The organism is Mesoterricola sp. MK458 (assembly GCF_055384935.1).
This window is the reverse complement of sequence record NZ_AP045075.1, coordinates 4,506,662-4,562,179: the sequence shown is the minus strand read 5'-3', so window position 1 is coordinate 4,562,179 and position 55,518 is coordinate 4,506,662. Positions and strand designations below refer to the sequence as shown.

At 70.3% G+C, this 55,518-nt stretch carries 51 protein-coding genes (2 of these 51 only partly in view); 24 read left to right on the top strand and 27 right to left on the bottom strand.

Translation table 11 applies throughout. The features are described from left to right. The 5 genes from ACZ5LB_RS19905 to ACZ5LB_RS19885 form a co-directional block, all read left to right on the top strand. Positions 1-389 carry the final stretch of a diaminopimelate decarboxylase family protein gene (locus tag ACZ5LB_RS19905; protein WP_464603951.1) on the top strand. It extends 994 nt beyond the left edge of the window, so only the last 389 of its 1,383 coding nucleotides appear in the window; its start codon lies off the left edge, out of view; its stop codon occupies positions 387-389. 189 nt (positions 390-578) lie between these two features. Further along, the gene (locus ACZ5LB_RS19900; protein WP_464603950.1) at positions 579-1,199 is read left to right on the top strand and encodes a TetR/AcrR family transcriptional regulator; all 621 of its coding nucleotides are present in this window, start codon (positions 579-581) and stop codon (positions 1,197-1,199) included. Continuing rightward, the gene (locus ACZ5LB_RS19895) at positions 1,196-2,548 is read left to right on the top strand and encodes a TolC family protein (protein ID WP_464603949.1); all 1,353 of its coding nucleotides are present in this window, start codon (positions 1,196-1,198) and stop codon (positions 2,546-2,548) included. Before ACZ5LB_RS19900 ends, ACZ5LB_RS19895 begins: the two co-directional genes overlap by 4 nt. Positions 2,549-2,550: 2 nt before the next feature. After that, on the top strand, positions 2,551-3,546 hold the full coding sequence (locus ACZ5LB_RS19890; RefSeq protein WP_464603948.1) for an HlyD family secretion protein: 996 nt from the start codon (positions 2,551-2,553) through the stop codon (positions 3,544-3,546). Beyond that, positions 3,543-5,105, top strand: a complete 1,563-nt coding sequence (locus ACZ5LB_RS19885; RefSeq protein WP_464603947.1) for a DHA2 family efflux MFS transporter permease subunit — start codon at positions 3,543-3,545, stop codon at positions 5,103-5,105. Before ACZ5LB_RS19890 ends, ACZ5LB_RS19885 begins: the two co-directional genes overlap by 4 nt. Here the strand turns inward: ACZ5LB_RS19885 and ACZ5LB_RS19880 are convergent, their stop codons facing one another. From ACZ5LB_RS19880 to ACZ5LB_RS19870, 3 genes are read right to left on the bottom strand one after another with little or no spacing between them, the layout of a single operon-like run. Further along, entirely contained in the window at positions 5,106-7,004 is a 1,899-nt protein-coding gene (locus ACZ5LB_RS19880) for a hybrid sensor histidine kinase/response regulator (protein ID WP_464603946.1), read from the bottom strand. Between the two features lie 2 nt (positions 7,005-7,006). Beyond that, positions 7,007-7,453 carry a response regulator gene (locus ACZ5LB_RS19875; RefSeq protein WP_464603945.1) on the bottom strand — a complete coding sequence of 149 codons (447 nt, stop codon included), beginning with the start codon at positions 7,451-7,453 and terminating at the stop codon, positions 7,007-7,009. Continuing rightward, positions 7,450-8,922 (bottom strand): PAS domain S-box protein, encoded by a 1,473-nt coding sequence (locus tag ACZ5LB_RS19870; RefSeq protein WP_464603944.1) that lies wholly within the window; start codon positions 8,920-8,922, stop codon positions 7,450-7,452. The genes ACZ5LB_RS19875 and ACZ5LB_RS19870 overlap by 4 nt, the downstream gene beginning before the upstream one ends. 186 nt (positions 8,923-9,108) lie before the next feature. Between ACZ5LB_RS19870 and ACZ5LB_RS19865 the strand changes: the two genes are divergently transcribed. From ACZ5LB_RS19865 to ACZ5LB_RS19845, 5 genes are all read left to right on the top strand, one after another. Further along, the gene (locus ACZ5LB_RS19865; RefSeq protein WP_464603943.1) at positions 9,109-9,504 is read left to right on the top strand and encodes a hypothetical protein; all 396 of its coding nucleotides are present in this window, start codon (positions 9,109-9,111) and stop codon (positions 9,502-9,504) included. Between the two features lie 60 nt (positions 9,505-9,564). Then, the gene (locus ACZ5LB_RS19860; protein WP_464603942.1) at positions 9,565-10,938 is read left to right on the top strand and encodes a TolC family protein; all 1,374 of its coding nucleotides are present in this window, start codon (positions 9,565-9,567) and stop codon (positions 10,936-10,938) included. Between the two features lie 10 nt (positions 10,939-10,948). Beyond that, positions 10,949-12,220, top strand: a complete 1,272-nt coding sequence (locus tag ACZ5LB_RS19855) for an efflux RND transporter periplasmic adaptor subunit (RefSeq protein ID WP_464603941.1) — start codon at positions 10,949-10,951, stop codon at positions 12,218-12,220. A gap of 7 nt (positions 12,221-12,227) precedes the next feature. Further along, positions 12,228-15,518, top strand: a complete 3,291-nt coding sequence (locus ACZ5LB_RS19850; protein ID WP_464603940.1) for an efflux RND transporter permease subunit — start codon at positions 12,228-12,230, stop codon at positions 15,516-15,518. A gap of 483 nt (positions 15,519-16,001) precedes the next feature. After that, positions 16,002-16,667: a lysostaphin resistance A-like protein gene (locus ACZ5LB_RS19845; RefSeq protein ID WP_464603939.1), complete on the top strand. Its 666-nt coding sequence runs from the start codon at positions 16,002-16,004 to the stop codon at positions 16,665-16,667. Here the strand turns inward: ACZ5LB_RS19845 and ACZ5LB_RS19840 are convergent. The 3 genes from ACZ5LB_RS19840 to amaB all read right to left on the bottom strand — a co-directional run bounded on the left by ACZ5LB_RS19840 (position 16,664) and on the right by amaB (position 19,300). Beyond that, complete coding sequence (locus ACZ5LB_RS19840) at positions 16,664-17,011, bottom strand: hypothetical protein (protein ID WP_464603938.1); 348 nt, start codon at positions 17,009-17,011, stop codon at positions 16,664-16,666. The genes ACZ5LB_RS19845 and ACZ5LB_RS19840 overlap by 4 nt on opposite strands. Positions 17,012-17,096: 85 nt before the next feature. Beyond that, positions 17,097-17,711: a response regulator transcription factor gene (locus ACZ5LB_RS19835; RefSeq protein ID WP_464603937.1), complete on the bottom strand. Its 615-nt coding sequence runs from the start codon at positions 17,709-17,711 to the stop codon at positions 17,097-17,099. A 62-nt stretch (positions 17,712-17,773) separates the two neighbouring features. After that, positions 17,774-19,300: an L-piperidine-6-carboxylate dehydrogenase gene (amaB, locus tag ACZ5LB_RS19830; protein WP_464603936.1), complete on the bottom strand. Its 1,527-nt coding sequence runs from the start codon at positions 19,298-19,300 to the stop codon at positions 17,774-17,776. A gap of 91 nt (positions 19,301-19,391) precedes the next feature. On the opposite strand from amaB, the gene ACZ5LB_RS19825 reads away from it, so the two are divergent. Then, the gene (locus ACZ5LB_RS19825) at positions 19,392-20,285 is read left to right on the top strand and encodes a LysR family transcriptional regulator (RefSeq protein WP_464603935.1); all 894 of its coding nucleotides are present in this window, start codon (positions 19,392-19,394) and stop codon (positions 20,283-20,285) included. Positions 20,286-20,328: 43 nt separating this feature from the next. After that, on the top strand, positions 20,329-21,333 hold the full coding sequence (locus ACZ5LB_RS19820) for a GAF domain-containing protein (RefSeq protein WP_464603934.1): 1,005 nt from the start codon (positions 20,329-20,331) through the stop codon (positions 21,331-21,333). 126 nt (positions 21,334-21,459) lie between these two features. On the opposite strand, the gene ACZ5LB_RS19815 is transcribed toward ACZ5LB_RS19820, so the two are convergent. From ACZ5LB_RS19815 to ACZ5LB_RS19800, 4 genes are read right to left on the bottom strand one after another with little or no spacing between them, the layout of a single operon-like run. After that, a complete protein-coding gene (locus ACZ5LB_RS19815; RefSeq protein ID WP_464603933.1) occupies positions 21,460-22,674 on the bottom strand; it encodes an aminotransferase class V-fold PLP-dependent enzyme in 1,215 nt (404 codons plus the stop codon). Continuing rightward, entirely contained in the window at positions 22,671-23,969 is a 1,299-nt protein-coding gene (locus tag ACZ5LB_RS19810) for a (Fe-S)-binding protein (RefSeq protein WP_464603932.1), read from the bottom strand. The genes ACZ5LB_RS19815 and ACZ5LB_RS19810 overlap by 4 nt, the downstream gene beginning before the upstream one ends. Continuing rightward, on the bottom strand, positions 23,962-24,546 hold the full coding sequence (locus tag ACZ5LB_RS19805) for a hypothetical protein (RefSeq protein ID WP_464603931.1): 585 nt from the start codon (positions 24,544-24,546) through the stop codon (positions 23,962-23,964). Before ACZ5LB_RS19805 ends, ACZ5LB_RS19810 begins: the two co-directional genes overlap by 8 nt. A gap of 2 nt (positions 24,547-24,548) precedes the next feature. Continuing rightward, positions 24,549-24,869, bottom strand: a complete 321-nt coding sequence (locus ACZ5LB_RS19800) for a TusE/DsrC/DsvC family sulfur relay protein (protein ID WP_464603930.1) — start codon at positions 24,867-24,869, stop codon at positions 24,549-24,551. 51 nt (positions 24,870-24,920) lie between these two features. Between ACZ5LB_RS19800 and ACZ5LB_RS19795 the strand changes: the two genes are divergently transcribed. The 6 genes from ACZ5LB_RS19795 (at position 24,921) to ACZ5LB_RS19770 (ending at position 29,097) form a co-directional block, all read left to right on the top strand. After that, entirely contained in the window at positions 24,921-26,270 is a 1,350-nt protein-coding gene (locus tag ACZ5LB_RS19795) for an aminotransferase-like domain-containing protein (protein ID WP_464603929.1), read from the top strand. 109 nt (positions 26,271-26,379) lie between these two features. Next, the gene (locus ACZ5LB_RS19790; protein WP_464603928.1) at positions 26,380-26,676 is read left to right on the top strand and encodes a hypothetical protein; all 297 of its coding nucleotides are present in this window, start codon (positions 26,380-26,382) and stop codon (positions 26,674-26,676) included. 7 nt (positions 26,677-26,683) lie between these two features. After that, positions 26,684-27,526, top strand: coding sequence for an MbnB/TglH/ChrH family RiPP precursor modification enzyme (locus ACZ5LB_RS19785; RefSeq protein WP_464603927.1), 843 nt, complete (start codon positions 26,684-26,686; stop codon positions 27,524-27,526). Continuing rightward, a complete protein-coding gene (locus ACZ5LB_RS19780; RefSeq protein WP_464603926.1) occupies positions 27,519-28,250 on the top strand; it encodes an HvfC/BufC family peptide modification chaperone in 732 nt (243 codons plus the stop codon). The genes ACZ5LB_RS19785 and ACZ5LB_RS19780 overlap by 8 nt, the downstream gene beginning before the upstream one ends. Then, a complete protein-coding gene (locus tag ACZ5LB_RS19775; RefSeq protein ID WP_464603925.1) occupies positions 28,247-28,855 on the top strand; it encodes an RNA polymerase sigma factor in 609 nt (202 codons plus the stop codon). The genes ACZ5LB_RS19780 and ACZ5LB_RS19775 overlap by 4 nt, the downstream gene beginning before the upstream one ends. Continuing rightward, a complete protein-coding gene (locus tag ACZ5LB_RS19770; protein ID WP_464603924.1) occupies positions 28,852-29,097 on the top strand; it encodes a cupin domain-containing protein in 246 nt (81 codons plus the stop codon). Before ACZ5LB_RS19775 ends, ACZ5LB_RS19770 begins: the two co-directional genes overlap by 4 nt. Positions 29,098-29,129: 32 nt before the next feature. Here ACZ5LB_RS19770 and ACZ5LB_RS19765 read toward each other — a convergent pair whose 3' ends face one another. From ACZ5LB_RS19765 to ACZ5LB_RS19740, 6 genes are all read right to left on the bottom strand, one after another. Continuing rightward, positions 29,130-30,356: an ABC transporter permease gene (locus tag ACZ5LB_RS19765; RefSeq protein ID WP_464603923.1), complete on the bottom strand. Its 1,227-nt coding sequence runs from the start codon at positions 30,354-30,356 to the stop codon at positions 29,130-29,132. Between the two features lie 7 nt (positions 30,357-30,363). After that, positions 30,364-31,572 carry an efflux RND transporter periplasmic adaptor subunit gene (locus tag ACZ5LB_RS19760; protein ID WP_464603922.1) on the bottom strand — a complete coding sequence of 403 codons (1,209 nt, stop codon included), beginning with the start codon at positions 31,570-31,572 and terminating at the stop codon, positions 30,364-30,366. A 132-nt stretch (positions 31,573-31,704) separates the two neighbouring features. Then, entirely contained in the window at positions 31,705-33,393 is a 1,689-nt protein-coding gene (asnB, locus tag ACZ5LB_RS19755) for an asparagine synthase B (protein ID WP_464603921.1), read from the bottom strand. 161 nt (positions 33,394-33,554) lie between these two features. Continuing rightward, positions 33,555-35,078, bottom strand: coding sequence for a threonine ammonia-lyase, biosynthetic (gene ilvA, locus ACZ5LB_RS19750; RefSeq protein ID WP_464603920.1), 1,524 nt, complete (start codon positions 35,076-35,078; stop codon positions 33,555-33,557). After that, positions 35,063-35,959: a LysR family transcriptional regulator gene (locus tag ACZ5LB_RS19745; protein WP_464603919.1), complete on the bottom strand. Its 897-nt coding sequence runs from the start codon at positions 35,957-35,959 to the stop codon at positions 35,063-35,065. Before ACZ5LB_RS19745 ends, ilvA begins: the two co-directional genes overlap by 16 nt. 74 nt (positions 35,960-36,033) lie before the next feature. Next, positions 36,034-36,168 (bottom strand): hypothetical protein, encoded by a 135-nt coding sequence (locus tag ACZ5LB_RS19740; RefSeq protein WP_464603918.1) that lies wholly within the window; start codon positions 36,166-36,168, stop codon positions 36,034-36,036. A 105-nt stretch (positions 36,169-36,273) separates the two neighbouring features. On the opposite strand from ACZ5LB_RS19740, the gene ACZ5LB_RS19735 reads away from it, so the two are divergent. The 4 genes from ACZ5LB_RS19735 to hypD are packed head-to-tail and all read left to right on the top strand — an operon-like array spanning position 36,274 to position 41,475. Next, entirely contained in the window at positions 36,274-37,644 is a 1,371-nt protein-coding gene (locus ACZ5LB_RS19735; protein ID WP_464603917.1) for an aminopeptidase P family protein, read from the top strand. 2 nt (positions 37,645-37,646) lie between these two features. Next, positions 37,647-38,312 (top strand): GntR family transcriptional regulator, encoded by a 666-nt coding sequence (locus ACZ5LB_RS19730; RefSeq protein ID WP_464603916.1) that lies wholly within the window; start codon positions 37,647-37,649, stop codon positions 38,310-38,312. Then, a complete protein-coding gene (locus tag ACZ5LB_RS19725) occupies positions 38,309-39,142 on the top strand; it encodes a glycyl-radical enzyme activating protein (RefSeq protein WP_464603915.1) in 834 nt (277 codons plus the stop codon). Before ACZ5LB_RS19730 ends, ACZ5LB_RS19725 begins: the two co-directional genes overlap by 4 nt. Next, positions 39,139-41,475, top strand: coding sequence for a trans-4-hydroxy-L-proline dehydratase (gene hypD, locus ACZ5LB_RS19720; protein WP_464603914.1), 2,337 nt, complete (start codon positions 39,139-39,141; stop codon positions 41,473-41,475). Before ACZ5LB_RS19725 ends, hypD begins: the two co-directional genes overlap by 4 nt. A gap of 6 nt (positions 41,476-41,481) precedes the next feature. Here hypD and ACZ5LB_RS19715 read toward each other — a convergent pair whose 3' ends face one another. The 11 genes from ACZ5LB_RS19715 to ACZ5LB_RS19665 form a co-directional block, all read right to left on the bottom strand. Continuing rightward, entirely contained in the window at positions 41,482-42,702 is a 1,221-nt protein-coding gene (locus tag ACZ5LB_RS19715) for a glycosyltransferase family 4 protein (RefSeq protein WP_464603913.1), read from the bottom strand. 205 nt (positions 42,703-42,907) lie between these two features. Further along, positions 42,908-44,587, bottom strand: coding sequence for a dihydroxy-acid dehydratase (gene ilvD / locus ACZ5LB_RS19710; RefSeq protein WP_464603912.1), 1,680 nt, complete (start codon positions 44,585-44,587; stop codon positions 42,908-42,910). A 103-nt stretch (positions 44,588-44,690) separates the two neighbouring features. Then, positions 44,691-46,160, bottom strand: a complete 1,470-nt coding sequence (locus ACZ5LB_RS19705; protein WP_464603911.1) for a glycosyltransferase — start codon at positions 46,158-46,160, stop codon at positions 44,691-44,693. A gap of 67 nt (positions 46,161-46,227) precedes the next feature. Next, entirely contained in the window at positions 46,228-47,229 is a 1,002-nt protein-coding gene (gene argC / locus ACZ5LB_RS19700; RefSeq protein ID WP_464603910.1) for an N-acetyl-gamma-glutamyl-phosphate reductase, read from the bottom strand. After that, positions 47,226-48,278, bottom strand: coding sequence for a hypothetical protein (locus tag ACZ5LB_RS19695; RefSeq protein ID WP_464603909.1), 1,053 nt, complete (start codon positions 48,276-48,278; stop codon positions 47,226-47,228). The genes argC and ACZ5LB_RS19695 overlap by 4 nt, the downstream gene beginning before the upstream one ends. An 11-nt stretch (positions 48,279-48,289) precedes the next feature. After that, positions 48,290-49,477, bottom strand: a complete 1,188-nt coding sequence (gene argG / locus ACZ5LB_RS19690) for an argininosuccinate synthase (protein WP_464603908.1) — start codon at positions 49,475-49,477, stop codon at positions 48,290-48,292. Continuing rightward, positions 49,474-50,808 (bottom strand): lyase family protein, encoded by a 1,335-nt coding sequence (locus ACZ5LB_RS19685; RefSeq protein ID WP_464603907.1) that lies wholly within the window; start codon positions 50,806-50,808, stop codon positions 49,474-49,476. Before ACZ5LB_RS19685 ends, argG begins: the two co-directional genes overlap by 4 nt. Beyond that, on the bottom strand, positions 50,801-51,853 hold the full coding sequence (locus tag ACZ5LB_RS19680) for a M20/M25/M40 family metallo-hydrolase (RefSeq protein WP_464603906.1): 1,053 nt from the start codon (positions 51,851-51,853) through the stop codon (positions 50,801-50,803). The genes ACZ5LB_RS19685 and ACZ5LB_RS19680 overlap by 8 nt, the downstream gene beginning before the upstream one ends. Continuing rightward, positions 51,850-52,725 carry an acetylglutamate kinase gene (gene argB, locus ACZ5LB_RS19675; RefSeq protein ID WP_464603905.1) on the bottom strand — a complete coding sequence of 292 codons (876 nt, stop codon included), beginning with the start codon at positions 52,723-52,725 and terminating at the stop codon, positions 51,850-51,852. Before argB ends, ACZ5LB_RS19680 begins: the two co-directional genes overlap by 4 nt. A 3-nt stretch (positions 52,726-52,728) precedes the next feature. Next, a complete protein-coding gene (locus ACZ5LB_RS19670) occupies positions 52,729-53,721 on the bottom strand; it encodes an N-acetylornithine carbamoyltransferase (protein ID WP_464603904.1) in 993 nt (330 codons plus the stop codon). After that, entirely contained in the window at positions 53,718-54,890 is a 1,173-nt protein-coding gene (locus ACZ5LB_RS19665; RefSeq protein WP_464603903.1) for an aspartate aminotransferase family protein, read from the bottom strand. The genes ACZ5LB_RS19670 and ACZ5LB_RS19665 overlap by 4 nt, the downstream gene beginning before the upstream one ends. 143 nt (positions 54,891-55,033) lie before the next feature. On the opposite strand from ACZ5LB_RS19665, the gene ACZ5LB_RS19660 reads away from it, so the two are divergent. Beyond that, positions 55,034-55,459: an arginine repressor gene (locus ACZ5LB_RS19660; protein WP_464603902.1), complete on the top strand. Its 426-nt coding sequence runs from the start codon at positions 55,034-55,036 to the stop codon at positions 55,457-55,459. 39 nt (positions 55,460-55,498) lie between these two features. Then, positions 55,499-55,518, top strand: the beginning of a protein-coding gene (gene mscL, locus ACZ5LB_RS19655) for a large conductance mechanosensitive channel protein MscL (protein WP_464603901.1). The gene runs 373 nt beyond the window's last position; the window shows 20 of its 393 coding nt (coding positions 1-20); its start codon is at positions 55,499-55,501; its stop codon lies beyond the right edge, outside the window.

The window sequence follows — 55,518 nt, the reverse complement described above, 5'->3', positions numbered from 1 at the left end:
GCCGCGTCGCCCACGTGCGCAGGGCCGCCGGTTCCCGGAACCTGGTCACCGTGGAGATGGGCGTCCTGAACCACGCCGACTCCATGCTGGAGGGCCTCCCCAACCGCTGGGACGTGCTCGGGGGCCCCGACGACCCGGAGCCCTTCGAGACCTTCGTGGCCGGCAACCTCTGCTTCTCGGGCGACCTCCTGGCCAGGTTCCAGACCCGCATGAGGCGGCGCCCCGGGCGCGGCGACACGCTCCTGATCCGCGACACCGGCGCCTACACCTCCCACTTCATGGCGAGCAACGCCAACGCCTACCCGCGTCCGCCGCGGCTCCTGGCCCACGGGAACGGGGACGTGACGGTCATGACGCGCCGGGACCGGTACGAGGACCTCTTCGCCTGAAGCTGGGCCCATGGTTGCCGTTTCATATCGCGGTCAGCCAACGGTGCATTTGTGACATCGCGATGTCACAGATGCGACCTTGATTCCTAAATCGTCTAATTACAAATATAACCAAGCAAAAACCACCCGGGTGATTTCCCTCTTGAGAATTCAGAATCCATATTCTAAATTCAGATTCGAGGTTCCATCATGAACGCACGCCGGGAAAAGGAACGCCACCAGCGCCGGGAGGTGCTCCTGGAGGCCGCGGGCCGGGTCTTCGGGCGCAGGCCCTTCGACGAGGCCACCATGCAGGAGGTCGCCGCGGAGGCGGAGATCGGCATGCAGGGCCTCTACGAGCACTTCGCCTCCAAGCAGGAGCTGTACGAGCAGGTGGTGCAGCAGCGGGCCGAGGCCTTCCACCGGCGCGCGGACGCGGCCCTGGCGGAACGCGGGGGCTCGCCCCTGGACCGCATCGAGGCGCTGGCCCAGGTGTACGCCGAGGCCTTCCAGGACCGGCCCTTCTCCCTGCCCACCTTCGTGCGGGACCGGGTGCAGTTCGACTGGGGCTTCGACTCCCGGTTCATGCCCAGCCTGGGGAAGATCTACCGCGCGGAGCGGGCCCGGCTCAAGGATCTGGTGCAGGAGGCCCTGGACCACGGGCTCCTGCGGCCCATGGATCCGGAGTTCCTCACCCAGCTGGCCATGGAGGTGATCCAGGCCTCCCTGCACTTCGCCCACGGCCGCGAGCCCAGGGAGGAGGCCGGGGCCACGGTGGCCCGGGCCATGGAATGCCTGATGCACGGCGTGGCCCGGGAGGTGCGGTCATGATGAGGCCCGCCCTTCTTCTTCTCCTGGCCGCGGGTGTCATGGCGGCGGAGCCGCCCTTGACGTTGGCCGAGGCCCTGCGCCGGGCCGGAACCTCCTCCATGCAGGCCGACCTGGCCGCGCTGTCCCTGCGGGGCGCCCAGGGCGACCGGGACGAGGTGAAGGCCGCCTTCCTCCCCGAGATCGAACTCAAGGGCGGGCACCTGAACCTGGACCGGGACGCCGCCCTGCGCACGGAGTCCTTCACGGTGGGCCCCATTCCGGTCCTGGGCGCCATCACCGTGCCCTCCCTGGACCAGCCGGTGGCCCAGAAATCCTCCTGGCGCTACCACCTCACCGCCAGCTACCTGGTCTACGACTTCGGCCGGCGCAGCAGCGCCCTCGCCGCCACCCGCGCCAAGGAACGGGCCGTGGACCTGGGCGGCAGGGACGCCGTCGCCCGGGCCCAGGCGGACGTGGCGGCCCGCTACATGACGACCGTCAACATCCGGGCCCGCCGCCTCGTGGTCGCCCAGCGGCGCCAGGCGCTGGAGGATCACCTCCGGGACGCCCGGTCCCTGTTCGAGCAGGGCGTGGTGGCGCGCAACGACCTCCTGCGCACCGAAGTGGCCCTTCGGGCGGTGGACGACGCGGGACGGACCCTGGACAACGCCCTGGTGTCGGCCCGGGAGAGCCTGAACATCGCCATGGGCCAGGCCCCGGGCGCGCCGCTCTCCCTGCCGGAGACCCTGCCCCCCCCGCCCGCCATGCCCTGGAACGAGGCGGCGGTGCGGTCCCGGGCGCCCCAGGCCAATGCGGGCATCAAGGCCCTGGAGGCCAAGGTCCAGGCCGCCGAAGGCCAGGTGGCCTTCCGCAGCCGGGACTTCGCGCCCACCGTAGTGGCCCAGGTGGGCCATTCCTACGAGGAGAACCGCTTCCTGGCGCACCCCCAGCAGACCACGCTCTACCTCGGGCTCAGCTGGAAGCTGTGGGACGGCGGTGCGCGTTCGGCCCGGGTGAGCCGGTCCAGGGCCGAGGAGGGCACGGCGCGCCGCGAGCTCACCGAGGCCCGCCGCCAGGTGGAGAACGCCGCCGCCGCGGCCCTGCGCGACTACGGCCAGGCTCTGGCCGAAATGGAGACGGCCCGCGCGAACGTCGAGGCCGCCCTGGAGAACCTCCGCATCGTCAGCGAGCAGTACCAGCAGGCCTACGCCAAGAGCGCCGACGTGCTGGACGCCGAGACCGTGCTGGCCGAGAGCCGCTTCAGCCTGTCGGACCGCCTCTGCCGAGCCTACGCCGTCCAGGCCGGACTCCTGTCCCTCCTGGGCGAGGACCTGGAAACCTTCTACGCGACCCGTTCGCTGGAGCATTGATCATGGAAAAGCGCACCCGCATGTGGGTCTCCCTGGCCGTCATCCTGGCGCTGGCCGCCGCCGCCGGCGTCTGGGGCTTCCTCAGCTGGCGCCACAACGAGGTCTTCGTGGCCACCGACGACGCCTACGTGAAGGGGCCCGTGGTGGCCGTGGCCTCCCGGGTGCCCGGGGCCATCCTCACCCTCGCGGTGAAGGAGAACGACGCCGTGAAGGCCGGGCAGGTGCTCGCCACCCTGGACCCCAAGGATTTCGAGGCCGCCGAGGCCAAGGCCCAGGGTTCCCTGGCCGAAGCCCGGGCGTCCATGGCCCTCAACCGCTCCCAGATCGCCCAGGCCCAGGCCCAGGTGCGCGCCGCCGAAAGCCAGGAGGGCCTGGCCGCCCTGGAGCGCAAGCGCCTGGAGATCCTCGTGGAACGGCAGTCCATCCCGCGCCAGAAGCTGGACCACGCCGTCACGGCCCACCAGGTCGCCACGGCCCAGCTCGAAGCCGCCCGCAAGCAGGTGGCCGCCATCCAGGGCGGCCTGCAGGTCAGCGGGAGCAAGGAGGCCCAGGCCCTGGCCGCCATCGAGCAGATCCGCCTCCAGCGGGGCTACTGCACCCTCACCTCCCCCAGCGACGGCTTCGTGACCCGCAAGCTGGCCGAGCCCGGCATGGTCGTGGCCGCGGGCCAGCCGCTCCTGGCGGTCGTTCCCCTTGGGCGCGATGACCTCTGGGTGGAGGCCAACTTCAAGGAGACCCAGCTCAAGCGCGTGCGCCCCGGCCAGAAGGTCACCCTGCGCGCCGACATCGACGACCGTGAATTCCCCGGCGTGGTGGAGAGCCTGGCGGCGGGCACCGGCGCCGCCTTCAGCCTCCTGCCGGCGGAGAACGCCACGGGGAACTGGGTGAAGGTCGTGCAGCGGGTTCCCGTGCGCATCCGCCTGGCCCCGGGCGGCGATCCCGACCACAAGCTGCGCCTGGGCCTCAGCGTCTCGGCCGTCATCGACACGCGCGAATGAGCGGGGCGGCCCTGGACCGGGGCGCGCCCTTCAAGTGGGTCATCGCCCTCGCGCTGATGCTGGGCACCTTCATGGAAGTGCTGGACACCTCCGTGGCCAACGTGGCCCTGCCCCACATGAAGGGAACCTACGCCGCGGGCACCGACGAGATCACCTGGGTGCTCACCAGCTACCTGGTGGCCAACGCCATCGTCCTGCCCATCACCGGGTGGCTGGGGAACCGCTTCGGCCGCAAGCGGCTCTACCTTTCCTGCCTCGCGGGGTTCACCCTGGCCTCCCTGGCCGCGGGGGCCGCGCCCACCCTGGGCACGCTCATCGCCGCCCGGGTGGTCCAGGGCCTCACGGGCGGGGCCATGGTGCCCATGTCCCAGGCCATCACCATGGAGGCCTTCCCCCGGGCCGAGCAGGGCATCGCCACCGCGGTCTTCGGCATCGGCGTGATCTGCGGCCCCATCGTGGGGCCCCTGGTGGGCGGCTGGGTCACGGACAACTGGAGCTGGCCCTGGATCTTCTGGATCAACATCCCCGTGGGGATCATCTCCTACGCCCTGGCCTCGGCCTTCGTGGACGAGGCCCCCGACCGCAAGCCCGAAGGCGCCATGGACTACTGGAGCCTGATCTTCATCGCCGTGGGCCTGGGGTGCCTGGAGCTCTTCCTGAACCGGGGCGAGCGCCTGGACTGGTTCGAGAGCCGGACCGTCACGCTCTACGCGGCCTGTTCGGCCCTGGGCATCATCCTGTTCCTGTGGCGGTCCTTCACCGCGGAGCGGCCCCTGGTGGACCTGCGCATGTTCAAGCTGCCCGAATACGCCTCGGGGATGTTCCTCATCTTCGGGGCCAGCTTCGGGATGTACGCCGCGTTCGTCATGCTGCCGCTGTTCGTGCAGACCTTCCTGGGGTGGACCCCCACCTGGGCCGGAATCATGCTGAGCCCCGGCGGCCTGGCCAGCGTCGTGGCCATGATGGTGGCCGGGCTCGTCATGGGCAAGGTGGACGTGCGGTACACGGTCGCGGCGGGCTTTCTCGCCCAGATCTACTCCAGCTGGCTGCTGACCTCCATCAACCTGCATTCCGGCATGGGGTACCTGGTCTACGCCTGGTGCTTCCGGGGACTGGGGCTGGGGTTCGTCTTCGTGCCCATCGCCACCGTGGCCATGCGCCGCATCCCCAGGGAGGCCATGGGCGTGGCCGCGGGGTTCTTCAACCTCATGCGCAACGAGGGGGGCAGCGTGGGCATCGCCGTGGCCGCCACCCTCCTGCAGACCCGCGGCCAGTTCCACCACGCCCGGCTCGCCGAGCACATGACTCCCTACAGCGGCGCCCTGCAGCAGGGCGCCCACCGGCTCCACCTGGCCCTGGGGGCCTCCTCGGGCCTGGATCCGCAGGGCAGCGCGAAGCTGGCCCAGGGCGTGCTTGGGTTCGAGGTGATCCGCCAGTCCTACGTCATGGCCTTCGTGGACGTCTTCGCGTTCCTGGTGCTGGTGTACGTGGTGTGCCTGCCCTTCGTGCTCCTCCTGAAGGACCCCGGGAGCGGGGCCGGGGGGATGCAGATCCACTGATCAGGCGGTGGGAACGAGCGCCTCCAGCTTCCGGTGCAGCTCCTCCAGGGAGAAGGGCTTGGAAAGGCTGGCGGCGCGGGGGTCCCCCTGGAGCAGCAGGACGGTGGACGGATCCATGAAACCCGTGGCCACCAGCACCGGAAGGTGCGGCCGGAGGGCGCGCATGCGCAGGTAGGCGGCCTCGCCACCCATGCCCGGCATGTTCAGGTCCAGGATCACCGCGTCGGTCTCGAGGCCCGTTTCCAGCATGTCGAGGGCCTCCTCCCCGCTCAGGGCGGGCACGGGCGTGTGGCCGAGGTGGTGGAGCAGGAGCGGCACGGTGGCCTGGATCAGCTCGTCGTCGTCCACCACCAGGATCCGCAGGGCCCGGCGCCGGGCGGCCTCCAGCCCCTGGCCGCCGTGTTCCAGGACGGTCCCGTCCACGGCGGGAAGCCGGATGCTGACCCGCGTGCCCCGCCCCACCGCGCTGTGGATCTCCAGGGTGCCGCCGTGGGCCTTGACGGTTCCGTGGACCATGGCCAGGCCCAGGCCGGTGCCCTTCCCGGGCTCCTTGGTGGTGAAGAACGGCTCCAGGGCCCGGTTGGCCACCTCGGGGGGCATGCCGCTGCCCGAGTCCTCCACCACCAGTTCCATCCACCCGGGCGAGGCCGCGCGGGTGCGCAGGGTGAGGACGCCGCCGTCGGGCATGGCGTCCACGGCGTTCACGCAGAGGTTCATCAGGGCGCTCCCGAAGTTCCCGGCCTCGCCCAGGAACGGCGGCAGGGGTTCCTCAAGCTCCACCTCGAGGCGGATCTTCCGGCGCAGGGTGCGCTCCAGAAGGGCGGCCTCGTCCTTCACGAGGCGGTTGAGGTCCAGGGGTTCGGCGGCCCGCAGGTCCTTGCGGGCGAAGTTGGTGAGGCCCCGCACCAGGTCGCGGCCCCGGGTGGCCGCCTTGATGATGGTGTCCAGGGCCGAGGCCATGCCCGGGTCCTCCTCGGCCTTGAGCTGGAGCACCTGGCCCACCGCGAGGATGGCGGACAGCACGTTGTTCATGTCGTGGGCCACGCCGCTGGCGAGACTGCCCAGGCTCTCCAGCTTCTCCGTGTGCCGGATCTTGTCCTCCAGGCTGCGCCGCGCGGCCTCGTCCGTCTTGCGCTGGGTGATGTTGTCGAAGACCACCACGAACTCGTCCCGGGCCGGGCTGTAGATGGAATTGGAATACCAGATGCCCGTCGTTTCCACGAACAGCTCGAGCCGTTCCGGAACGCCCGTGGCGGCGACCCTGCCGAAGGCGTCCATGAAGCCGGGCTCGGCCTCCAGGATCCCGGGGATGACCTCCGTGAGCCGGCGTCCCACCACGTCCTGGAGCCCCGTGAGCCGCTCGAAGGCGGGGTTGACGTCCAGATACTCCCAGTCCACGGCCTCGCCCCGCTCCCGGATGACCCGGGCGTGGGCGTAGCCGTCCAGCATGTTCTCGAACAGCGACCGGTAGCGGCTTTCGCTGGCCCGCAGGGCCCGCTCGGCCTCGGCGCGGACGGCGCGGCCCCGGGCCTCCTCCAGGCAGTGGCCGAGGGCCTGGCTGAGCCGGGCAGGCCGGTCCTTCCACACGAAGTCCCAGACGCCCTGGCGGAGCAGCGCCACCGCGGCCTCCTCGCCGATGCTGCCCGACACCAGGATGAAGGGGACGTCGGGCAGCTTCCGGCGGACCCGGGCGAGCACCTGGGCGAACTCCAGCCCGGGCAGGCTGTAGTCGGAGATGACGGCGTCCCAGCCCCGGACCTGCAGGGCCTCCTCCAGGGCGGCCAGGGTGTCCACCCGGAGGAGGTCGGCCTCCGTGCCGTGCCGGGCCAGGTTGCGGACGTGGAGGGAGAAGTCCGCCTCGGAGTCCTCCACCACCAGGAGCCGGAGCCGGGGGCCCACCTTCAGCTCCACGACCGCGGCGCGTCGTTCACCGCCACCCAGTAGACCCCCAGCCGCCCCACCTTCTCCGCGAATTCGGCGAAGTCCACGGGCTTGCGCACGAAGCTGTTGGCGCCCCCGAGCAGGCTCGCGAGGCGGTCCTCCTCCTCGCTGGAGGACGTGAAGATCACCACCGGCAGGGCCCGGGTCCGCGAGTCCTTGCGGATCCGCGCAAGCACCTCCAGGCCCCCCAGGCGGGGAAGGCCCAGGTCCAGGAGCACCAGGGCCGGGAGGTCGGGCCCGGGGCGCCCGGCGAACTCCCCTTCCCGGAACAGGAAGTCCACGGCCTGCTGGCCGTCCCGCACCACCTCCACCAGGTTCCCCAGGTTCACCTTCCGGAGCGACCGCAGGGTGAGCATCTCGTCCTGGGGGTTGTCCTCGACCATGAGGATCACGGGCAGGTTGTTCATGGCGACTCCTGGGATGCGGCGGAAGGCAGGGCGACCAGGAACGTGGCCCCCCGGCCCGGGGCGGACTCAGCGCGGAGGCTTCCCCCGTGCCGGTTCACGATGCGCTGCGTCGTGGCCAGGCCGATGCCCAGCCCCGGGTACTCGTCCTGGCGGTGGAGCCGCTGGAAGGGTTTCCACAGCTTGTCGGCGAAGGCCATGTCGAAGCCGCAGCCGTTGTCCCGGATGCGGATCCAGTCCCTGCCGTCCTCCTGCACGCGGTCCACCTCGATGAGCGGATCGGCGGCCTTGCCGGAATACTTCCAGGCGTTCCCCAGGAGGTTGGCGAAGGCGGCCCTGAGCATCCGGGGATCCCCTTCGGCCCGGATCCCGGGTTCCACCCGCCACCGCGGGGGCCGGGCGCCGTCGGCCTTGCGGAGCCCCTCCAGCACGCCCACCGCCAGGGCGGACACGTCCACGGGGACCCGCTCGAGCTCGCCGCGGGTGGCCCGGGACAGCAGCAGGAGCCCGTCGATGAGGCCGGCCATGGTGTGGCTGGCCAGGATGATCTGGTCCAGGTAGCCGCGGCCCTCGGCGTCCAGGGCCGGGGCGCAGTCCTCCAGGAGGGCCCGGCTGAAGCCGTCCATGGCCCGGAGCGGGGCCCGGAGGTCGTGGGAGACGGCATAGGCGAAGCTCTCCAGCTCCTGGTTGGCGGCCTGGAGTTCCTGGGTGCGCTCGGCCACGCGCCGTTCCAGGGTGGCGTTCAGCAGCCTCACCTCCTCCTCGGCGCACCTGCGGGCCGAGATGTCCTCGATGATGGCCACCAGGTGCTTGTCCTCCAGTCCGGGCCAGAGGAGGGGCCTCACGGTGAGCGCGGCCCACACGGTGGCGCCGTCCTTGCGGATGTAGCGCTTCTCCGTGGCGAAGCCCGGGATCTCCCCCGCGGCCAGGCGCCGGGTCTCCGCCACGTCCCGGTCCACGTCCCCGGGGTGCGTCACGTCCTGGAACCGCATCCCCAGGAGCTCGGCCTCGGTGTGGCCGAGGATCTCGCAGAACCGGCCGTTGACCCTCACGAACCGCCCGCTGGCGGCCTCGGCCTCCACGACGCCCACCCCGGCCTGCTCGAACAGGGCCCGGAACCGTGCCTCGGCGGCCTCGTGCCTGGCCCGGTGCAGCCGTTCGTGGAAATAGGAGAAGAGGAAGCCCATGCCGATGAAGGCCGCGGCGTTGATGTAGGCGCCGGGCCGGGGCTTGAGCAGGGTGTGGACCGGCGCCATGAAAAACCACCAGACCAGCCCGGTGGAAAGGAAGGTGGCCGCCACGCCCGAGGCGTAGCCCCCCAGCCAGGAGCTGAGGAAGACCGTGGGGTAGAACAGGAACCACACGAAGGGGACGATCACCGGCCAGCACAACCACTGGACGACACACGCGGCCACGGGAAGGAGTGCGGCCACGGCGCGGCGGGGGATGGATGGGGACGCGGATTCGCTCATCGGAAGGGGCAACCTGGCTATGCCTGGGAGGGGTTGCGTTGAATGATAGCCCTTTTGAGATTTTCAAGTAGATGGATTGATGGGGGCTTCCAGGGCCCTGCCACCTCAACAATTCATTCATTGAATTCCCCAAAAAACCCCTTTCCCGATCGTTTCGGATGCTCCTATCCTGAACTTCTGGTGCCCATGGTCCGCCGACTCCTCCACCTCCTCGCCCTGCTCGCCCTCGTCCTTTCCGGGCCGGCCCAGGGCCTGCTGGTGGCCGCGGCGCCGGCCGCCTCCTGCTGCTGCGGGGGGAGCGCCGAGGACCCGAGCCCCTGCGGCATGCCCAAGGGCCCCTGCGCCCCCCGCTGCCCCACCGGGCCGTCCCAGTCGGCCCCGGCGGCCCCCGCCGCCTTGGTGTCCCGCGCCCGCGCCGCCCAGGTGCGCAAGGCCGCGCCCCGGAAGGAGCCCGCGCCCTGGCCGGCATTTGCCGCCCAGACCCGCGTGCGGCGCGCCTTCCTGGAGGCCGCTCCGTCCCATGCCCCGCCCCTGCCCCCCCGCCGGGATCCCCAGGCCAAGTTGAGTCAATTCCGCATCTGAGACGCGTTCGCTTGTCGTAGGCTTTTCCACGAGCACGCAGTCCCAGCATCCGGAGTTCCCATGCGCATTGCGCCCACCCTGGCCCTAGGCCTCCTCCCCGCGGCGTGCCTGGCCCAGGCACCCGAAGACCCCCAACTCTCTGCCCTCGTCCAGGAGGCCCTGGCCCGCAATCCCGACGCGGCCCGGTCCCGCGCCATGGCCCAGGCCGAAGCCGAGCGCATCCCCCAGGCCGGGGCGCTGCCGGACCCGGTGCTCTCCCTGGGCATCCAGAACGACGGGTTCAAGAAGATCCAGGTGGGGCAGATGGAGAGCAGCTACTACTCCATCATGGTCACCCAGCCCCTGCTCTGGCCCGGCAAGCGCGGCCTGCGCGGCGACATCGCCCGCATGGGCTCCCAGGCCGCCATGGCGTCCTCCAGCCGGGTGCGCCTCACCCTGGAAGCCGACGTCCGCCGGGGCTACGTGGCCCTGCTCCTGGTGCGGAGCCAGCTGCGGCTCCTGGACGAGCAGGCCCTGTTCCTGCGCCAGGCCGAGGCCACGGCCCGGGCCCGCTACGAAGTGGGCCAGGGGTCCCAGGCGGACCTCCTGCGGGCCCAGCTGGAGCGCACCCGCCTGGAGCAGTCCAGGCTCGACCTCCAGTCCGAGGAGCGCAGCGCCCTGGCCGGCCTGAACCGCCTGCGGGCCCTGCCCCCGGACACGCCGCTGCCCACGGAGCGCACCCTGGAGCAGGTGCCCGAACCCCCCGCCATCGCCGCTTCCGAGGCCACGGCCAGCGCCCTCGGCCTCAGCCCGGAGCTCAAGGCGGCCCACCTTGGGGTGTCCCAGGCGGAGAAATCCCTGGAACTGGCCCGCCTGGACCGGCGCCCGGACTTCGCCGTCTCCGCGGGCTACATGCCCCGGGGCGGCCTGGATCCCATGTGGACCGCCAGCGTGTCCATCTCGCTCCCCGTGTGGCAGAAGCGCAAGCAGGCCCAGGCGGTGGTGGAGCAGGAGCATCGCCGGAAGGCCTCGGGCTCCGAGGTGGAGAGCCTGGAGGCCCTGGTGGGCCAGCGCGTGCGGGAGCGGGCCGCCCAGATGGACGCGGCGCTGGGCGTCATCCGCCTCTACCGCAGCGGGCTCCTGGTGCAGAGCGAGACCAGCTTTCGCGCGACGCTTTCCCAGTACGAGGTCGGCAAGGTGCCCTTCCTGTCCGTGCTGGAGGCCCTCAACGGCTGGATCGCCGACCAGAGCGGCCTTCTCCAGGCCCAGGCCCGGGCCCAGGCCATCCACATCGCGCACCGGGAGCTGAACCTGGGCGCCGCGCCGCCCATCGGCGCCACGTCCCTGGGCGGCACGGCCCTGGGCGGCGGCGGGGGGGCCTCCATGTCCGCGGGCGCCCGCAAGGGCGCGGCGGCGGAAGCCCCGGGCGAATCGTCATCCATGAAATCCATGTAGAGGCCACCCCATGAGCCAGACCACCTCCTCCCTTCCCCGCACCGTAGCCCTCATGCTCCTGGCCCTGGCCGCGGGCGTGGGCGGCACCCTCCTGCTGCGGCCCCGGCCCCAGCCGGCCGCCCCCCAGGCCCCCCCAAAGAAAACCATGTACCAGTGCCCCATGCACCCCCAGATCATCCAGGACCACCCAGGCGACTGCCCCCTTTGCGGCATGGCCCTGGTGGCCATGGACGGGTCCGGGGCCGCCGGCCACGACGATCCCGAGGGCCATTCCACCGTCAACATCGACCTGGAGCGCCAGCAGCTCATCGGGCTCACCACCACGAAGGTGGCCGAGGGTTCCGTGGGCGGCGAGATCCGCACCACCGCCCGCATCGTCCCGGACGAGACGCGGATCCGCCACATGCACGTCAAGGTGGACGGCTACGTGGAAAAGCTCTTCGTGGACTTCGTGGGCATGCCCGTGGCCAAGGGGCAGCCCCTCTTCACCTTCTACAGCCCCGATTTCGTCTCCGCCCAGCAGGAGTATCTCCTGGCCCTGCGCACCCGCAAGGCCCTCAAGGGCGGGGAACGGGAAGGCAGCGGCCAGGAGCTGCTGGATTCCGCCAGGCGCCGCATGGCCCTCTGGGACGTGGCCCCGGCCGAGCTCGACGAGCTGGAGCGCTCCGGCGAGGTGCGGAAATCCCTGACCCTGCGCTCGCCCATCTCAGGGGTGGTCACCGCCAAGACGGCGGTGGAGGGCAACCGCCTCACCCCCGCCGACACCCCCTTCGAGATCACCGACCTGGGCCACCTGTGGGCCGTGGCCGACATCTACGAGCCCGAGCTGCCCCGCCTCAAGGTGGGCATGGCCGCGGCGCTCACCCTGGGCTCCTTCCCCGGCCGGACCTTCACGGGACGGGTGGCCTTCATCGATCCCCAGGTCGACCCCAAGACCCGCACCATCAAGGCCCGGGTGGAGGTCGCCAACGGCTCGGGCCTGCTCAAGCCCGAGATGTACGGCGAGATGGTGATCCGCAGCCAGGCCCGCAGGGGCCTCGTGGTGCCCGTCGACGCGGTGCTGGACGCCGGCACGCGCAAGATCGTCTTCGTGGCCCTGGGCGACGGCCGGTTCGAGCCCAGGGAGGTCCAGACGGGGTCGAACCTGGGCGAGTCGGTGGAGATCATCTCCGGCGTCGAGGCCGGGGAGAGCGTGGTCAACCGCGCGAACTTCCTCGTGGATTCCGAGTCCCGCCTGAAGGCGGCCCTCGCCCACATGGCGCACGGCGCCGGAAAGAGCTGAGGCGGCCATGATCCAGCGAATCATCCGGTTCTCCGCGGAGAACAAGTTCCTGGTGCTGGCCGCGGGCCTCATCGCCCTGCTCATCTCCTTCTGGGCCATGCGCACCATCCCCCTGGACGCCCTGCCGGACCTCAGCGACACCCAGGTGATCGTCTACTCCAAGTGGGACCGGAGCCCGGACCAGATGGAGGACCAGGTCACCTACCCCATCGTCACCAGCCTGCTGGGGGCCCCCAAGGTCAAGGCCGTGCGGGGCCTGTCGGACTTCGGGTTCAGCTACGTGTACGTCATCTTCGAGGACGGCACCGACATCTACTGGGCGCGCTCCCGCGTGCTGGAATACCTCAGCAAGATCACCGCGGGCCTCCCCCAGGGCGTCAAGACCGAGCTGGGCCCGGACGCCACGGCGGTGGGCTGGGTCTACCAGTACGCCCTGGTGGACAAGAGCGGCAAGCACAACACCGACGAGCTGCGCTCCACCCAGGACTGGTTCGTGCGTTACGCCCTGCAGGCGGTTCCCGGCGTGGCGGAAGTGGCCACCGTGGGCGGCCAGGCCCGCCAGTTCCAGGTGAGCCTCAACCCCAACAAGATGGCCGCCTACCGCATCACCGTCGACAAGGTGATCGCGGCGGTGAAGGCCGCCAACAACGAAGGCGGCGGCCGCCTGGTGGAGTTCAGCGGCCGGGAGTACATGGTGCGCGGCCGCGGCTACGCCAAGACCACCCAGGACCTGGAAAGCGCGGTGCTCAAGGTCGAAGGGGGCACGCCCGTGCGGCTCTCGGACGTGGCCACCGTCAGCCTGGGGCCCGAGATGCGCCGCGGCCTGGCGGACCTGGACGGCCAGGGCGACGTGGTGGGCGGCATCGTCGTCATGCGCCAGGGCGAGAACGCCCTGGCCGTCATCGGCCGGGTGAAGGACAAGCTCAAGGAGCTCAAGCCCTCCCTGCCCGCGGGGGTGGAGATCCTGCCCGTGTACGACCGCTCCACGCTCATCGAGAAGGCCATCGCCACCGTCAAGGACAAGCTGGTGGAGGAGATGATCGTCGTCTCCATCATCATCCTCATCTTCCTCTGGCACATCCCCTCGGCCATCGTGCCCATCGTCACCATCCCACTCAGCGTGGCCCTGGCCTTCATCCCGATGCTCATCATGGGGCAGAACGCCAACCTCATGTCCCTGGCCGGCATCGCCATCTCCATCGGCGTGCTGGTGGACGGGGCCATCGTGGAGGTGGAGAACGCCTACAAGAAGCTGGAGCACTGGGTGAGCGGCGGGCGAAAGGGCGACTTCCACAAGGTGCGCCTGGAGGCCCTGCTGGAGGTGGGACCCAGCGTCTTCTTCTCGCTGCTGGTCATCGCCATCGCCTTCATGCCCGTGTTCACCCTGGTGGACCAGGAGGGGCGCCTCTTCCGGCCCCTGGCCTACTCCAAGAACCTGGCCATGGCCATCGCGGCCATCCTGGCCCTGACAGTGGACCCCGCCCTGCGCATGCTCTTCGCGCGCATGGACCCTTTCACCTTCAAGCCCAAGTGGCTGGCCTGGGCCGCCACCCAGGCCCTCGTGGGCACCTACTACCCCGAGGAGAAGCACCCCGTGAGCCGCTTCCTCCACCGCATCTACGAAGGGCCCTGCCGCTTCGTGCTGCGGCATGCCAAAGCCACCATCGCCGTGGCCGTGCTCATGGTGGTGGCCACGATCCCCGTGTTCATGCGCCTGGGGTCCGAGTTCATGCCGCGCCTGGACGAAGGCACCCTCCTCTACATGCCTTCCACCCTGCCCGGCCTGAGCCAGACCGAGGCCCAGCGCATCCTCCAGGTGCAGGACCGCCTCATCCGCACCGTGCCCGAAGTGGAGCGCGTCTTCGGAAAGGCGGGCCGGGCCGACACCGCCACGGACCCCGCCCCCTTCTCCATGATGGAGACCGTCATCCAGCTCAAGCCCGAGGAGCAGTGGCGCGAAACGAAGCGGTGGTACTCCTCCTGGGCACCCGGGTGGGCCAAGTCGATCCTGCGGGCCTTCTGGCGCGACCGCATCACCGAGGAGGACATCGTGGCCGACCTGGACCGCGCCGTGCGGCTCCCGGCCATCCCCAACGCCTGGACCATGCCCATCAAGGCCCGCATCGACATGCTCTCCACGGGCATCCGCACCCCGGTGGGCCTGAAGGTCAACGGGGCCGACCTGAAGGTGATCCAGCAGATCGCCGTGGAGGCCGAAGGAATCCTGCGCAACGTGCCGGGCACCCGCAGCGCCCTGGCCGAGCGCACCGCGGAGGGCTACTTCCTGGACTTCGAGCTCAAGCGGGACCAGCTGGCCCGCTACGGCCTGAGCGTCGAGGAGGCCAACATGATGGTCATGACCGCCATCGGCGGCGACAACCAGACCACCATCTTCGAGGGCCGGGCCCGGTATCCCGTGAACGTGCGGTACGCCCGGGATTACCGGGAGAGCCCCGCCGCCCTGGGTCGCGTCCTGGTGCCCCTGCCCAACGGGTCGGCGGTGCCCATGGAGGCCATCGCCGACGTCAAGCTGGTGCCTGGACCCGGCATGATCCGCGACGAGAACGGGCTGCTCAACGGCTACGTGCTGGTGGACTTCGACACCTCCAAGACCGACGTGGGCACCTACGTGGCCCACGCCAAGGCCGCCATCGAGAAGGAGCTCAAGCTTCCCGCCGGCTACAGCCTGGACTGGAGCGGCCAGTTCGAGAACATGATCCGCGTGAAGGAGCGCCTCAAGCTCATCGTGCCCATCACCCTGGTCCTGATCTTCGGCCTGCTCTACGCCAACACCAAGAGCGCCTTCAAGGCCTCCCTGGTGATGATGGCCGTGCCCTTCTCGGCCATCGGGGCCTTCTGGCTCATGTGGATCCTGGGCTACAACACCTCCATCGCCGTGTGGGTGGGGCTCATCGCCCTGCTGGGCCTGGACGCCGAAACGGGGGTGTTCATGCTGCTCTTCCTGGACCTCTCCCACGACGAGGCCCGGAAGGCGGGGCGCCTGAACACCACCGGCGACCTGGTGGAGGCCATCATCCACGGCGCCGTCAAACGCGTGCGCCCCAAGGCCATGACCGTCTTCGCCGCCTTCATCGGCCTGCTGCCCATCATGTGGTCCACCGGCACCGGCGCCGACGTGATGAAGCGCATCGCCGCGCCGATGGTGGGCGGTCTGGCCACGAGTTTCATCCTGGAACTGCTGGTGTATCCCGCGGTCTACTACCTGTGGAAGAAGAAGGAGGTCACCGATGGCCCCATCACGGCTCCCGAGGGGACGCCGGTGGCCGTGACGCCGTGAGGTGAAGGCAGGTTCGGGGAGGGCGTCTTGTTCGGGCGCCCTCCCCAAAATTCATATTTTCAAGGACTAGAGGGGATGCGCAGACCCGGAATGCTTTGGCATGACCCGGGTGGGAAAGGTGGGTCTGGCTGTGGGGGGCCGTCATGACCCCATCTTCCAGGGGATATTGGGGCAAAAAGCCTATCGCCGAGGCGCGGAGACGCCGAGGTTCGCCGATAAAAGATCCTCTTTAAGCCGGCGCTGGCGCCGGATCGAGACTCATCGCAGGAGCACAGAAACGACTCTTGACAGGCGAGGAGAGGAAACACATCATTGAACGCTTGTTATCATGAGTTTGTTGATAGGTATTTTTAAGGAATACATCATGGAGATTGTGGTTATACAAATAAGTGTATTTTCATTTATTTATTAAATTTTAAATACAAAATATCCATCCATGAAAATTTAAATAATATGCATCGCCATTCACGATCTGGCTCACCAGTGGTACGTCCTTCCCTACTGCCACTTGCCTATTTTGTTCTGTGCATTTCCTGCCAAATCCTTTTCGTCTCCGCCCTGGCCCTGTTCATTCCCGATCTGGCCCAATCGATCTCCTTCGATATCCTCAACGCATTTAGCATGCTTCTGGGCCTATGGGTTGCAATCCGGTTCGGCGGGGCGCCAGCCATCAGGTTCAGCCGGCCGCAGAAATGCCTGCCCGTCTGCATCCTGGCCTTCGCAGGGGGTCTGCTTTTGTCGTATCTGGATCTCCAGGCCAAGGCCGTGTTGGGAGACCCTGCCCTCACCGGGAATTTCGCCACCATTCGTGAATCCATCCAGGCCCACGAGTACCTTCGGGCCAGTATGCTCATCCTTCCTTGCTGCCTCTTCTACCCGATTCTGGAGGAGGGCATCTTCAGGGGGATGCTTTACGAGGCATTCCTCCGGACCGGCAGGAGCCGGTTCCTCTCGATCACGCTCGGGTCCGGCCTCTTTGCCCTGATGCACCTGACCAGCCGGCTTGAGGTCCTGCCGGCCCTCGACATCTTCCTCCTGGGGGTCGTCCTCTCCTGGCTGACCCTTCGCTCCGCCAGCCTGATTCCCGCAGTGCTCCTGCACGCCGCCTTCAACGCCATGGCGGTCGTGGTCCAGGCGCGGCTGCTCTAGTGGGCCTGGGGATTCGCCCGGTGCATGGCCTCGAGGACCCGGGAAATCGTGGCCAGGCCCTCCAGGGTCTCGGCCAGGACCTTCGGGAGTTCGTCCCGCAGGAACGGCAGGTCCAGTTCGCCCTCCACCCGGGCCAGACGCTCCGCCACCTCCGGGGGATAGGCGCCGGCCGCGGCGTTGTGGGCCTCCAGGACCCGGAGGAGGCGCTGGTACCCGTGCCGGAGGAAGCTCAGGTTGAGACCCAGGCACTGGATGGGGGTGTTCATCTCGCGGATGAACGTCCCCATCAGGTGCGGCCCCGGCTCGGGGGGTTCCGTGGGGGTGGGTCGTTCCTGCTGGGCCATGCGCCTCCGGGTGCCGGACCCGCCGGGTCCCGTCCTTGGAGAGAAGCTACGCCTCCGGCCGGGGCCGGGCCATAGGGTGGATTACCTACCCGAGCTGCGCCTTGATGGCCAGGCGCGCCAGGGCCGTGGCGTTGTGCAGGTCCAGCTTCCGCATCAGGTTGGTGCGGTGCACGTCCACGGTGCGGGGGCTGATGCCCAACTCGGCGGCGATCTCCTTGGTGACCAGGCCGCGGCCGATCTTCTCCAGCACCTCGGTCTCGCGCAGGGTCAGGAGGCCCGCCAACTGCTCCCGGGAGATCCGGGCCTCCCGCGACAGGAGCGGAACCATCTCCTTCCGCCGGAGCCGGCCGCCGATGGCGGCGAGCAGTTCGGAGGGCGTGAAGGGCTTGGTGAGGTAGTCGTCGGCGCCGGCGATCATGCCTGCCCGCATGCTCTCGCGGTCGTCCAGCGAGGTCATGAAGATCACCGTGGTGTCCGTCAGGAGGGGATCGGCCCGCACCTCGGCCAGCAGCGCCATCCCGTCCATGCCGGGCATGCGGATGTCCGTTACGAGCACGTCGAAGGCCTGGAGCCTCAGCTGCTCGAGGGCCTCCGTCCCGGACCGGGCCATGACCACTTCCCACTCCGGCTGCTCCAGCCTGAAGGAGCGCTGGAGGGCCAGGAGCAGGATGGGCTCATCGTCGACGATCAGGATTCGCATGGGGCACGGGGGATGGTTGAGGAAACCAATGATACGCGAACTTCCGCGCCACCCGCCAGGGGTCAGATCTCCAGGGTGATGCCCTGGGCCAGCTCGACCTTCCCGCTGAAGTTGATGGCGCTCGTCTGCCTGCGCATGTAAGCCTTCCAGGCGTCGGAACCGCTTTCGCGGCCGCCCCCGGTCTCCTTCTCCCCGCCGAAGGCGCCCCCGATCTCGGCGCCGCTGGTGCCGGTGTTCACGTTGGCGATGCCGCAATCGCTGCCGGCCGCCGACAGGAAGAGCTCGGACTCCCGCATGTCGTTGGTGATGATGGCGCTGGAAAGACCCTGGGGCACGTCGTTCTGGATGGCGATGGCCTCCTCGATCGTGGTGTAGCGGGTGAGGTAGAGCACCGGCGCGAAGGTCTCCTCCCGGGTCATGGGCAGCCCCGCGGGCACCTCGGCGATGCACGGGGTGACGTAGCAGCCTCCGGGCAGGGGCAGCCGCTCGCCGCCGGCCAGGATGGTGCCGCCCTGGGCCTTGATGGTCCCGATGGCCTCCAGCATGGTGGCCACGGCGCCGCCGTCCACCAGGGGCCCCATGAGGTTGGCTTCGTCCCGGGGGTCGCCGATGCGGGTCTTGGCGTACATCCCCTTGAGCCTGGCCACGAAGGTGTCGTAGATGGAGTCGTGGATGATCACGCGCCGGGTGGAGGTGCAGCGCTGGCCCGAGGTACCGATGGCCCCGAAATAGACGGAGGTGAGGGCCGTTTCCAGGTCCCCCTTCTCGCTGACGATCACGGCGCCGTTGCCGCCCAGCTCCAGGATGTGCCGCCCGAAACGCTCCTGGACCAGCTTGCCCACGTGGCGCCCGCCGGGAACCGAGCCCGTGTAGGAAACCAGGGCTACCCGGGGATCGGTGTTGATGAGGTCGCCGATGTCGCTGCCCCTGCCGATGGCCAGGCTGCAGATGGCGGGATCGTAGCCGAACTTGCGCAGCACGCCCTCGGCGATGCGGGTGCAGGCGATGGCGGTCAGGGGCGTCTTGCTGGAGGGCTTCCACAGCACCGTGTCGCCGCACACCAGGGCGAGGGCGGTGTTCCAGCTCCACACGGCCACGGGGAAGTTGAAGGCGGTGATCACGCCCACGACCCCCAGCGGGTGCCACTGTTCCTGGAGGCGGTGCATGCGGCGCTCGCTGGGCATGGTCAGGCCGTAGAGCTGCCGGGACAGGCCCACCGCAAGGTCGCAGATGTCGATCATCTCCTGGACCTCGCCCAGGCCTTCACGCAGGGTCTTGCCCATCTCCAGCGTGACCAGCTCGGCCAGGGTCTCCTTGTTGCGGCGCAGCTCGTCACCCAGCGCCTTGACCACCTCGCCCCGCTTGGGGGCGGGCACCAGGCGCCAGGACTTCCAGGCCTCGAAGCTCCGGGCCAGCACCGCCTCGAACTCGTCCTGGGTGATGTTGGCCACGGTGGCCAGGGTCGCGCCGTTCACGGGGGAGACGACGTCCTGGTTGCGGCCGCTGCCGATCCATTCCCCGTGGAACCCGCCCAGGTTGTGTTCCGCGATGCCGAGTTTCGCCAGAACCTTCTCCATGACTGCCTGCATGTGGTTCTCCTCTGGCCAAGATATATACCCCCTTTGAAACTGACTCTCAAAATCATACTTTTCACTCCAACTATGAGTACAATTCATGGTTATGGCCAATCCACTTGATCTGTATCAATTGCGAGCCTTCCACGCCCTGGGCACCACGGGGAATTTCACCCGGGCCGCCCGGAAGCTGAACCTCACCCAGTCCGCCATCAGCCACGCGGTGGCCAAGCTGGAGGCCGGCGCCGGGGCCCTCCTGGTGGACCGCCGGAGCCGGGAGCCGCGCCTCACCGAGGAGGGGCGGCGCCTCTTCCAGGCCTGCGAGGAGGTCTTCGCCACCCTGGAGGCCGCCGCCGAGGACCTGGGCCTGGCCAAGGTCGGCGGGCGCCTGCGCCTGGGGGCCACGGTCGAGTTCGGCAGCAGCATCCTCATGCGCCACATGGGCCCCTTCCTGGCGCACCACCCCGACCTGGAGATCGACTTCACCCTGGCCCACGACCTCCTCACCCCCCTTCTCCGGGACGACCTGGACATCGCCATCGACTGCCGGGAGCACCTCCTGCCCGAACTCGAGAAGCTCCCGTGGTTCATCGAGACCTACGTGGTGGCCGCCGCCCCTTCCCTCCTGGCCGCCGGGGGCATCGACCGCCCTGGGGACCTGGGGACACGGCCGGTGCTGTCCCTGGACAAGGCCGGCGCCTGGTGGCACCGCCTCCTCCTGGCCCTTCCCGAGGCGGACCGGCCCGAGTTCCACCGGATCATCGAGGTCAACCACATCCGGGCCATGATCAACGCCGCCGTGGAAGGCCTCGGGGTGCTGCTCGCCCCCACCTACAGCGTGCTGGGCGAACTGGAGCGGGGCGCGCTCCGGGCCGTGCTCCCCGGCGTCCGCCCCCGGGAGGACCGGTTCTTCATCTACCAGAAGAAGCGCCGGGCGGCTCTGGGGCGCCACCGGCTGCTCACGGATTACCTCATGACCTTGACTCCGCCCGAGTTTTAGATCGCTAAGGCGGACCCCCCTCCCGGGTGGATATAATCACGGCATGAACAAGTCGAGGAAAATCGCCTCCGCCGCCAAAGCAGGTGCTAGATCCCGGCGCCCCTTGCACCTGGATGCCCTGCAGGAGCTGGTGGAGCCCGGCTTCCCCGACCCCACCGAGCTGTTCGAGAAGGGCCTCAAGCTGCTGGTGTCCCAGCTGCTGGTGGACCGGGCCGTCATCGTGCGGATCACCGACCTGGGCTACGAGACCCTCTGGTGGGCGACGCAGGACGGGTCGGACCTGGACCTGTCCACCTTCGACCCCAACAAGAACTTCTGCCCCCAGGTGCTGGAACACGCCCCGCGCACCCTCGTCATCCGGGACGCCAAGGAGGACTCGGAACTGGAGGCCCACACCGCCTTCCAGGACATGGCCGTGCGCTCCTACATCGGCGTGCCCCTGCGCAAGGGCGACAAGGTCATCGGGGTGCTGAGCGTCCAGAGCTCCGCCCCCCGGAAATACACCCGCGCCGACATCGTCTTCGTGAGCATGGTGGCCAATCTCCTGGGAAGCGCCATGGAGATCGAGCTCCTCAAGCAGGAGCTCCACATGACCCGCGAGGCCCTGGACCTCACCATGTCCGTGGTGGAGGACAGCGCCCTGGAGGCCCAGGCCACGCGCCTCCCCAGCCGGCGCTACCTGGACATCTGGCTCAAGGCCTACCTCTACATGGCCCGCAGGCGATCCGAACCCATGGCCCTGGTGGCCTGGAAGACCCCCCTGAACCGTGATTCCCGCAAGGCCCTCCGGGAGATCTCGGACCAGGCCCGGGGCGAGGACCTGCTCGTGGACATGGGCAAGGACACCTTCCTGCTCCTGCTGCCCCGCACGTCGCTGGACGGCGCCGAATTCCTGGTGCAGCGGGTGCGCGCCCGCTTCGGCCCGGTTCCCGTGGGCACGGCCCTGTGGGACCCCGCCGACCCCGCGGACCGGGACGACCTCACGATCCGGGAGGCCCTGCGCCGGGTGATGGTGCACCTGGAACCGGCCCCCGGCGCCCAGGCCTAGGCATAGATCCGAACAAGGGTTGCTGCCACCTGACAATCCATCCCCTGCATCACCGCGTATTCACGGCGACCCAGGGGATGAATGTATCTTTGGCGATGCCTTCAAGTTGTACCGTCAGGATTGCCCCTACCGGCGCTTCCTCTGCATCTCGGCGATCTCGCCCACGGCCGAAACCGCGGCCTTGATGTGCTCCGGCGTGTTGAAGGGGCCGATGCCGAAACGCGCGGCGCCGTGGAGCTTGTCCGTGCCCAGGTGCTCGTGGACCATGGGGGTGCAGTGCAGGCCCGTGCGGCAGGCGATGTTGTAGTCCACGTCCAGCATCGTTCCGGTGTCGGCGGCCTCCATGCCGTCCACGTTGAAGGTGAGGACGCTGATGCGCTCCTTGCCGGCATCCTCCTGGCAGTAGAGGGTCACGCCCTCGATGGCCTTGAGGCCGTCCCGCAGCTGGCGCCACAGTTCCATCTCGTGGTGGTGGATCGCCCCCAGCCCATGGCGGTTCACCCAGTTGACCCCCGCGTTGAGGCCCGCGATGCCGGGGAGGTTGGGGGTGCCGTATTCCATGCGGTAGGGGTACTCGTCCAGGTGGTGGCGCTGGGCGCTGCGGACGCCGGTGCCCCCGGCGCGGGTGTGGCGGATCTCGACGCCCTCGCGCACGTACATGCCGCCGATCCCCATGGGGCCCATGAGGCTCTTGTGGCCCGTGAAGCAGATGATGTCCGCGCCCAGCTCGTCCATCTTCACCGGCACCATGCCCGCGGTCTGGCTCACGTCCAGGATGAAGAGGATGCCCCGCTCCTTGCAGGCGCGTCCCACGGCCGCCGCGTCCTGCACGGTGCCCAGCACGTTGCTGCCGTGGTTCATGACCACCGCCCGGGTGCCCTTCATCATTCGGGCGATGATCTTCCCGGGATCCACGTAGCCGTCGTCCTCGAAGTCCACCCAATCGACCTGGGTGCCGGCCTCCTGGAGGTGCCAGAGGGGACGCAGCGTGGCGTTGTGCTCCAGGTGGGTGGAGATGACGTGGTCGCCTTCGGAGATGGTGCCGAAGATCGCCAGGTTCAGGGCGTCCGTGGAGTTGTAGCCGAAAACAAGGCGGTTGGAATCGGTGCCGCCGAAGAAGGAGGTGAGCAGCTTGCGGGTGGTGTCGAGCAGGGTGCCGGCCTCGATGCACAGGTCGAAGCCGCTGCGGCCCGGGTTCACGCCGTAGGTGCGGTAGAACGAGTCCATGAATTCGTACACTTCCGGCGGCTTGGGGAAGGACGTGGCCCCATTGTCGAGGTACATCAGCCCCCCCGCGGGGGATTGGGCCTGGAAGGGGGAAAGGGGTTCGGTCTGGGTCATGGCTCACCTGTAAGGGGTTCGGTCACCAGGGCATCGGCCACCATTTCGGCGACCGTCTTGATCTTCACGTTCAGCTTGTATTCCTTGTTCAGTTCCGAGAGCTGGTCGATGCAGTTGTGGCAGGGCGCCACCACCACCTGGGCTTCCGAGTCGCGGATCTGCTGGGCTTTCATGCCGCCCGAGCTCATCCTGCGTTCCTTGTAGGCGCCCATGGCCAGCTGGCCTCCCCCGCCGCCGCAGCAGAAGTTCTCCGCGCGGTTCGGGGTCATTTCTCTGAAGTTGGAGACGGTGCGGCCCAGGATGCGCCGCTGCGGCTCCGAGATGCCGCCGTGGCGCACGAGGTTGCAGGGATCGTGGAGGGTGACGCGGCCGGTGTGCACCGCCGGGTCCACCCGGATCCGGCCCTGCTCCAGGTACTCGTCCATGACCTCCAGGAAGCTCCGCACCTTGAAGGGGTAGGCCCCCTGCAACCACTCGGGCCCTTCCCACCGCGCGCTGGCGAAGCCGTGCCCGCACTCGCCGATCACCAGCGTCTCGCAGCCCAGGCGCACCATGGCGTCCACCAGGCTCTGGGTGATCGTGCCCGCTTCCTTGTCGTTGCAGTTGAACAGGCCGTAGTTGGTCAGGTCCCACCCTTCCGAGGCCAGGGTCCAGTCCTCCCGGGCGGCCCAGAAAACCTTGGCGCTGGCCTGGAGGGAAAGGGGGAAGAACTTGGGCTCCCGGGGATTCACCGTGAACAGGATCTTCGCGCCGTGGCGGTCCATGGGCATTTCGGCCAGGGGATCGCCGGTCTCGGCGCGCAGCTCGTCCTGCAGCCAATCCACGGTCTCCACCCAGTCCTCCCGGGTGATGGCCATGTTGTTCCCGTGGCGCAGCGAGTTGTCCACGGTGGCCTGCAGGTCCGCGGGCACGAGGCCCATGGCCGTCAGGGCCGCCCGGGCCGCCTTGAACACCCGCGGCAGGTTGATGCCCACCGTGCAGTTCAGGGAGCAGCGCCCGCACAGGGAGCAGCGCCCGTAGACCGCGTCCAGCCAGGCCTTGGCCATGGCGTCGTCCAGGGCCGCGCCCTGGAGGCCCAGCTTCCCAAGCACCGTGGAATGCCGCCGGAACACCTGGGCGACGAGGTCCAGCTTGCGGGCCGGGACGTTCTCCAGCTGCGGGTCCATGCGGTAGTAGTGGCAGCTCTCGGCGCAGAGGCCGCAGTGCACGCACGCACTGAGGTGCGCGGCGTCCGCCTCGCCGAGCCGGGCCTGGAACACCTCAAGGCCCTTGCGGAAATCGATGGATTCACCCATGGACGCGCTCCTGGCCCACGGGGGGGAAGGTGCCCCGGCGCCCGAAAAAGGCCCCGAGATGGTATCGGCTGAGGAAGAAGAAGACGCAGTGGCGGATCTTGCCCAGGGGGATGTAGACCAGCAGGGCCGCCAGGGCCCAGGGCAGGAGGCGCGACGTGGCGGGAGCGCCCGCGGCCAGGGCGGCGAAACCCGTGGCCAGAAGGTTGGACACGAAGTCGTCGGCGTTGGAGAGCCCGCGCAGGTGGGGCTTGACGATCCGCTTCGCCAGCAGCGCGCAGCCCGCGACTGCCCCCAGGAGGGCCAGGGCCGAGAGGGCGCGGGACGGGATGAACACCCGGGCGAAGGCGGCGGCGATTCCGAGATGGTAGGCGATGCCGGCGGCGTAGGAGACCGGGTTCATGCGCACGCTCTCCTTCGCCCAGGGCAGCATGGCCCCCGTGAAGGCGTAGCGCACGCCGGCGGCGGGATCCCCCGCGGCCGGAGCGAACAGCGGCCTGCGCCCGCGGGCCCGGGCCCGCAGCACCTGCGCGCCCAGCAGGAGCGCGCACCAGATTCCGGCGGGAAGCGCGGGGTGCATGCCTACACGCAGCCGTCGGGCTTGGGCAGGCCCGCGAGCTTGCAGGCCCCCCGGGCCGGACCGCCCGGGAACAGCTCGTAGATCTGCTTGAGGGGCACCCCGGAACCCTTGCACACCTGGCGCACCATGGGGGCGGCCTCGTGCTCCAGGAAGTGGCCCCGGATGAACCGGATCACGGACCAGTGCTGGTCGTTGAGCGCCTCGAGGCCCTCCTCCTGCAGGGCCAGGGCCCGGGCCAGGTCCTCGTCCCAGACGCCGGGATCCAGCAGGAATCCCTCCTCGTTCAATTCCACCGCGGTTCCCTTGCACGTGACACTGGGCATGGCCTATCCTCCGGGTTCCATTTTGTGTGCACGTGTCGCATGATTGTGTGCATGACAATGTGGGTTCCTCACCTTCCCGATTCGGACCAGCCCGCCTACCTCGCCATCGCCGACGCCATCGGCGACGCCATCCGCCTGGGCCAGCTCCGGCCCGGGGACCAGCTCCCCACCCACCGCCTCCTGGCCGATCTCCTGGGTGTGAACGTGAGCACCGCCAGCCGCGCCTACCGCGAGGCCGCCCGCAGGCGCTACCTGGGGGGCGAAGTGGGCCGGGGCACCTACGTGCTGGGCGTGGCCTCCGAAGCCGCCCTGTTCGCCCTGCAGCAGAAGCCCCTTGGCGGCGTCATCGACCTCTCGGCCAACATCCCGCCGGTGGCCGCGGGCGACCCGGACCTGGCCGCGGCCCTGAGGCGCCTTGACGAGGGCGCCGCCGCGCGCCTCCTGCACTACCCCGGGGCCGGGGACACGCTGGCGCACCTGGACGCCGTCTCCCGCTGGGTGAAACGGCGCTCCGTGGAGGCCGCGCCCGAGGACCTCCTGGTCTGCGCCGGGGCCCAGCACGCCATGGACACGGCCATCTCCCTGTTCCCAGACGCCGAGGAGCTGGCCTGCGAAAGCCTGGTCTACCCCGGCCTCAAGGCCGCGGCCCGCCACTGGAAGCGCCGGCTCCACGCCCTGGCCATGGACGCCGACGGCATCCTCCCCAGCGCCTTCGAGGCCGCGTGCCGGGCCGGGATCCGCCTGGCGGTATTCTCCCCCACGCTCCACAACCCCACCACCGCCACCATGGGCCTGGAGCGGCGGCGCACCCTGGTGGCCATCGCCCGCAAGTGGGACGCCCTGATCATCGAGGAGGACGTCTACGGGATGCTCGGCGAGGACGCCCCCCCCGCCCTGGCGGCCCTGGCCCCGGAGCGGGTGGTCTACCTCACCGGGCTCTCCAAGACCGTGGCCCCGGGCCTGCGCCTGGGCTACCTGGTCTTCCCGCGCGGACAGCGGGCCCGCATGAAGGACGCGGAGCACCACACCAGCTGGTACGTGTCGCCCCTGGCCATGGCCCTGGCCACGCGGTGGATGGAGGACGGCACGGCGTGGCGCCGCCTCACGGCCCAGCGCAAGGAACTCGCCGCCCGGCACCGCATCGCCCGGGACCGGCTGGAAGGCCTCGCCTGGCGGGGCGAGCCCCACTGCCCCCACCTCTGGATTTCGGCCCCCCCCGGAGGGTCCGCGGCCTTCGCCCAGGCCGCGGCCGCCGCGGGGGTGGTGGTGGTGCCCGCGGGGGTCTTCGCCTCGGGCCGGCAGAACCCGGACGGCGTGCGCGTCTCCCTGGGGGCGGCCACGGACCGGGCCGCGCTGGCCGACGCCCTGGGGAGGCTGGCCGCCCTGGGCGGCCGCACCTGACCCTTTCCCGGCGATCTTCCTTGTCACAGGGGGGGCCTTTGGCGCACCCTAATCCGCAGCAACTGAATCCGGTTCTCAAAATGGCCGGATCCAAGCGCGAGGAGGCAACATGATCACCAAGCTCATCGGGGCAGCCACCCTGTTCAGTGCCGGCACCGTCCTCCTGACGGGGACCCCCACCATCGCCGCCACCCGCGTCGCCTCCCAGGGCGGCGGGGCCTCGGTCACCGCGGCCGGTTCCTGCGGCTCGGACGCCAAGAAGGACGCCACCAAGAAGGACGGCGCCGCCAAGGACAAGAAGGCCAAGAAAGACCACAAGGACGGTTCCTGCGGCAAGGACGGATCCTGCGGCAAAGACGGTTCCTGCGGCAAGGACCACAAGGCCAAGGAAAAGGACAGGAAGTAGCCCCGCCATGGAGCGGACCCCCTTCACCGGCGTCGGCCTGGGCCTGAGGCGTCCCCACATGGAGGCCGCGGCCCTGGACCCGGGACTGGGGGTCCCCTTCTGGGAGACCTGCCCCGAGAACCTCATCGGGGAGGGGGGACGCCACCACCGGTGGGCCATGGCCGTGCTGGACCGGGATCCCGTCCTCACCCACGGGCTCGCCATGTCCCTGGGGGGCTTCGACCCCTGGGACGCGGAGTACCTCCGGGACCTGGGCAGGTTCCTCGTGCGGGCGGACACCCCCTGGCACTCCGAGCACCTGTGCTTCACGGCCGTGGACGGCAGCCACCTGCACGACCTCCTCCCCCTGCCCTTCACCCGGGAGGCGGCGCGTCACGCCGTGCGCAGGGCCCGGGACCTGCAGGCGCGGCTCCCGGTGCCGCTGGCCCTCGAGAACATCACCTACTACGCGCCTTTGGGCCGGGGGGAGATGGATGAGGCCGCGTTCATCGCGGAGGTGCTGGAAGGCGCGGACGTGGGCTGGCTCCTGGACATCAACAACGTCTACGTCAACGCCCTCAACTTCGGCTTCGACCCCCGGGCCTGGCTGGCATCCATGCCCCTGCACCGGGTGGTGCAGATGCACATCGCCGGCCACCGGAAGATCGGCGCCCTCACCGTGGACACCCATGGCGCCCCGGTCATCGGGCCCGTGGCCGAGCTCATGCACTGGACCCTCCGGCGCATCGGCAGGCGGGTCCCGGTGCTCCTGGAGCGGGACAGCCACATCCCGGAGCTGGCCGAGCTCCTGGCGGAGCGCGAGGCGCTCCAGGCCGTCTACGACGAGGCCCTGGGGCCCGTCCATGCCTGAGTCCCGCACCCTGCATCTCCAGCGCTCCCTGGCCGCCCTGGTGCTGGACGCCCCCCCCCCCGCCGGAGAAGCCTTCGACGGGATGCGGGAGGGGCTCCTGGCCTACCGGGAACTGGCCCGGCCCAGCCTGGTGGACCCCCTGGAGTCCATGTTTCCCGTCACCCTGGCCCTGCTGGAGGAGGAGCACGCATGGACAGCCTGCGTGGACGCCTTCCTCGAGGCCCGCTGCGTCCCCAGCCCGCACCACCGGGACATCGCCCCGGCCTTCCTGGGGTGGCTGGCGCGCACCGGCTGGGGCCTGGACCGGTGGCCCTTCCTGCTGGAGCTGGTCCACTGGGAACTCCTGGAAACCCTCGTGTACCGGTTCGAGGACCTGCCGGCGCCGGAGGGCCTCGCGGCCTCGCCCGGGCCCGGGTCCCGGGTGGTGCTGGACGCCGCGGCGCAGCTGGTGTCCTACTCCCACGCCGTGCACCTCGCCTCGGAGGAGGCGCCCCGGCCGGCGCCTGGAATCGTCCATCTCCTGGCCTGCCGCGACCGGGAGGGCATCTACCAGGCCCTGGAACTGACCCCGGCCACGGCCTACCTGCTCAAGGAAGGCGCCTCCCGGCCCCTGGGCGAGGTGCTGGAGGACCTGGGCATCGCGGACGCCGGGCCCACCCTGGCCTTCCTGGAGGATTTGCTGGGGACGGGGGCCGTTGCGGGGTTTACGCTATCGGAACCATGACAGGCACCCCCGCCATCGAAGCGCAGCTGATCCGACGGGCCTCCCAGGGCGATTCGGAGGCCTTCGGCGACCTGGTGCGGCCCCACCTGAGCCTCTTCCACAACGGCATCAACCGCATCCTGGGCAACACCTCGGATACCCAGGACGCCCTGCAGGACGCGCTCATCGGGATCTTCCGGGACCTTCCCGGCTTCGAGGGCCGCAGCCGCTTCTCCAGCTGGGCCTACAAGGTCTGCATCAATTCGGCGCTCATGCACCGCCGCACCCGCAGCAGGAACCCGGAACCCGCGGACTTCCCGGGCCTGGGCCCCTTCGACGGGGACGGCCACCACCAGGAGCGGTACGGACCCGAGTGGCACGTGGAGGCCGAGGCCCACGGCCTCGTGGAGAAGCGGGAGCTCCGCGAATGCCTCCTGACCGCCCTGGACGACCTCCCCGACGGCCACCGGGCCGTCTTCGTCCTCAAGGACCTCGAGGACTGGGAGACCGCCGACATCGCCCGCCACCTCGGGCTGGAACCCGCCGCCGTGCGCCAGCGTCTGCACCGCGCCCGCGTCCTGGTCCAATCCCGCCTCCGAACCTTCGTCCAGGGAGGCCGCCCGTGAAGCTCTTGCCCACCTGCCGCGAGGTCCAGATCCTCGCCACCGAATACCGGGAAGGCTCCCTCCCCTTCGCCCAGCGCCTGGGCATCGCCCTCCATCTGGCCCTGTGCTGGGCATGCAGGGGCTTCATGAAGGGGCTGGAGGCCCTGCCGGGCCTCGGGAAGCGGGCCCTGAAACCGGAGCCTGAGGCGCCGCCGGAGGCCCTGGATGCCCTGGCCGGGGCCCTGGGGAAGATCCGCCGGTAGGCGGTGGCCCCTTTCGTGGACCGGCGAACGCCCTATTCGTATCGCAGGGCGTCGATCACATCGAGCCGCGACGCCTTCAGCGCCGGCAGGAACCCCGCCAGCACCCCCACCGTTCCACTGAAGCCCAGGCCCAGCGCCACGGCCCAGGTCTCCATCACCGCGGGCGTCGTGGTGGCGCTGCGCAGGATCCAAAGGGTCGCGCCGGCCAGGCCGATGCCGATGGCCCCGCCCAGGATGGACATCACCACGGCCTCCGCGAGGAACTGCAGCAGGATCGTGCGCCTCAGGGCCCCGATGGCGCGCCGGACGCCGATCTCCCGGGTGCGCTCGGTGACCGACACCAGCATGATGTTGGAAATGCCGATGCCCCCCACCACCAGGCTGATGGCCGCCGCCAGGGCCAGGAAGAGGGTCAGCACATCGGCCTGCTGGCTCATCATTTTCACCAGGTCGTCCTGCTTGCGGATGGTGAAGGGGGATTCGGCCCCGTCGGCCACGCGCAGGCGCTGGCGGAGCAGGGCCTTGATCTCGTCCTCGGCCAGCTGGGCCCGTCCCTCCTGCGCGCTCACCAGCAGGCTGGAGATCCGGTCGCGCCCCATGAGCTTGTGCATGACGGTGGTGTAGGGAGCGACGATGACGTCGTCCTGGTCGCCCATCATGCCGGCGCCCTTGGACTCCAGGAGGCCGACGATCTCGAAGGGAAGCTTGCCGATGCGGATGACCTGCCCGATGGGGTCCCCCCCGCCCGGAAAGAGGTTCTTCACGACGGTGGCGCCCACCACGCACACCTTGGCCTGGCCCTTCACTTCGGCCCGGGTGAAGACCCGCCCGTCCCGGAGCGTCCAGCCCTGGATGCGCGCGAAGCCCTCCCCTGCGCCCTGGATGCTGGTGAGGTAGTTGAAGCTCTGGAAGACCGCGGCCTGGGAGGTCCTCACCTGCGGCGTCGCGGCCACCACGCTGGTGGTGGAGAGCTCCCCCTCGATGAGGGCGGCATCCTCCTCCCGGAGCACCTCCACGCCGCCTGCGGCCATGGGGCCCATGCGGCTGTTGGCGGAACTCCCGCCGTTGAAGATGATGAGCGTGTTCGAGCCCATGTTCTGGATGACGGCCAGCGTGGCCTCCTTGGAGCCCGTGCCGATGCCGATCATCACGATGACCGACCCCACGCCGATGATGATCCCAAGCATGGTGAGGATGGCCCGGGACAGGTTGCGGGTGAGGGAGGCCAGGGCCAGACGGAAGAGTTCGCGGAGCTCCATGGCGGCCTCAGCGGGGAGGCGGCCCGCCCGGGCCACCCAGGGGAGAAGTCTTGGCGGGGGCCGCGGCGGCGGTCTCGGTGCCGGCGAGGACCGCCAGCCCCTCCCGGATCCCCTCCCCCGAAACCTCGGAGTGCGTGCTGCCCCCGGTGACGACCTTCACGGGAAGGGCCCGGGGGGCGCCGTTCTCCAGCACCCAGACCTTGTCCCCGGCCGGCGCGGACAGGCCGGCCGGATGGAAGCGCAGGGCCGCGTTGGGCACCCGCAGCACGTTCCGGCGGTCCGCCGTGAGGATGGCCACATTGGCCGTCATGCCCGGAAAGAGCGCCATTTCGCCGCGGTAGACCGGGCTTCCCGCGGGCGCGTAGCGGGAGGTGGCCGAACCCTGCACGGCCCGGCCCGCCCCGGCGGGGCGGGGCACGTTGGCCACTTCCATCACCACCGAATAGGTGACCACGTTGCTCGATACGGTGGGATTGAGCTGGACCTCGCTCACCGAGCCCTGGAAGGCCAGGCCCGGGTAGCTGTCCACGGTGAAGGTCACCGCCTGCCCCGCCTGGATGGACCCGATGTCGGCCTCGTCGATGGCCGCGGTCACCTTCATGCGGGAGAGGTCGTTGGCGATGGAAAAGAGGCTTGGGGTGCTGAAACTGGCCGCCACCGTCTGGCCCACGTCCACCACCCGGGACACCACCACGCCGTCCACGGGGGCCGTGATGGTGCAGTAGCCCAGGTTGATGCGGGCCTTGCGCAGGGAGGCCTGGGCCGACTCCAGGTTGCCCAGGGCCGTCTGGTAGGCGTTGGCCTTGGCGTCCAGGTCGGCGGCGGCAAGGAGCTTTTCCGCCGCCAGGCGCCGGTTCCGCTCCAGGTCGTCCTTGGCCAGCACGCAAGCGGATTGGGCCTTGCGCAGGTTGGCCAGGGCGTCGGCCACCAGGGTTTCGTTCACGGTGGCGTCGATGCGGGCCACCACCTGGCCCTTCCTCACGATGCTGTTGAAGTCCGCGTAGAGGCTGGTGACGACCCCGGAGACCTGGGTGCCCACCGACACCTGGACCAGGGCGTTCACGGTGCCCGTGGCCGTGACCTTCCGGTTCACGTCCCCCCGCTCCACCCGGGCGAAGCGCCACTGCGCGGGGGGCTTGGGCCGCATGGCCACCCAGGCGGCGCAGCCCGCAAGGGCCAAGGCAACGGGGATTCCCAGAAGGGCGGGGGTTCTCATGGCGGATTCCAAGGAGCGGGGAGGTGGAGGTCCTGCTGCTTGAGAATAGACAGGCGGAACCCGCCTCCGTCCTGCCCTGCCGCCGGATCGAGGGCCGCCGCCGCCGGACGGCTGGAATCCGCCGCCCGGCGTTCAGTAGGCCTGGTCGTGCACCCCCGCCACGGCCCGGCCGGAGGGGTCGGCGCGGTCCTTGAACGAGGGGTCCCACGCCAGCGCCGCCGCGGTGGAGCAGGCCACGCTGGCCTCGAAGGGAACGCAGTTCACGGCGGTGGCAGCGGGGAAGTGGGACTCGAAGAGCTGGCGGTAGAGGTAGGCCTCCTTGGTGAGCGGGGTCTTCACCGGGAACCGCTCGGCGGCCCCGCGCATCATGCCGTCGGTGACCTCGGCCTGGGCATGGGCCTTGAGGGCGTTGATCCAACCGTAGCCCACGCCGTCGGAGAACTGCTCCTTCTGGCGCCACAGGATCTCGTCGGGAAGCCAGCCGTCGAAGGCCTCGCGCAGGAGGTGCTTCTCGATGTTGCGGGGGGTGTTGCGGGGGATCTTGAGGGCCGGGTCGATCATCATGGCCACGTCCAGGAAGGCCCGGTCCAGGAAGGGGACCCGGGCCTCCACGCTCCAGGCCGCGGCGGACTTGTTGGCCCGGAGGCAGTCGTAGAGGTGCAGCTTGGAGAGCTTTTCCACCGTCTCCCCGTGCAGGGCCGGGCCCGAAGGCGCCTTGTGGAAGTACAGGTAGCCCCCGAAGATCTCGTCGGCCCCTTCCCCGCTCAGGACCATCTTGATGCCCATGGCGTGGATCTTGCGCATCATGAGGAACATGGGGGTGGAGGCCCGGATGGTGGTGATGTCGAAGGTCTCCAGGTGGTACACCACGTCCGACAGCGCGTCCAGGCCCTCCTGGACGGTGAAGTGGATCTCGTGGTGGATGGCGCCGATGTGCTCGGCCACCCTGCGCGCGGGGGCCAGGTCCGGCGCGTCCTTGAGGCCCACGGCGAAGGAGTGGATGCGGGGCCACCAGGCCGGTCCGCGGTCGTCCTCCTCCACCCGGTTCTCCCGGTAGCGGGCCGCGATGGCGGCGATGATGGACGAATCCACCCCGCCTGAGACGAGGACCCCGTAGGGCACGTCGCACATGAGCTGCCGGTGCACGGCCTCGGTGAGGGCGGTGCGCAGCGCCGCGGCGTCGGCGGGCCTCGACGGCACGAAGCCGGGCTCCGCCCATTTGGGCGCGTAGTACCGCTGGAACCCCTTGTCCTTTTCGTGCCCCTGGTAGAAGCATCCCGGCGGGAACTCCCGGATGCGCTCGCAGTGGCCCGCCAGGGCCTTGAGCTCCGAGGCCACGTAGAGGTTCTCCTGGCGGTCCCAGCCCAGGTAGAGGGGCACCACCCCCATGGGGTCCCGGGCGATGAGGTAGGTCCCGTTGCGGGGGTCGTGGAGCACGAACGCGAAGATCCCGTTCATGGCGTTGAGGAACGCCTTCGGGGACGCCTCGTCGTAGAGGTAGAGGATCACCTCGCAATCGGACTTGGTCCGGAAGTCGTGGCGCTCCCGCAGGCCCTTCCTCAGCTCCTGGTGGTTGTAGATCTCGCCGTTGACCGTGAGGACGTTGCCGGTGAGGCTGTCCACCAGCGGCTGGGCCCCGTGCTCCACGTCCACGATGGAGAGCCGCTCATGGGCCAGGATGGCGTGGTCGTCGCTGTGGATGCCGCTCCAGTCGGGCCCCCGGTGCCTGAGCTTGCGGGCCATGGAGAGGGCCTGCCTGCGGAGCTCGCCGGAATTGGACCGGGTGGGGTCGATGTCGAGGATGGCCAGGATGCCGCACATGGGAGGTCCTTTCGGATAAAAAAAGCCCCACGCGGGAACGTGGGGCGGAAGCGGGGACGATCCGGACGGATCACCAACTCCACCCCGGGGGCGGATTGCCGTTGGCCATCGTATTGGACGCGAAAGTCATGGTGGAAGTATTGGTCAAGGGGCACCCCCGGTCAAGCTAGGAAGAAGCGGTAGGCCGGGTTGTCCAGCTCGTCGGTCCACGCGTAGCCCAGCTCGTCCAGAAAGGCCCGGAAGGTCCCCTCGTCCTCCCTGGGCACGTCCATCCCGGCCAGCACCCGGCCCACGTCGGCACCGTGGTTGCGGTAGTGGAAGAGCGTGATGTTCCAGCCCCGGCTCATGCGCGTCAGGAAGCGCAGCAGCGCGCCGGGGCGCTCGGGAAACTCGAACCGGAAGACCCGCTCCAGCCCGGGATTGGGCGTGAAGCCCCAGGCCAGGTGGCGCAGGTGGAGCTTGGCCAGTTCGTTGCCGGTGAGATCCACCGCCACCAGGCCGTTGGCGCGGAAAAGGGTCATGAGCGCGTCCACCTCCCCGGGGCCCGACACCTGGATCCCCACGAAGATCCGGGCGCTGGACGGGTCCGAATAGCGGTAGTTGAACTCGGTGATGGCGCGGTTCCCCACGAGCTCGCAGAAGGCCCGGAAGCTGCCAGGGCGCTCCGGGATGACCACGCCGAACAGCGCCTCCCGCCGCTCCCCGGCCCCAGCCCGTTCCGCCACGAAACGCAGGCGATCGAAGTTCAGGTTTGCCCCGCTGAGGATGGCGGCCAGGTCCAGGCCCCCGCGCCCCTCGGCCCACCTGCGCAGCCCCGCCACCGACAGGGCGCCGCTGGGCTCGAGCACCGTGCGGTTCTCCGAGAAGACGTCCTTGATGGCCCCGCAGATCTCGTCGGTTCCGACGCGGACCACCTCGTCAACGCGGTCCCGGCAGAGGCGGAAGGGGAGATCGCCCACCTGGCGCACCGCCACCCCGTCCGCGAAGATCCCCGCGTGATCCAGCTTCACGGGCCGGCCCGCGGCCAGGGCCCGGGCCAGGCAGTCCGAATCCGCGGGCTCCACCCCGATCACGCGGATGGAGGGCTTCAGGCGCTTGATGCAGGTGGCCACCCCCGCGATGAGACCGCCTCCGCCCACCGGCACGAAGACGGCGTCCAGGCCCCGGGGACGCTGGCGGAGCATCTCCAGGCCCACCGTGCCCTGGCCGGCGACGACGTCCGGGTCGTCGTAGGGGTGGATGGGCGTGAGCCCCTCTTCCGCCAGGCGCCGGGCCTCCGCGGCGGCTTCGTCGAAGGTGTCGCCGTGGAGCCTCACCTCCCCGCCCAGGCGCCGCACCGCGTCCACCTTGATGGCCGGGGTCGTCAGGGGCATGACGATGACCGCGCGGCACCCCAGCTTCCCGGCGGCGAGGGCCACCCCCTGGGCGTGGTTTCCGGCCGAGGCCGCCACCACGCCCCGGTCCCGTTCGTCCTTCCCCAGCCTCGCCATCCGGGCATAGGCTCCCCGCAGCTTGAAGGAGAAGACGGGCTGCAGGTCCTCGCGCTTGAACCAGACCCGGTTGCCGAGGGCCGCGGACAGGAGCGGGGCGGCCTCCAGCGGGGATTCCACCGCCACGTCGTACACGGGAGCGGTGAGCATCCGGTCGAAGACCGCCTGGCCTTCGGACTCTAGGCTGCCTGGCATTTGAACCTCCGGGCGGCCTGGTCGAGGAAATCGCCGGCCAAGGGTGAGGCCCCCCGGGTACGGCGCCACGCCATCCGGATGTCCCGGCCGATGGGATGCGACTTCATGCGCGGCGCCACCAGGGTTCCGTCCTGGAGCTCCCGCTCCAGGCAGAGCCGGGGCAGAATGGCGATGCCGGCGCCCGCGGCCACGAAGCGCTTGATGGCCTCGAGGCTGGGGAGCTCCATGGCGATCCGGGGCGCGACCCCCTCCTGGCCGAACTGGTAGTCCAGGCGTTTGCGGCTGGGCGACGCCGCCGAGTGGGCCAGGAAGGGCTCGCCGGCGATCTGCTGGAAGCTCACCTGGGCGAACCGCGCGAAGGGGTGGCGCGGCGGAACCGCCAGCACCAGGTCGTCGCGGAAGAGGGCCTGGGTCTCCAGGTCCCGGTGACTGGGCGCGAAGGAGAGGAAGCCGAAGTCCAGGTCCTGGTCCAGGAGGGCCGAGGGGATGCCCGAGGCCGGGCACTGGGTCAGTTCGATCTTGGCGTGGGGGTGGTCCTGGCGGAAGGCCTCCAGGAGCGGCGGCAGGAGGTAGTCGCACAGGAGCCCGTTGGCCGCCAGGCGGAGCACCCCGCGCTGGCCGCTGCGGCGATCCGCCAGGGCCCGCACCGCGCCGTCCCACAGGTGGAGCATGCGCCCGGCGTAGGAGACCAGCGCCGCGCCGGCCCCCGTGAGCACCGCGCGCCGGGAGGTGCGGTCCAGGAGCTGCAGCCCGAAGGTCTCCTCCAGGCGCCGGATGGCCTGGCTCACGGCGGGCTGGGAGCGGTGGAGTTTCACGGCGGCGCGGGAGAAGCTCCCCTCCTCGGCGAGGCACACCAGGATCTCAAGATCGGACAGGTTCATGGGGAGCTCCGGAAACGAAAAAGCCCCGCGACCTTTTGGGGTGCGGGGCGGAAGGGGTGAATCGATTCTGCTGGCTAGATGGCCCCCGCCCCGTGGTCAATAATTACGACCACCGACAGGTTGTTAAGGGCGAGGACGGTCCCCAGCGCGCGGATGCCGGCCGTTCCGGCGGGGCCGGAGGCGGGGGCGGAAGTGCGGCGCGAGGTCATCATTGACTCCCACTAGAAACAGGGATCCGGGGGGATGTCAAGGGATCCGTCCCACAGGACCCGGCGATCTGATATATTAGATATCAGATTCCTTGGGAGACGCCCATGCCCGGTTCCAAGCCCTTCGCGGAGCGCCGCAACCGCCTCAAGGCGCAGGTTTCGTCGGGCATCCTGCTCCTCCTCGGCAACGAGGAGAGCCCCATGAACTACGCCGACAACCCCTTCCCGTTCCGCCAGGACAGCACCTTCCTCTACTTCACGGGCGTGGACCGCCCGGGCTTCGCGGCCGTCCTGGACCTGGACGAGGACACCGCCACCCTCTTCGGGGACGACGCCACCCTGGACGACCTCGTGTGGATGGGGCCCCAGCCCGCCGTGCGGGACCTCGCCGACGCCGCGGGCATCGCCCGCACCGCCCCCGCGGCGGCCCTGAAGGAGCATCTCTGCCGGGCCCAGGCATCGGGGCGCCCCCTGCACCTCCTGCCGCCGTACCGGGCCGAACACCGGCTCCGGATCCTGGAGGCCCTGGGCCCCGGGGCCCCGCAGCCCTCGGCGGCCTTCATCCGCGCCGTGGCCGAATTGCGCATCCGGAAGTCCCCCGCGGAGATCGAGGAGATCGAACGCGCCGTCGCCACCTCGGTGCGCATGCACCTGGAGGCCATGGCCATGGCCCGCCCCGGGATGCGGGAGGCCGAGATCATGGGCCGCGTCACGGAGATCGCCCTGGCCGGGGGCGGCGGGCTCTCCTTTCCCGTCATCGCCACGGTCCGGGGCGGCGTGCTGCACAACCACCACTATGGGAACACCCTGGAGAGCGGCCAGCTCTTCCTCCTGGACGCGGGCGCCGAGACGGCGGCCCACTATGCCGGGGACCTGTCCAGCACCTTCCCCGTGGACCGCACGTTCACCCCGCGCCAGCGGGACATCCACGACGTGGTCCTGGAAGCCTTCCTGGCCGCGGAAGGGGCCCTGCGGCCGGGGACGGATTTCAAGGACATCCACCTGCTTGCGTGCCGAACCCTCGCGGCCGGGCTCAAGGACCTGGGCCTGATGAAGGGCGACGTGGCCGACGCCGTGGACCAGGGCGCCCACGCGCTCTTCTTCCCCTGCGGCCTGGGACACCTCATGGGCCTGGACGTGCACGACATGGAGAACCTGGGCGAAGGGTTGGTGGGCCACGAGGGCCGGCCCCGCAGCACCCAGTTCGGCCTGAAGTCCCTGCGCCTGGCCCGTCCCCTCCAGGAAGGGTTCGTCCTCACCGTCGAGCCCGGCATCTACTTCATCCCCGAACTGGCCCGGCGCTGGCGGTCCGAGGGGCGCTTCACCGACTTCATCGACTACGATGCCCTGGAGGCCTACGAGGGCTTCGGCGGTCTGCGCATCGAGGAGGACTTCCTGGTGACCGCGACGGGGGCCCGGCGCCTGGGCCCGCCCAAGCCCCGCACCGCCCTCGAGATCGAAGCGGCCCGGGGTTGACCATGGCGATCGTCGCGAAGTCCCTGCGCGAGCAGGTCTACGACCACCTGAAGGCCGAGCTCAAGTCCGGCGCGCTGACCAGCACGGCCTTCCTGGACCTCAACCGCCTGGCCGCGGAGCTGGGCGTGAGCCGCACCCCCCTCCGGGACGCCCTCATCCAGCTCGAGGCCGAGGAGTTCGTCACCATCTCCCCGCGCCGGGGGGTGTCGGTGCGCACCCTGGACGCCGCGGACATCAGGGAGATCTACCAGCTGGTGGGGGCCCTGGAGGCCAGCGCCCTGCTGGCCTCGGCGCCCCTGGCCCCGGGGGACCTCGCCCGGCTCCGGGATTTGGACCGCCGGGCCCTGGCGGCCGTGAAGGCCGGAGACTGGCACGCCTATTACGAACACAACTACGCCTTCCACGACTTCTTCCTGGAGCGGCTGGGGAACGGGCGCATCACGGCCCTGGTCCACCTGAAGAAGCAGCAGCTCTACGACTGGAACCGGAAGTTCGAGCGGATCCACGCCAACTGGGAGAATAGCGGCCTGCGCGAGCACGAGGCGATGCTCGACCTCCTGGAGGCGGGCAGGTTCGCCGATGCGGCCGCCTACCTGCGGGACGTGCATTGGGGCTTCAACGTGCAGGAGGCCTTCGTGAACCAGGTCTATTTCCAGGAGCGCGCGTGAAGGGACGGGTCTTCAACCTCCAGCGCTTCTCCCTCCACGACGGGCCCGGGCTTCGCACCACCGTCTTCATGAAGGGCTGCCCCCTGAACTGCGCCTGGTGCCACAACCCCGAGAGCCAGTCCCCCGCCATGGAAGCGGCGCTGCAGGAGGGCCTGTGCATCCGCTGCGGGACCTGCGGCGGCCTCCGGGACGAGGCCGCGGCCGAGGCCTGCCCCACCGGCGCGCGCCGGATGCTGGGCCGGGACGTGGAGGTGGAGGAACTGGTGGAGGAGGTGCTGCGGGACCGCATCTTCTTCGACGAGTCCGGCGGCGGCGTCACCTTCTCCGGCGGCGAACCCCTGGTCCAGGCCCCCTTCGTGGGGCGGGCCATGGATGCGCTGCGGGCCCGGGGCGTGCACACCGCCCTGGACACCTGCGGCCTGCCCGCGGAGCGCCTCCTGGAAACCGCGGCCCGGGCCGACCTCGTCCTCTTCGACCTCAAGCACATGGACGGTCCCCTCCATCGCCGGTGGACAGGCGTGGACAACGGGGAGATCCTCGCGGGCCTGGCGGCCCTGGCCCGCGCCCACGGGAACGTCCGGGTCCGGGTGCCGGTGGTGCCGGGGGTCAACGACGACGATGCGAACCTGGAAGCCACGGCCCGGTTCGTGGCCACCCTTCCCGGCGCCGCGGTGGACCTCCTGCCCTACCACGGCACGGGCGCCGCGAAATTCGCGCGCCTGGGCAGGTCCTACGCCCTGGACGGCGTACAGCCCCCTTCCCCCGGGCGCATGCGGGAGCTGGCGGGGCGCTTCGGGAACCACGGCATCAAGGTTGGAGGTCTGCCATGAACGAACGCACCGCGAGGCTCCGCCAGGAAAGCCTGGACGCCGTCCCCTCCCTTAGCCCCGAACGGGCCCAGCTGGTAACCGCCTTCCACCGGGAGCACCTGGGCCGGCACGCCGTGCCGGTCATGCGGGCCCTCGCCTTCGAGCACCTGTGCCGCCACAAGACGGTGTGGATCGGCGAAGGGGAGCTGATCGTGGGCGAGCGCGGACCCCGGCCCAAGGCGGTGCCCACTTACCCCGAGCTCACCTGCCATTCCGTGGAGGACCTGCGCATCCTCGACTCCCGCCCCATGACCCGGTACCGGGTGGACGAGGCCATGATCCGCGTCTACGAGCAGGAGATCATCCCCTACTGGCGCGACCGGAGCCTGAGGGACCAGATCTGGGCCGCGCTGCCCCCCGAGTGGCACGGCGCCTACGAGGCCGGGGTCTTCACCGAGTTCATGGAGCAGCGGGCGCCGGGGCACACCGTGCTGGACGGCAAGATCTACTCCCGGGGCCTGCGGGATTTCCAGGAGGACATCCGCCGGAGCGTCGCCGCCCTGGATTTCGAGCGGGACCCCGCGGCCGTGGACAAGCGCGCCCAGCTGGAGGCCATGGGCATCTCCTGCGACGCCCTCATCCTGCTTGCGGAGCGCCACGCCCTTGAGGCCGAGCGCCAGGCCGCGGAATGCGACCCGCGGCGGCGGGAGGAGCTCCTGCGGGTGGCCGCGGTGTGCCGCCGCGTGCCGGCCCAGGCGCCCCGGGATTTCCAGGAGGCGCTGCAGTACTACTGGTTCTGCCACCAGGGCGTGATCACCGAGCTCAACGGGTGGGACGCCTTCAGCCCCGGGCACCTGGACCAGCACCTCCTGCCCTTCTACCGGGCCGGCCTGCGGGACGGAAGCCTCACCCGGGAGGGCGCGCGCGAGCTGCTGGAATGCTTCTTCGTGAAGTTCAACAACCACACCGCCCCTCCCAAGGTGGGCGTCACGGCGGCGGAAAGCGGCACCTACACCGACTTCGCCAACCTCAACCTGGCCGGGCTCCTTCCCGACGGCAGCGACGGCAGCAACGAAGTCACGGAGCTCCTGCTGGAGATCATCGAGGACATGCACCTCCTGCAGCCCAGCAGCAACATGCAGGTGTCCCGCAAGACGCCCGACGCCGTGCTCAAGGGCGCCCTGCGGGTGATCCGCCGCGGCTACGGCTTCCCGTCGCTCTTCAACGCCGACGCGGTGGTGGAGGAGCAGCTTCGCCAGGGCAAGTCCCTGGAGGACGCCCGGGAGGGCGGGTGCTCCGGCTGCGTGGAGGTGGGCGCCTTCGGCAAGGAGGCCTACATCCTCACCGGCTACTTCAACCTGCCCAAGATGCTCGAGCTGGCCCTGCGCGACGGAATGGACCTCCGCACCGGGAAGCCCCTGGGGCCCCGCACCGGCAACCCCGCCACCTGCGAGGAGGTCCTGGCCGCCTTCGAAGCCCAGACGCGCCATTTCCTGGACATCAAGATCCGCGGCAACCAGCTCATCGAGCGGATCTACGCCACGCGCATGCCCGCGCCCTTCCTGTCGGTGCTCACCGACGACTGCGTCAAACGGGGCCTGGACTACAACGCGGGCGGCGCGCGGTACAACAACACCTTCATCCAGGCCGTGGGCATCGGCACCCTCACCGACAGCCTCGCCGCCATCCGGACCCTGGGCCCTGAGGCCATGCCCGGGCTCCTCGCGGCCCTGGACGCGGACTTCGCCGGCGAGGAGGCCCTGCGCCAGCGCCTCCTCAACCGGATGCCGAAATACGGCAACGACGATCCCGCCGCGGACGACCTCATGGTGCGTGTCTTCGGCTTCCTCTTCCGCGCCGTGGACGGCCGCCCCAACGGCAAGGGCGGGGCCTACCGCCTGGAGATGCTGCCCACCACCTGCCACGTGTACTTCGGCCAGGTGTGCCTGGCGTCGGCCGACGGCAGGAAGGCCGGGGAGCCCGTTTCCGAGGGCATCTCCCCCGTGCAGGGCGCGGACCGCTCCGGTCCCACCGCCGTCCTGCGCTCCGCCGGAAAGATGGACCACGTGAAGACCGGCGGCACCCTCCTCAACATGAAGTTCACCCCGGGCCTCCTGGCCGGCGAGGACGGCATCGACCGCCTCCACCACCTGGTGCGCTCCTACTTCAAGATGGACGGCCACCACGTCCAGTTCAACGTGGTGACCGCCCAGACCCTGCGCGAGGCCCAGGCCGACCCCGGCGGCCACCGGGACCTCATCGTGCGGGTGGCGGGGTACTCGGACTACTTCTGCGACCTGTCACGGGAGCTGCAGGACGAGATCATCCACCGGACCGAGCACCTGGAGTACTGACGGGGCCTACGCGCCGGTCACCCAGTTCCGGAACCTGGGCAGCACCACCTTCGGCGCGAAGCGGGCCTGGCAGGCCTTCAGGGCCATCACCCGCATCTGGTCGGCCTCGGCGTCCGTGCTCCGGAACACGGTGCACAGCGTCTCGGCCAGGGCCACGGGGGCGTGGGGCGGAACGCACCAGCCGTAGCGGCCGCCGCCTAGCACCTCCTCGGGGCCGCCGTGGTCGGGGCCGATGAGGAGGAGGCCCGCCGCGGCGGCCTCGGGGAAGACCATGCCGAACGGCTCGTCCCAGGGCACCAGGGCGAACACGTCGCAGGCCTGGCGCAGGGCCCTCAGGTCGGCGTCCGGGAGGAAGCCGTGGAAGGTCACGGCCTCGGCAAGATCCAGTTCCTCCACCAGGGCCTGGAGCCCCTCGAGCGACTCGCCCTTGCCCACCACGTGAAGGCGGGCCCTGGGGCCCAGGTGCGGCCTCGCCAGGCGGAAGGCCCGGATCACGGTGTCCACGTTCTTCATGAATTCCAGGCGGGTCTGCACCAAGACCTGGAGCCCGTCCCGGTTGATGCCGGCGCGGTGCGGCTGGGGGTCCATGGGGACCACCGGGTAGTGGACCTCGGCCCGGAGCCCGGGGTACACCCTGGCCACGCTGTCGCGCGTGTACGAGCTGTTGGCGGCGATCCCGTCCAGTTCCGAGATCCCGGCCCGGTCGAAGATCACCCCCTGCCTCCAGGCGCGGTTGTTGGCCGTTTCCCTGGCGATCTGGCGGTGGAGGTTCCCGGCGAGTTCGGGCTGGGAGCCCAGGAGCCCGGCCTGGGACGCCTCGGCGAGGTACGGGCTCGTCTGCCGGGGGTAAAGGGTGCGGGGAGGCTCGTGGCAGTACCAGAGCTTCCGGGCCCGGATCCCGCAGGCGCCCAGCACCGCCGGCGCGGGGTGGTTGTGGGCCAGCACCACGTCGGGGGCCAGCCTGCGGAGCACCGCCTCCACGCGCCTGGCCCGGTGGCGCATCTGCGCCCCCCGGTCGAAGGCGAACGGTAGGTCCGTCCAGTGGCGCTTGGGCACCACATGCACCGGAATGTCCTCCATGGCCTCCTTCCAGTTGGAGGGATCAAAGGCGAAGGTGAGGACCTGCACGTCCACCCCGGCCCGCGCCAGGTCCCGGGCCTGCACCGCGGCCAGGGTCTCCGCCCCGCCCCGCGCCTGGAACCCTCTGTGGAGAATGACAACCCGCATTCGATGTCTCCCGGTGGAACCCCATTGTGCCCGCACAAACGCAGCCCCTGGATGCCCACCGCCGGATGTGGATGCCAGGGGGCCCAAGGGCGCCGGCGGGGGGGGCGACGGTACGAATCGCGAATCCTTGGAATGCGAATCCCAGGATAGCTCCCCCCGCGGGCCCGTCCAGCATTCATCCTGGGGAAGCGGCCCGGGGCGAGGTTCAGCCGGGAGGCAATTCCAGGACGGCGCCGCGGCTGGCGCTGGTCACCAGGTGGGCGTAGCGGCCCAGCCACCCCCGCGTGATCCTGGGCGCGGGGCGGACCCACGCGGCGCGCCTGCGTTCCAGCTCCCCGTCGTCCACCAGGACGTCCAGGGTCCGGGCGGGGATGTCGATGCGGATCCGGTCCCCGTCGCGCACCAGGCCAATGGGGCCCCCCTCCATGGCCTCGGGGCTGGCGTGGCCCACGCACAGGCCCGCGGTGCCGCCGGAGAAGCGCCCGTCGGTGACGAGCGCCACGGACCTGCCCAGGCCCTGCCCCTTGATCATGGCCGTGGGCGAGAGCATCTCCGGCATGCCCGGGCCCCCCCGCGGCCCCTCGTACCGGATGATCACCACGTGGCCGGGCTTCACCTGGCGGAGCATCAGGGCCGCGAGGCACGCGTCCTGGCTTTCGAAGACCAGGGCCTCGCCCTCGAACACCAGGCACGAGGGGTCCACCCCGGCGCTCTTGACGATGCTGCCCTGGGGCGCGATGTTGCCGAAGAGCACCGCCAGGCCCCCATCGGCGGAGAAGGGATCCTCCAGGGACCGGATCACCGCCGGGTCCCGGGTGGAGGCGGAGGCGATGGTCTCGCCCAGGGTCCTGCCCGTCACGGTCGGCGCCTCCAGGTCCAGGAGGCCGGGACGGCGGCTGAGCTCCTTGAGGATGGCGCTGATCCCCCCCGCGCGGTCCACGTCCTGGATGTGCACGTCGGGCACCGACGGAGAGACCTTGCAGATGCACGGCGTCACCGCCGAGATGGCGTTGAGCCCGGCCAGGGGGAAGTCCACCCCCGCCTCGTGGGCGAAGGCCAGCCCGTGGAGCACCGTGTTGGTGGATCCGCCCATGGCCATGTCCAGGGCGAAGGCGTTGCGCAGCGAGGCCAGGGTCACCAGGTCCCGGGGCTTGAGGTCCCGTTCCAGCAGATCGAAGATCTGCAGGGCCGCGGCCCTGGCCAGGAAGGGGCGCCGGTCGTCCACGGCGGGGATGGTGCCGTTGCCCGGCAGCGCCAGGCCGATGGCCTCCAGGAGGCAGTTCATGGAGTTGGCGGTGAACATGCCCGAGCAGGAGCCACAGGTGGGGCAGGCGCTCGCCTCGATGGCGTCCAGCTCCCCTTCGGTCATCTCGCCGCTCTGCACCTTGCCCACGCCCTCGAACACGGTGATCAGGTCGGACCGCCCGCCGCCGGGCTTCTGCCCGGCCAGCATCGGCCCCCCGGTGACGAAGAGGGTGGGGATGTTCACCCGCAGCGCGCCCATGACCATGCCGGGGGTGATCTTGTCGCAGTTCGAGATGCAGATGAGGGCGTCGAAGCAGTGGGCCGTGGCCATGGTCTCCACCGCGTCGGCGATGAGCTCCCGGCTGGGCAGGGAGTAGCGCATCCCCAGGTGGCCCATGGCGATGCCGTCGTCCACGGCGATGGTGTTGAACTCGAAGGGCACCCCGCCCGCCTCGCGCACCGTGTCCTTCACCACCTTCGCGAACTCGTGGAGATGGGTGTGGCCCGGAACGATGTCCGTGTAGGAATTGGAGATCCCGATGAACGGCTTGGCGAAGTCCTCGTCCTTGAGGCCGGCGGCCCGGAGCAGGGCGCGGTGCCCGGCGCGTTCAATGCCCTTCTTGACGGTGTCCGATCGCATGGCGAGGCTCCATGGACCGGATTCTATCCCCTCCGGCGCCCGTCCCCGAGCAGTTGTGGATTCGCGAATGGACCTAATCGAATTGCCAATCGTCGGCCCGGAATTACCTGCCCAGGGTCCGGAACCGGTCCTTCAGCACCCGGGCCCGGTGCAGGTACGAGGTGAGGCCCAGGGCGGCCAGGACCAGAAGCAGGACCCAGATGCCCCGGGGCCAGAGGACCGGGATCAGCGCCGCCGGCGCCGCCACGCACCCCAGAGCCAGGAGCCGCAGTCCCGAGCGGCGGCCCGAGGTTCCCTTCACCCGCAGGAGGGGACCGGCGTGGAGGCCCCACAGGAGGATGAGGCAGACGAAGAACGCCGCCAGCGGCAGGGCCGCGGCCGCCCCCGGGGCGCCCCACGCCACCGCCAGGCATCCCAGGACGGCCACGGCCAGCGACCCGTAGTAGGCGGCCTTCAGGGGGGCGGAGACGGTCCAGGCCGGGAACAGGTCGGGCGGGACGGCGTTTTTCGGGCCCGGAACCTGCCCCATGAGTTCCTCCGTCCACCGGCAGAACTGCGCGGTCAGGGCGCCGGCCTCGAAGCGCTTCCAGGTGTCGCGCCCCAGGCGGCGCAGGGTGTCCTGCCGCTCCGGGTCCGCCTGCAGGGCCCGGATCGCCGCCACCCAGGCGTCGGGATCCAGGTAGTCGTCGATGATGATGCCGGCCTCCCCCGCGGCCTCGGGAAGGCCCCCCACCCGGCTGCCCATGAAGAGGAGCCCCGCGGACTGGGCCTCGGGGCCCATGCGGCCGAAGGGTTCGGCCCAGCGCGAAGGCATCAGGACCAGCCAGCTTTCCCCGTAGAACGCCTCCTGGGAAAGGAACCCCGAGACCCGCACGTTGGGGTGGCGCCGGGGATCGTAGCCGCAGTTCGCGGCATTGCCCCTTCCCGAAAGGAGGAACGACTGGTCCGGCATGCGCTCCGCGATCTTCAGGAACAGGTCGGCGCCCTTGCTGGACTCGGCGGACGCCATGCTGATGCACTTCCCGCCCGGCCCCGGGGGCAGGGCCACGGGCTGGACCGCCGGGTACAGCACGGACGCGTCGTGCCGCCCCAGCAGTTCGTTGGCGAGATCCGCCATGTACCGGGACGGGGCCAGGATCCGGTCGAATTGCCGGAGGATGGCCTTCGTGACGAACACGGGGGCGGTGCCCGCCACCGGGCAGAGGGCGCAGAAGTGGTCGCAGGTGGCCTGGGCCACCAGGTCGGGGCAGAGGGTGCGGCCGTCGTGAAGGCAGGTCATGACCGGCACGCCCAGGGTCCTGGCCACCTCGAGGCCCAGGGGATGGGCGCCGAACTGGGCGTAGATGGCGTCGGGCCTGGCGGCCAGGGCCTCGCTCCGCATCCGCCCGGGGTTCCCCACCGGGATCATCTCGACCCCTTTCAGGCTGGACGGTGCATCCTTGCCCCAGAAGACGGCGACGGCGCGCCCCCCCGAGGCGACCCAGGACTCAAGCAGTAATTTATCAGTGACTTCCGCACCGCCCAGGCCCGGATGATAGCTGGAACCCAGGAAAAGCAACGTCCCGCGGGCCATTGGACCTCCCGGAACCCAGCCTAGAAGGTGGGAAAGATTCGCGTCAATGCGGCAGGGGGCGTACCCCTCAGCCCGGGTAGCACCCCGGCACCCGCAGCCCCGCCCCTTCGGGCAGCCCCAGCGCGAGGTTCATGCACTGCACGGCCTGGGAAGCCATGCCCTTGCCCAGGTTGTCGATGGCGGTCAGCACCGCGCCGTTTTTCCCGTCCGAAGCCGTGGCGAGGTCGCAGAAGGCGCTGCCGGCCACGGCGCCCACCCGGGGGGAGCCCGCCACGATGCGCACGAAGGGGGCGTCCCGGAACGCCTCGGCGGCCCTGGCGGCGAGGCCCTCGCCGGTGAGGCCCGCGGGAAGCCGGAACTGCAGCGACATGAAGATCCCCCGCACCATGGGCGCGCTCTGGGGCACGAAGGCCAGGTCGCCCTGGATGCCCAGCTCCGCCATGGCGGCGTTGACTTCGGCCATGTGCTGGTGGGCCAGAGGCTTGTAGGCCCGGAAATCCTGGGCGCGCAGGGGGTGGTGGGTGCCTTCCCCGGGGGCGGCGCCGCTGCCGCTGGAACCGGTGGAGCCCGTGGCGGCCAGGAAGCCCACGTCCAGCCCGCGCAGGGGCAGGAGGGCCAGCTCCAGGGCGGTGGCGAAGCAGCCCGCGCAGGCCACGCGCCGGGCTCCTGCCAGGGCCTCCCGGTTCCATTCGGGCTGGCCGTACACGAAGCGGGAGCGGTGCTCCACGCCGCGGAAGTCGGTGCTCAGGTCCAGCAGCAGGACCTTGTCCGCGATGCCCGCGTCCTCCCAGGCGCGCTCCAGGCCGGGCAGCAGGGCCGCCAGCTCCCCGTGCGGCAGGGCCGAGAAGACCACGGGCTGTTCGCTCCCCCCGAAGGCGGACCAGTCGATGGCCGCCTCCAGGACGCCGGGCACGAGGCCCCGCAGGTTCGGGTGGACGTCCCCGAAGGCCCGGCCCGCGTGGCGGGAGGTGCCCCGCAGGCTCGCCACGTCCGGATGGCCCGAGAGCCAGCGCAGAAGCTCCCCGCCCCCGTAGCCGGAGGCGCCCAGGATTACGGCGTCGATCCTCACGGCTTCACCTCCAGGGCGGCCCGCACCTTCTCGAGGACGAGCGCCCCCAGTTCCCGCGCCTGGGACCGGGCGTTGTGGGCCGGCAGGCCCAGGGTGGCCACGAAGCGGCCTCCCACGCGGTTGTCCGTGGCCGGCCCGGCCACCACGTCCACCTGGATGCCGTAGGCCTCCTTCAGGTTCCGGACGCCGCCCTCCACGCCCACGGGATCGTTGGCGCACAGCACGTAGGCCGCGCCCCAGGCCCGCAGACCCTCGTCCTCGAGGATGGCCTGGACGCCGTACTCGCCCATGATGCCGTCGCCGGTCTCGGCGACGATCAGGTCCACGCCCCGGTCCGCGAGCTCCGAGAAGATGGCCCGCGCCGCGCCGGGGGCCGTGGCGGGCCCGGTGCAGGTTACACCGGCGTCCGTGAAATCCAGGATGGCCTCGGCCCCGTAGTCCTGCATGGCCAGGATGTCCCGCTGCAGGCTCACGCCCGTAAGCTTGGCGCCGCCGACCTTGTAGCCCGCCTGGGTGAAGGCGCGCACCAGGACGCAGGCTGCGAGGGTCTTGCCCGCGTTCATACAGGTGCCGGCCACGTACACCACCGGCACCGGAGCGGCATGGGGCTTGCCCTGCACCGCCTTCTCCTGGATGAAGGCCGGCTGGCCCAGGCGGCTTCCGAACTGGGGGAAGGAGAGCACCTGGCCCAGCACCTCCACCTCGAAGGGGGCGCCCACGCCCGGGTTGCTGGACACGCAGTGGCCCAGCACCCCGCCCAGGTTGAGGAGGTGGAGCCGGTCGCCGGGGGCGACCTTCGTGGGCAGCACGCCCTCGTAGCCCTGCAGCGCGTTGCGGTGGCCCAGGGCCCCCACGATGATGTCGCCGTCGTGCAGCACGCTCATGCGGCCGTGGACGTCCTCCAGTTCGTTGTAGACGGTCTTCTCGCCGCAGATGCGGCCGGCGATGACCGAGCCTTCCCGGGCCTCGATGGTCTCGCCCAGGGTGACCCAGCGCCCCAGGCCCATGTTCCGCGTCACCGAGGCGATCTTGTCCAGGTGGATCCGCATCGAAGCTCCCTTCATCCCTTGGCCTTCAGGGCGATCATCTGGGGCACGCCGAAGATGTGCGCGAAGCCCGCGGCCTCGGCGCCCGTCCAGAGCCGGGTGCTCTCGCCGTAGCTGGCCATGTCCGGGCGCACGAGGCTGCGCGGGGACTTCACGCCCTGCACCGCGAAGGCGCGGGGGCGAAGCTCCAGGCGCACCTCGCCGGTCACCGCGTCCTGGGTGGAGGCCAGGAAGGCCTCCAGGTCCCGGCACAGCGGGTCGAAGAAGTGCCCCTCATGCAGGAGGCTGCCGTAGAGGTTGCCCAGGGATTCCTTCCAGAAGAGCTGCTTGCCCGTGAGCACGAGCTTTTCCAGTTCCCGGTGGGCGGTGATGACCAGGTGCGCGCCGGGGGCCTCGAAGGCCACCCGGCCCTTGATGCCCAGGATGGTGTCGCCCAGGTGGATGCCGCGGCCGATGCCGTAGGCGCTGCCGATCCCGTTTAGGGCCTGGATGACGCCCACGGGGCCCAGGTCCGCGCCGTCCAGGGCGACCGGCACGCCCTTGGCGAAGCCCAGCACGAGGGTGCGCACCGGGGCCAGGGGGTCCACCTCCCCGCCGGGATAGGCCTCCTCGGGCAGGTTCTGCCAGGGGTCCAGGGTCTCCTTGCCGCCGATGCTGGTGCCCCACATGCCCTCGTTGACGCTGTAGGATTCCACCTTCTCGGGGAAGGGGAAGCCCCGCTCGGCCAGGTACGCCCTCTCCTCGGCGCGGCTGGGGGCCAGTTCCCGGATGGGGGCCAGGAGGGCCAGATCGGGCGCCAGGGCCCGGAAGGCCACGTCGAAGCGCACCTGGTCGTTGCCGGCGCCGGTGGAGCCGTGGGCCAGGGCCGTGGCCTGGATCTCCCGGGCGTGGGCCACAACCCGCCGGGCCTGGCACACGCGCTCGGCGCTCACCGACAGGGGGTAGAGCCCGCCCCGCAGGACGTTGCCCGCCACCAGGTGGCGCAGGTAGTCCTGGAACAGCTCCTCCCGGGCGTCGAGGGTGGCGTGGGACGCCGTGCCCAGCCTGGCGGCCATGTCCTCGATGCGGGCCAGCTCCGCCGGGGAGAAGCCGCCGGTGTCCACGGTGACCGTATGCACCTCGTGGCCCAGCGACTTGAGGTAAAGGACGCAGTAGGAGGTGTCGAGGCCCCCGGAAAAGGCGAGAAGGACGCGGTGGCTCATTTGGCACCCCAGGCGAAGAGTTGTTCGTAGGTCGTTTCGAGGAAGGCCCGGCGGCCCTTGATCCAGGCCGCCGACGAGGCCAGGGCCTCGGCGGTGCGCTCCAGGCCCAGGCGCACGGGAACCGCGGATTCCGGGCGGAAGGTGCCGTCCTGGATCTCGCGGGCCACCTGCACGTAGGCATCCCGGAAGGGCTGGCCCTCCGCGGCGAGGCGGCAGGCCCGGGCGGCGGCGTGCAGCTCCTGGGTGATGGCGGCGGCGCAGGCCTCGCGGTCCACCTGGAGCCCGGGCAGGAGCCGGGAGGTGATGCGGAAGAGTTCCTCGCCCTTGCCGAGGAGCTCCACGAAGGGGGCCTTCAGGAGCTGGTGGTCCCGGTGGTAGCTGGAGGGAAGGCCCCCGGCCAGGTGTCCCAGGAGGCCCGCCAGGCCCCGCAGCTCCCGGCAGCGGGCCCGGGCCAGCTCGAGGGCGTCGGGGTTCCGCTTCTGGGGCATGAGGCTGCTGCCCGTGGTGAAGGCGTCGGGCAGGGTCACGAAGCCGAAGGATTCGGTGCTGTAGAGGTTCAGGTCCCAGAGGGCCTTCTCGAGGGTGCCGGCGGCGGAGACGATCCAGGCGGCCATGGCCTGCTCGTACCGGCCCCGGCTGTTCATGACGTCCATGGGGCTGTTCTGCACGCGGCTGAAGCCCAGGAGCGAGGCGCTGCGGCCCCGGTCCACGGCCACGGGGGCCCCGAACCCGGCGGCGGCGCCCAGGGGGCACCGGTCCAGGCGGCCCCACAGGGCCGGCAGGGCCTCCAGTTCCTCCAGCAGACCTTCCGCGAAGGCCGAGGCCCACATGCCCCAGGTGGCGGGCATGGCCTTGCGCAGATGGGTGAAGCCCGGCAGGGGCGTGGCCTCCTCCCGCCCGGCCAGGTCCAGGAAGGCCCGGGCCGCGGCGTGCATGGCCAGGCCCAGGTCCAGGGCCCGGTCCCGCATGAAAAGGCGCAGGGCCGTGGCCACCTGGTCGTTGCGCGAGCGCGCCAGATGGATGCGCCGGCCGGTCTCCCCGAGGCGGCGCTCCAGGGCGTGCTCCAGGGCGGTGTGGCCGTCCTCCTCCTCGGGCAGGATGCCCAGCTCCCCCCGCAGGGCCTCCCGGCGCAGGCCGTCCAGGGCGCCCACCAGGGCCCGGGCCTCGGCTTCGGCCAGGAAGCCGGTTTCGCCCAGCATTCGCGCGTGGGCGGCGCTGCCGGCGGCGTCGCTGGCGAGGAGGTTCAGGTCCGTTTCGGGGTCGTCCCCCACGGTGAAGCGGTGGAGCTCCTCGTCCAGGGGGAGGTCCTTGGCCCAGAGCGGCTTAGACACGGCTGGCCTCCTTGGCGTATTCCCGGGCCAGGGCCGCGTAGAAGGCGATGCCCCCTTCCAGCTCGGCCAGGGAGATCCATTCGTCGGGGCGGTGGCTGCGGTGGGTGTCGCCGGGGCCGGCCTTCACGGCGGGAAGGTGGGCCAGGAAGGCCCAGTCGGAGGCCGTGGCGGAGCCGCGGGGGGCCTTGCGGCCTGAGGCGGCCAACGCCGCCTTCACCACCGGCTCCGAGGCGTCGGTGGCCACGGCCTCGTAGCGCATGGAGTGGACCGCCACCTCGCTCTCCAGCAGGAGCGCGATGCGTTCCGCCGTCGCCTTGTGGTCCAGGTTGGGGGTGGTGCGCAGGTCCACGAAGAACTCGCAGCTGTCGGGCACCTGGTTGCGGGCCCTTCCCCCCTGGATCTGGGTGACCTGGGCGCGCGTCTCGCCCAGCAGCGGATGGGGCTCGAAGGTCAGGGCGGCCAGCTTCTGGATGTCCCGGGCGGCCTTGTGCACGGCGTTCTCGCCCAGGGGGCTGTGGGCCACGTGGGCGGCTTCGCCCCGGGCGGTGCAGCGCAGGATGAGCATGCCCCGCTGGGCCGCGCAGATCTCCAGGCCGGTGGGTTCGCCCACCACGGCGGCGTCCAGCCTGCCCAGGTCCGGCAGCACCTCCCGGATGCCCTTGCCGCCCACCTCTTCGCCCTCGGTGAAGGCGAACACGGCCCGGGCCCCCTGGAGGTCGCGCAGCGAATGCGCGGCGAGGATCATGGCGGCGACGCAGCCCTTGGCGTCGTTGGCGCCCAGGCCCGTGAGGCGGTCGCCGTTCCAGGACGGCGTGAAGGGGTCGCTGCTCCAGCCGTCGCAGGGGGGAACGGTGTCCAGGTGGCTGGCGAAGAGGATGCGGGGCCCCTCCGTGCCCACCTCGAACCACAGGCTGTTGCCCGTGCGGCGCACCTCGAAGCCCTCGGCGCCCAGCAGGGCCGCCACGTGGTCCGCGAGGGCCTGCTCGGCGTGGGACACGCTGGGAATGGCCACCAGGGATTCCAGGAGGGCCCCAGGGGCCATCATGGCGCCACCTCGTTGCGGTCCCGGACCAGCATGGTGCCGCTGCCCTCGTTGGTGAACACCTCGGCCAGGATGGCGTCGGGCCTGCTGCCCGAGACCAGGTGGACGCTCTTCACGCCGCCGTCCAGGGCCCGGCGGGCCGCGGTGATCTTGGGCTTCATGCCGTCCTTGATGGCGCCTTCCAGCTCCGCCAGGGTCTGCAGGTCGGCCAGGGGCACCAGGCTGGTGGGTTCGGCCATGTTCCGCAGGAGTCCGGGCACCTTCAGGATGAAGAAGAGCTTCTCGACCCCCAGGGCCGCGGCGATCTCGGCGGCGATGGTGTCGGCGTTGGTGTTGAGCACCTGGCCCTCCGGGGTGGCCGAGAAGGGCGCCACCACGGGCACGTAGCCCCCGTCCAGCAGGTGCATGAGCACCGCGGGGTCCACGGCGTCCACGTCGCCCACCAGTCCGTAGTCCACCTCGGCCACGGGCCGCTTGTGGGACTTGACCAGGCCCGCGTCCTGGCCGGAAAGGCCCACCGCCGGGAGCCCGGCGACCTCGAGCGCGGCCAGGAGATCCATCTGGACCCGGCCCTTGAAGGCCATGCGGGCGGCGTCCAGCACCGGGGCCGACGTCACGCGCCGGCCGGCGACCTTGGTGGTCTCCAGGCCCAGCTCGCCGCAGAGCGCGTCCAGGCCGGCGCCGCCGCCGTGAACGATCACCAGGGGGATGGAGAAGCTCCACAGCAGGGCCAGCTGGGCGCACACGGCCTTCCGCAGGGCGGGATCCTCCAGGATCTCGCCGCCGAGCTTGACGACGAAGGGCTTGCCGCGGAACTTGCGGACGTACTTGGCGGCGTTGTGCAGGGCGTCAAAGGGATTCGAGGAACGTACCATGGTCTAGGCCTCCAGCAGCCACTGGACCAGGGACCGCTGCACGTGGAAGCGGTTCTCGGCCTCGTCCACCACCCGGCTCCAGGGCCCGTCCAGGACCCCGTCGGCCACCTCGACGTTGCGGCGCACGGGTAGGCAGTGCATGAAGATGGCGTCCTGGGCGGCCTTGCGCATCAGGTCGGGGGAGCAGATCCAGTCGGGGTGGTCCTTGACGGCATCGGCCTTCAGGCCGCCCTCGGTGGAAGGGCCCCAGGCCTTGGCGTAGATCACGCGGCTGCCGGCGGCCGCCTCGCCCTGGTCCTTCGTGAACGACACGCTGCCGCCGGCGCCCTTGGCCAGGGCCTGGGCCTGGGCGATGACCTCGCCCTGGAGCTCGAAGCCCTCGGGGTGGGCCACGCGCACCTCGCAGCCGGCCGCGGCGGCGGTGAGCAGGAAGCTGTTGGGCACGGCCTTGGGGAGAGGCTTGATGTGGGGGGCCCAGGTGAGGGTCACCGGCAGGCCCTTGGTGGAACCGAAGGTCTCCCGGGCCGTCATGAGGTCGGCGAGGCCCTGGCAGGGGTGCTCCCGGGCGCTCTCCATGCTGAGGGTGGGCACGGTGGAGTGGTTCCGGAAGCCGTTCATGACGGGATCCGCGTGGTCCTCGGCGTCGCTGGCGCCCGAGGCGAAGGTGCGCACGGCGAGCAGGTCCACGTAACGCGCCAGGACCGGCGCGGCCTCCCGGATGTGCTCGGCCCGGTCGCCGTCCATGACCGCGCCGGCGCGGTCCTCCAGCTTCCAGACGCCGTTGCCCACTTCCAGCACGATGGCCGAGCCGCCGCCCCGGGCCATGACGGCCTCGAAGGAGGCGCGGGTGCGCAGGCTGGGATTGAAGAACACCATGCCGAGAATCTTGTCCACCAGATGCTTGGGGTGCTGTCCGGCCTTCCACCGGATGGCCCGGGCGAGGATCTCCTCGAGGCCCTCGATGCCGAAGTCGCTGATGCCGGTGGCGTGTCTCATTTGGAATCTCCTGCGGGGAAGGTGCGGACGGCTTCGGCCAGGGCGTCCACCGCGGCCCGGGTCACGTTGAGGGGGGGCATGAGCCGCAGCGCGTCGGGGTCGCCGCTGCCGCCCACGAGGATCTGCTTGTCCTGGAGGTGGGCCTTGAGCTGCTTCGCCCGGCCCGGCACCACCAGGCCCAGGAGCAGGCCCGAGCCCCGCACCTCGGTGACGCAGGTTCCCGCGAGGGCGTCGCGGATCTCCTGCTCGCGCACGAAGACGTTCTGCAGCAGGCCCTCCTGCCGGATCACCGTGAGGGTGGCCAGCAGCGCGGCGCAGGCCAGGGGCCCCCCGCCGAAGGTGCTGCCCAGGTCCCCGGGCTTCACGGAGGTGGCGGCCTCGGCCGAGAGGAGCAGCGCCCCCATGGGCACGCCCGAGGCCAGGCCCTTGGCGGAGGTGATCATGTCGGGGCGGACGCCGTGAAGCCCCGCGGCGAAGGGATGCCCCAGGCGGCCCATGCCGGTCTGGACCTCGTCGTAGATGAGCATGGCGCCCGCGGCCTTCGTCTTCTCCCGGACCTTCACCATGAAGGGTGCGGAGGCGGGCCGGATGCCCGACATGCTCTGGATGGGCTCCATGATCACGCCGGCCACGTCCGAGAAGTCGGCGGCCTCCAGGGCCTCCACGTCGTTCCAGGGAAGCCGCAGGCAGGGCGCGAGGAGGGGCTCGTAGGGCCGGGTGATGGCGGGGTCGTCGGTGACCGAAAGGGCCAGGGTGGAACGCCCGTGCCACCCGCCCTGGAAGGCGGCGAACCGGTGCCGGCCGGTGAGCCGGCACGCCATCTTGAGGGCGTTCTCGTTGGCCTCGGCGCCGCTGTTGCAGAAGAAGATCGAGGCCATGCCCGCGTCCCGTCCGGACTCCGCGAAGTCCAGGAGGGCCTTGGCCGCCCGGGTGCGCACGGGCAGTTCCGCGGCGGTGCTGTAGAAGATCAGCTCCCGCGCCTGGACCGCGATGGCCTCGGCCACCAGGGGGTGGGCGTGGCCGGTGCTGGCCACGCAGTGCCCGCCGTAGAAGTCCCAGTAGCTCCTTCCCATGGGATCGAAGACCCGGTCCCGTTCGCCCCGGAGCAGGGGAAAGGGAAAGGGGGTGTAGGTGGGGAGGAGGGCGGGGGGCTGCAAATTTGCGGTCATGGGTTGCAAAAACACGGAAATACCGGTCATGTAATGCAAATTGTGCGCGCCCAGGAAACCGGGGTCAAGGGGAAATGCTGTGACGGTACAGCGAATTCCCTGTCATGAATCCGTCAAGGACACTTGCAAATTTGTGCAAATCAATGCAAATTAGGCCCATGAACCTGGACGAGGCCATTCTCCGCCATCTCTCCCACCTGGACATCACCGAGCAGGGGGATCTCCTGGAACGCCTGCGGATGGAGGGCTTCGACCTGACGCTCTCCACCCTCTCCCGGCACATGAAAAAGCTCAACATCCGCAAGGAGGAGGGCCGCTACCGCCGCGCCCAGCCGGCCCTTCCCCCCTCCCACCCCTACACGCTGCAGAAGATCCCCCCCACCCTGCTCATCCTGAAGACCACCCCCGGCTACGCCCAGGCCATGGCCCTGGCGCTGGACCAGGCCGGACTGCCCTCCCTGGCCGGAACCCTGGCCGGGGACGACACCATATTCGCGGCGCCGACCAACGCCGCATTGCTTGATAAACTGGAGGCCGAAATCCGGGAACGACTGATTCGAGGCATCTGAAACCGGCCTGCGACGCGGGCCCCAACCAAGGAGCAGCGCATGTCCTTAATCCAGGAGTT

Bases quoted from the DNA above. Each gene is read 5' to 3' on its own strand.
- ACZ5LB_RS19900 (WP_464603950.1), top strand. From the start codon at position 579: ATGAACGCACGCCGGGAAAAGGAACGCCACCAGCGCCGGGAGGTGCTC.
- ACZ5LB_RS19895 (WP_464603949.1), top strand. From the start codon at position 1,196: ATGATGAGGCCCGCCCTTCTTCTTCTCCTGGCCGCGGGTGTCATGGCG.
- ACZ5LB_RS19890 (WP_464603948.1), top strand. From the start codon at position 2,551: ATGGAAAAGCGCACCCGCATGTGGGTCTCCCTGGCCGTCATCCTGGCG.
- ACZ5LB_RS19885 (WP_464603947.1), top strand. From the start codon at position 3,543: ATGAGCGGGGCGGCCCTGGACCGGGGCGCGCCCTTCAAGTGGGTCATC.
- ACZ5LB_RS19875 (WP_464603945.1), bottom strand. From the start codon at position 7,453: ATGAACAACCTGCCCGTGATCCTCATGGTCGAGGACAACCCCCAGGAC.
- ACZ5LB_RS19870 (WP_464603944.1), bottom strand. From the start codon at position 8,922: ATGAGCGAATCCGCGTCCCCATCCATCCCCCGCCGCGCCGTGGCCGCA.
- ACZ5LB_RS19865 (WP_464603943.1), top strand. From the start codon at position 9,109: ATGGTCCGCCGACTCCTCCACCTCCTCGCCCTGCTCGCCCTCGTCCTT.
- ACZ5LB_RS19860 (WP_464603942.1), top strand. From the start codon at position 9,565: ATGCGCATTGCGCCCACCCTGGCCCTAGGCCTCCTCCCCGCGGCGTGC.
- ACZ5LB_RS19855 (WP_464603941.1), top strand. From the start codon at position 10,949: ATGAGCCAGACCACCTCCTCCCTTCCCCGCACCGTAGCCCTCATGCTC.
- ACZ5LB_RS19850 (WP_464603940.1), top strand. From the start codon at position 12,228: ATGATCCAGCGAATCATCCGGTTCTCCGCGGAGAACAAGTTCCTGGTG.
- ACZ5LB_RS19840 (WP_464603938.1), bottom strand. From the start codon at position 17,011: ATGGCCCAGCAGGAACGACCCACCCCCACGGAACCCCCCGAGCCGGGG.
- ACZ5LB_RS19835 (WP_464603937.1), bottom strand. From the start codon at position 17,711: ATGCGAATCCTGATCGTCGACGATGAGCCCATCCTGCTCCTGGCCCTC.
- amaB (WP_464603936.1), bottom strand. From the start codon at position 19,300: ATGCAGGCAGTCATGGAGAAGGTTCTGGCGAAACTCGGCATCGCGGAA.
- ACZ5LB_RS19825 (WP_464603935.1), top strand. From the start codon at position 19,392: ATGGCCAATCCACTTGATCTGTATCAATTGCGAGCCTTCCACGCCCTG.
- ACZ5LB_RS19820 (WP_464603934.1), top strand. From the start codon at position 20,329: ATGAACAAGTCGAGGAAAATCGCCTCCGCCGCCAAAGCAGGTGCTAGA.
- ACZ5LB_RS19815 (WP_464603933.1), bottom strand. From the start codon at position 22,674: ATGACCCAGACCGAACCCCTTTCCCCCTTCCAGGCCCAATCCCCCGCG.
- ACZ5LB_RS19810 (WP_464603932.1), bottom strand. From the start codon at position 23,969: ATGGGTGAATCCATCGATTTCCGCAAGGGCCTTGAGGTGTTCCAGGCC.
- ACZ5LB_RS19805 (WP_464603931.1), bottom strand. From the start codon at position 24,546: ATGCACCCCGCGCTTCCCGCCGGAATCTGGTGCGCGCTCCTGCTGGGC.
- ACZ5LB_RS19800 (WP_464603930.1), bottom strand. From the start codon at position 24,869: ATGCCCAGTGTCACGTGCAAGGGAACCGCGGTGGAATTGAACGAGGAG.
- ACZ5LB_RS19795 (WP_464603929.1), top strand. From the start codon at position 24,921: ATGACAATGTGGGTTCCTCACCTTCCCGATTCGGACCAGCCCGCCTAC.
- ACZ5LB_RS19790 (WP_464603928.1), top strand. From the start codon at position 26,380: ATGATCACCAAGCTCATCGGGGCAGCCACCCTGTTCAGTGCCGGCACC.
- ACZ5LB_RS19785 (WP_464603927.1), top strand. From the start codon at position 26,684: ATGGAGCGGACCCCCTTCACCGGCGTCGGCCTGGGCCTGAGGCGTCCC.
- ACZ5LB_RS19780 (WP_464603926.1), top strand. From the start codon at position 27,519: ATGCCTGAGTCCCGCACCCTGCATCTCCAGCGCTCCCTGGCCGCCCTG.
- ACZ5LB_RS19775 (WP_464603925.1), top strand. From the start codon at position 28,247: ATGACAGGCACCCCCGCCATCGAAGCGCAGCTGATCCGACGGGCCTCC.
- ACZ5LB_RS19765 (WP_464603923.1), bottom strand. From the start codon at position 30,356: ATGGAGCTCCGCGAACTCTTCCGTCTGGCCCTGGCCTCCCTCACCCGC.
- ACZ5LB_RS19760 (WP_464603922.1), bottom strand. From the start codon at position 31,572: ATGAGAACCCCCGCCCTTCTGGGAATCCCCGTTGCCTTGGCCCTTGCG.
- asnB (WP_464603921.1), bottom strand. From the start codon at position 33,393: ATGTGCGGCATCCTGGCCATCCTCGACATCGACCCCACCCGGTCCAAT.
- ilvA (WP_464603920.1), bottom strand. From the start codon at position 35,078: ATGCCAGGCAGCCTAGAGTCCGAAGGCCAGGCGGTCTTCGACCGGATG.
- ACZ5LB_RS19745 (WP_464603919.1), bottom strand. From the start codon at position 35,959: ATGAACCTGTCCGATCTTGAGATCCTGGTGTGCCTCGCCGAGGAGGGG.
- ACZ5LB_RS19740 (WP_464603918.1), bottom strand. From the start codon at position 36,168: ATGACCTCGCGCCGCACTTCCGCCCCCGCCTCCGGCCCCGCCGGAACG.
- ACZ5LB_RS19735 (WP_464603917.1), top strand. From the start codon at position 36,274: ATGCCCGGTTCCAAGCCCTTCGCGGAGCGCCGCAACCGCCTCAAGGCG.
- ACZ5LB_RS19730 (WP_464603916.1), top strand. From the start codon at position 37,647: ATGGCGATCGTCGCGAAGTCCCTGCGCGAGCAGGTCTACGACCACCTG.
- hypD (WP_464603914.1), top strand. From the start codon at position 39,139: ATGAACGAACGCACCGCGAGGCTCCGCCAGGAAAGCCTGGACGCCGTC.
- ACZ5LB_RS19715 (WP_464603913.1), bottom strand. From the start codon at position 42,702: ATGCGGGTTGTCATTCTCCACAGAGGGTTCCAGGCGCGGGGCGGGGCG.
- ilvD (WP_464603912.1), bottom strand. From the start codon at position 44,587: ATGCGATCGGACACCGTCAAGAAGGGCATTGAACGCGCCGGGCACCGC.
- ACZ5LB_RS19705 (WP_464603911.1), bottom strand. From the start codon at position 46,160: ATGGCCCGCGGGACGTTGCTTTTCCTGGGTTCCAGCTATCATCCGGGC.
- ACZ5LB_RS19695 (WP_464603909.1), bottom strand. From the start codon at position 48,278: ATGCGGATCCACCTGGACAAGATCGCCTCGGTGACGCGGAACATGGGC.
- argG (WP_464603908.1), bottom strand. From the start codon at position 49,477: ATGAGCCACCGCGTCCTTCTCGCCTTTTCCGGGGGCCTCGACACCTCC.
- ACZ5LB_RS19680 (WP_464603906.1), bottom strand. From the start codon at position 51,853: ATGATGGCCCCTGGGGCCCTCCTGGAATCCCTGGTGGCCATTCCCAGC.
- argB (WP_464603905.1), bottom strand. From the start codon at position 52,725: ATGGTACGTTCCTCGAATCCCTTTGACGCCCTGCACAACGCCGCCAAG.
- ACZ5LB_RS19670 (WP_464603904.1), bottom strand. From the start codon at position 53,721: ATGAGACACGCCACCGGCATCAGCGACTTCGGCATCGAGGGCCTCGAG.
- ACZ5LB_RS19665 (WP_464603903.1), bottom strand. From the start codon at position 54,890: ATGACCGCAAATTTGCAGCCCCCCGCCCTCCTCCCCACCTACACCCCC.
- ACZ5LB_RS19660 (WP_464603902.1), top strand. From the start codon at position 55,034: ATGCAAATTAGGCCCATGAACCTGGACGAGGCCATTCTCCGCCATCTC.